Genomic DNA, 54938 nt, shown 5'->3' on the forward strand with positions numbered 1-54938 from the left:
TATCTCCAATGAGCAGGTAAATTCCATTGTCACGGTTCCGGCGCGGCTCTATGCCCTGAACACGCGCCCCTGGCTGGGCGCGGCCGTGCCCACGGCCGCGGCCACCGCGCAAGCCAGCTTGTTTGCGGTGGCGCCCAACCCCGCCAGCCACACGCTGCGCATCGAGCGGGCCGGTGGTTTCGCCGGCGACTTCACCCTGGAGTTGCGCGACCTGCAGGGCCGCGCCGTGGCCCACGGGCGCTTACCGGCCGGCAGCTCCACGCAGGAACTGGCGGTGGCGGGCTTGGCAGCGGGCTTGTACGTGTTGCAGGTGAATTCCGCGGCCGGCAGCTTCTCGCGCAAAATCGAGCTTCGCTAGCTCCGCGCGGCCCGGATGTCCGGCGCCGGAAAAATGAGCCCGGCACCGGCATGCCGTTTCCGGCAAAACACTTTCCTTTACGGCCCGTTTCCGGCTTACCAATCCCTATTCTTTCTCCCCATGCCCCTCACCCCCGAAGTTCAGCACACCATCGACACCTGGCTCACGCCCGATTACGACGCCGACACTCAGGCCGCCATCCGCCAGCTGCAGGCCAGCGGGCAGGACGAGCAGCTCACCGACGCCTTCTACCGCACCCTGGAGTTTGGCACGGGCGGCCTGCGCGGCATCATGGGCCCGGGCTCGAACCGCATGAACCGCTACACGCTGGGCATGGCCACGCAGGGCCTGTGCAACTACTTGCTGCAAAGCTTCCCCGGCCAGCAAATCAAGGTCGCCATCGCGCACGACAGCCGCAACAACAGCCGCGCCTTCGCCGAAATTGCCGCGGGCATTTTCTCGGCCAACGGCATCATCGTGTACCTCTTCGAAGCCCTGCGGCCCACGCCGGAGCTGTCGTTCGCCATCCGCGAGCTGGAGTGCCAAAGCGGCTGCGTCATCACGGCCTCGCACAATCCCAAGGAGTACAACGGCTACAAAGTGTACTGGAACGACGGCTCGCAGGTAGTGGCGCCGCACGACCAGAACATCATCGCCGAAGTCAACAAAATCACGAGCCCAAGCGAGGTAAAATTCCAGGCCGACCCGTCGAAAATCGTCAGCATCGGCGCCGATTTGGACGCCCGGTATTTTGCCCAAGCTAAGCAGCTCAGCATCGACCCCGCGGCCATTCAGCGGCAGCACGATTTGAACATCGTGTACACGCCCATCCACGGCTCGGGCATCACGCTGGTGCCGGGCCTGCTGCGCGAGTTTGGCTTCACCAACGTGAACGTGGTGCAGGCCCAGGCCACGCCCGACGGCAATTTCCCCACCGTGCAGTCGCCGAACCCGGAGGAGAAAAGCGCCATGCAGCTGGCCCTCGACCAGGCCAAAGCCACCAACGCCGACATCGTGCTGGCCACCGACCCCGACGCCGACCGCGTGGGCGTGGGCGTGAAAAACGACCAGGGCGAGTGGGTGCTGCTCAACGGCAACCAGACGGCCGCCGTGCTCACCAACTACCTGCTGAGCGCCCGCCACCGCGCCGGCCAGGCCACGCCGAAGGACTTCATTGTTTACACCATCGTGACGAGCGAAGTGCTGGGCGACATTGCCCGCCACTACAATGTGAAGAGCTACCGCACGCTCACGGGCTTCAAGTACATTGCCGGCCTCATCCGCGACCTCGAAGGGCGCGAAACCTACATCGGTGGCGGCGAGGAAAGCTACGGCTTCCTCATCGGCGATTTTGTGCGCGACAAAGACGCCATCTCGGCCTGCGCGCTGGTGGCCGAAATGGCCGCCGCGGCCAAAGACAAAGGCCGCACGCTTTACCAGGAAATGGTGGAGATGTACGCCCAGTACGGCCTCTACGTGGAAGACCTGATTTCCCTCACCAAAAAAGGCCAGCGCGGCGCCGAGGAAATCCAGGAAATGATGGCCAGCCTGCGCGCCAACCCGCCCGCCACCATCGCCGGGATGAAAGTGGTGGAAATCCGGGACTACAAAACCGGCCGCATCCACGACCTGCGCACCGGCCTGGCCACCGACACCGGCGTGGAAAGCTCCAACGTGCTCCAGTTCCTCACCGAAGACGGCAGCAAAATCTCGGCCCGCCCCAGCGGCACCGAGCCCAAAATCAAGTTCTATTTCAGCGTGAAGCAACCGCTGAAATCAGCCGTGGATTTTGACCTAGCGCAACGGCTGGCGCACGAGAAAATTCAGGCGATTATTGCGGATATGAAATTACAATAAGGTCCGTACCAAGTTTTAAATAAAAAATAGCCCAGCTTTGCAACTGGGCTATTTTTTATTTAAAACTGCTTATTAATTCTGTTATGATAAATCAATACGACGGCATACTTCGCAAGCCCTTTTTATCCGAACATTGGCACAAAGGTTTTGGCGCAGGCATGGCCATTTGGCTACCTGCCTTTATCCCATCGTTTTCGCTGCTTACAGATAGGGTCGATAACGCCTTGCCAGTAGCTGTTGGAATAGCGTCAGCGGTTAGCGTTATATTTTTCTCAGCTGTTGTTTTTCACCATGAAGGGTTTACACTTGAGCCTGATAAACAACGCTATCGACTATATACCTGGATACTGGGTTTACATATTGGGAAATGGCAACCGCTACCACTTGTTACACACCTCACTATCAGGCCGTATCAGGAAGGGCATAACCTACTGGTGGCAACAAAGCCAACCGACCCAGTTAACCTTGGATGGAAAGCAACTGAAAGAAGCTGGCAGGTACTTCTCAGTGTTAAAGATTCGCCTATTGGCATTGTAGCCGCATACGCAACCCACACAGAAGCACAGCGAATCGCAGTTGCTATAAGCCGGTTGCTTCACATCGAAAACGTGGAACAACCTTCAACTTCGTCGTTGGATTAACGAGGTTTTTACAACCTCACCCCAATGCCTGGCCCCAGCATGAAAAACCACTGGGTGGTGCCCAGCAAATAGCCGCCGCCGAGATAGAGCGGAAAGGTGAATTTGGCCTCACGCCGCGTGGGGTACACCGAGCCGAGGATGACGACGCCCAAGTCGCGGTTGGCGGTGCTGCTGCCTAGGTTGAAGGCATTGAGGGCCACGAAGCCGGCGCCGATTTTGTAGGGACGCAAGCGGTTGATTTTGTTGGGGCTGTAGAAGCTGAATTGCGCCAGCGTGGCCAGCGAGATACCGCCCAGGTCGCCAAATTTATCTTCTTTCTCTTTGCGGGTGAGCAGGCCGGCCGGGAAGCTCACGTCGATGTCGAATTTGTAGCGGCGCTTGAGCACCAGCTCCACGGTTTGGGTGTAGCCGGGTTCGCCGTACTGGCTGGCCTGGTGCTTCACCGTGACCAGGATGCGGCTCCACTCGTCGAGGTCGTAGGTTTTGCGGCTCAGGATGGCGTTGAGGCTCAGCGGGTCGGTGCGGCACTGCTTGTCGGCGTAGAAGGCGGCGCGGGGCGAATTGTCGCCAGGGCAAATGACGATGTTGTCAATATTCCGCAGCTCCACCAGGTCGCCTTTGGCATTCACGGTGCGGATTTCGAAGCTCAGAAACTGCTTGCCAAACAGCTGCTCGCCCTTGTCGATGCCCGCCGGGTTGAACTGAAACACCACGTCGCGAATGGTGCCGTCGTACAGCACCGGGCCGTTGAGCTTCGTGATTTGCCGGGCCGCGTCGCCGTAGGTGACGGACACAAAATCCAGGGGGTGCGGCCGCTGAAACTCACGCACGCTGAGCGCATAGCCCGTGGGCTGGCCAAGGTTGTAAATTGTGCTCTTGCGCTTGTCGAAATTCACCGGCACGCGCACCCGGTACACCAGCCGCGCGTCGGTCCGCACCGAAGAATCGGAAGGAATGACCGGCAGGTCTTCGAACGACACGCGCGCTTTTTGCAGGCCCTCACCTTCGAGGCGCACGTCCACGGTTTCGCCGGGGCTCACGCTCAGGCCGGGGGTCCACTCGCCGCCGCGGTGCAGCACCTGCACGTTCCGAATCACGGTTTGGGGCGTGATGTCGAGGTTGGTGAGGTAGCGCGGGGCGTCGTTTTCCTTGATGTAGAGGTAGCCGGCGGTTTGGCGGTGGGTGTTGTAGGGGCGGAAATAACACAGCACCCGGTCGTTGCTCAGGTACTGACGGGTGTAGATTTCGGCAATGAGCGCCCCGCCCGGTTCTTCCTGGTCTTCAATGCGGTAGGTGCGGTGCAGCTCGAAGCTGCGGCCGTTGTCGAGTATCAGCTCCACGCCGCGCCGGCGGCTCACGTCGTCCATGGTCACGCTGCGCTGGTCGGGCGAGAGGAAGCGCAGGCGGCTGGCTTTCACGTTGAACTCCTGCTTCAGCACCGGCAGCTGGTAGCTGAGCTTGTTGCCGGGCAGCAGCGTGGGCCGCTCGGTTTGCAGCTTGAGCTGCAGGGTGCGCTGGCCCAGCTGGTTGGGCAGCACGTGCAGGCGCAGCATGCCGTTGCTTTCGGCCACGAGGCGGTAGTCGAATTCGGGGCCGCGCACCCATTCGCCCGTCACGTGCACGTTGCGCGGGTTGGAGCTGGTGAGCTCAAACACCTTCTCTTCGCCCACAAACAGCTCATTATCCGTCACGCGCAGGGCCAGCGTGGTGCGGGCCAGCGGCAACAGCGGCACCACCTGCCGGCGCGGCGCCTGCCCGGCCGAGTCGGCGGCCTGCTCCACCACCAGCCGCAGAAACTGGCTGCTGGTCAGGTTCTGAAACTTGAGCCGGGTGCGGAAGGCGCCGTCGGTTTCTTTCGTCAGCGAATCGAGCTGCTGGTAGTCGGGCGTGCGGCGCAGGCGCAGCGGCTTGGCGTTGGCGGTGTTGGCCGGGTACAGGCGCAGTTCCAGCGTCTCATCGTCGCGCCGAAACCAGAAGTAAAGCGTTGGCGTGCCTTGCACCAGCACCGTGTTGCGGCTGAGCGAATAGGTGGCAGTGTCGGCGCGCAGGCTGGCTTCGCGCAGCACCATTTGTTCCGTTGGTGCCGTTTGGGCCACGGCAATGCGTGGCATCAGTCCCAGTAAAATACCAAAAAAGGCAAGAATTACGCGGCCGAATAACGAAGCAGACATGTAGGCACGCGGGCAGAAATGGCGCCCACGCCGCAAAGGTCGGGCCCGCCCGGCGCGGCTACAATGCTTCAAGGCCAAATAATTGCGGAAGCGAGTACAAAAACGGGCGGTAGCAGGTCAAGACGCCGGTCGTTCGACGCCAAGACGCGAATACGCGTCTCTACCCACCTGCCCCTACTCCCTATCAGAAAACGAAGTTGAACGCCGCCTGCCCCAGCACGCCGCGCAGGTCCCGGCTGTGGTCGTGCAGCGGCACAAAGTAGCTGGCTTTGGTGTCGAGCAGCACGTGCTTGCTTTTAAAAATTTCGACGCCTATGCCCAGGTTCAGGTTGGGGATGAATTCGGTGCCCCGGTCATTGTTGCGGTTCAGGATGAAGCCGCCCAGTTGGTAGCAGGTGTAGAGGTTGAAATAGCGCCGCCGGCCGCGCCCAAAATTGCGCGGGTAAAAGTCTTGGCCGAAGTTGATGACAAACAGCTCGTTCACGAAGTCTTCTTCGCCGGTGTTGCCGCTCACCGGGCGGTACATGCCCAGGTTCAGGTAGCTTTTGCCGCGCGTGACGAGGTACTTGAGCGCCACGCCAGAATAGGCCGGGCTGGTGAGGCCCGCCTTGGGGTTGTCGAGGTGCAGGTAGGCGTATTCCACGCCCGGCATGTTCACGAAACTCACGCGGCGGTTGCCGGTGGGAAAGCTTACTTCGTCGTACAGCCGCAGCGTGACGTAGGCCTGGCGGGCGTGGCCGGCAATGTTGGCTTGCTGCTCGCGCACGTTCAGGAGGCGTTCGGTGGCCCGGTCTAGGTCGCGGCGCAGGCTGGTGCGTTCTTCGGGGGCACTTTTGGCCAGCTGTTGCTGCATGCCGTCTATTTGGTCGGCAGTGCGCTTTTCTTCGGCCCGCAGCTCGCTGATGCGGCCGCTGAGGTCGTGGGCATTCACGTTGTTTTCGACCACAAAGCCCAGCGACGCGGCCAGCGAATCGAGGGGCAGCAGGTACGGGGTGGGCAGCGCAAACTCGGCAATGAGCTGCTCCGGGGTTTCCTCCTGCTTCTGCACCCGCACCGCGCGCTGCCGAATGAAGCCCGCCAGCGCGGTGCGCGCCTCTCCAAACTTTGTCACGGCCACCGTGAGGGTCTTTTGGGTGTCGTAGGTCTCGTCTGCGAGCTGCTCGGGCGCTTTGACGCGCCCTTGGGCGATGGACAAGCCGGGACTAAGCAGGGCGCAGGCAAAGAGAGTAACGCAATAGCGCTGGGCTGCTCCGAGGGTAACGGTATTCATGGGGGTTTCCGCTGGGATTAAATTCTGTCATGAGCGACAGACGGCGGAAAGGTAGAAGTCCAGCAAACCGGCAGGCAACGTTAAATTCCATTTTTCAGGACTTTAGCGAATACCGCTTCGTCAATAGTAATTCACTAATTATCAGCAATAAACTCCACACATTTTGATAAAAACAAAGGACTTTCCATGTTGAGGCAAAGAGCCCGCCTCTGGCGTGATTAACGACAGCTTTCCCACGAAATCATCACTGCCAGCGGCCCTATTTCTCCCGCCGGCCGGTGCCGAGCAGCAGCAGAATCAGCAGCATAAACCCCGTGGCGCCCAGGCTCCACCAGGTTATTTCGGGCACACCGCGGTGGTACGGCATGTCGGGCGAATAGCGGCCCAGGAGCGAGAGGCCCGAAAACAGCAGCCCGCCCACGCTCAGCAAGGCCAGAATGGTGCGGCTCACGAGTTGGTCGGCTTTGCGCAGCAGGGTTTGGTAGCCCACCAGCTCAAACTTCAGCCGCAGCTCACCCTTGCTGATTTTGCGCACAATCTGGCGCACGTCTGACGGCAGCGTCTGCAGCAGGGCCAGCAGCTGCGTGCCCGTGTATTCGGCCTCGCTGAGCAGGTTTTGCCGCGAGTACTGCTCCCGAATAATCTTGGCCCCGTAAGGCCGCACAAACTCAAAGGTGTTGAAGCTGGGGTGCAACACTTTGCCGATGCCCTCGAGAATCACCAGCGCCCGCAGAATGAGGAACACTGCGCCCGGCACCTGCAGCTTGTAGTTGTAAATGACCGTTTGGAGCGCGTCGGCCAGGTCGCTCATGCTCATTTCCTTCACGTCGAGCGTGGCGAAATCTTCAATGAGCTGGCTCAAATCGGACTCGAACGCGCGCATGTCGGGTATCTCGGCCGTGAGGGCCAGGCGGCGGAAGTTGAGCGCCATGCTGCGCGCGTCCTGCCGCGCCATGCCGATGAACACGCCCGCAAACGCGTACTTCTGCTGCTTGGTGAGGCGGCCCACCATGCCAAAGTCGATGAGCACCACCGTGCCGTCGGGCCGCACCAGCACGTTGCCGGGGTGCGGGTCGGCGTGGAACACCCCAAACTCAAAAATCTGCGTCAGGTAGATGTCCATGCCGTTTTCGGCCACGGCTTCGGGGCTCAGGCCCCAGTCCTGCAGCTGGGCCTTGTCGGTGATTTTGCAGCCGCTCACGAACTCAATCACCAGGATGCGGGCCGTGCTCAGCTCCCGAAACGGCTTCGGGATGTAGAACGTGGTGTAGTCGGCGTAGAGCTTCCGAAACTGCTCCATCGAGCGGGCTTCGGCGGTATAGTCCAGCTCCTTGCTCATGCTGCGCTCAAAGGCATCCACAATGTCCTGCGGGTTGGCCAGGCCCTGCTTTTGCAGGAAGCCGCTGGTCAGGCGCACCAGCTCGTGCAGCAAGGCCAGGTCGGAGCGCACTTTTTCGCGCACGCCGGGGCGCTGCACCTTCACCACCACTTCCTCGCCCGTGAGCAGCCGCGCCCGATGCACCTGCCCAATGCTGGCCGAGCCCAGCGTGGTGTCGTCGAACTCGCTGAATACCTCCGTAATCGGCCGGCCCAGCTCTTCCTCAATAATCTGGCGGGCCACGGCCGTTTCAAAGGGCGGCACGTTGCTTTGCAGCTTCTCAAACTCGTCAATCAGCGCTTCGGGCAGCAGGTCGGCGCGGTTGCTCATGGCCTGGGCCAGCTTGATGAACGTGGGCCCCAGTTCCTCAATGATGAGGCGCACCCGCTCCCAGCGCGTGGTTTCGAACACCTGCCGGTCGGCGCGCTGCCAGTTGAGGCGGCGGCTCTGGCTCACGAGGCGGCGCAGCGGCGTGGTGGTCACCACATCTTCGAAGCCGTAGCGCAGCAGCACCTCGGCCACTTGCCGAATCCGGGACAGGTTAGAAATCGTGTTTTTGAACATCGACAGCGAATGTAGCGCTTTGGGCCGGCCGCTCCTCGGGCCAGCGCCGGATTAGCAACGAAAAACCCCGTTCACGAAACGCAAACGGGGCTTTTGTCAAAATTTAACCGACGAGCTTACGCCTGGCCTTCGCCGTTGGTCGAAGCCGCGGCGGGCTTTTTGGCGGCCGGCTTCTTCGCGGCCGGCTTGGCGGCCGCACCGGCTTTGGCCGCGGCCGATTTCTGCGCCGAGCCAGCGGCGGCGCTCACCTTGTCGGCCGCCTTTTTGGTGGCGCCAGCGGCTTTGGCCGTGGCGCTGCTGGCCGGCTTGGCGGCCGAAGCCGATTTAGCGGCCGGCTTTTTGGCGGCGGGCTTGGCTTTCGACTTGGAGTCGCCGAGGCCCACGGTGCTTTTCACGCGCTCGGCCAGGCCCTGAAACTGCTTTTCGAGTTCGGCGCGCTTGGTTTCGCCGCTCTTCATCAGGTCGTCGATGATTTTTTTGCCTTCCTCCTGGGTCATCTTGTTGTCCTTCACCAGCTTCTCAATGGTGGATTGCAACGTCTTGCTGCCCTGAGCAATGTAGCCGACGCCGGCATTGACGAACTTTTTAAACAAATCTTCCATGGGGTTGAAGGGGATTGAAGTGAAAGGGTTAAACGCGAAGCAACTGAGGGAAAACGAGTTGACGGCCACAAGTAGTATGCAAGCCGAGTATTTCTGGTGCAAACCTACGAACACTCTGCAATATAGTTGAGTCTTGTACGCCGTATTTCTGCAAAAGTGCTCAAAATCATTTAGCTGAGTGCTATTTTTTCTCATTCAGCCCTGTTCCGGCTGCTGATAATGCGCCGCGGGCTCCTCGCTGCCTAGGCCGCCAGCCGGCGGCGCGGCTGCGGGCGCAAGGTGCGGCTGCGCCCGCCGGTGGCGCTGTTTTCGGCTTCGGGCGCGGCCCATGTTTTCTCCAGAAAGCTGGCTACCTGGTCGAGCGCCTGGCGGGCTTCCGGCACGATGCGCCAGAACAAGTGCCACCAATGCACCAGCCCATCAAAGGGCTGCAGCGTGACGGGCACGCCCGCGGCCCGGGCTTTGTCGGCAAACCGCAGGGCGTCGTCGTACAGCACTTCGGCCGTGGACACCTGGATGAGCAGCGGCGGCAACCCGTGCAAGTCGGCTTGCAGCGGCGAGAGCAGCGGGTGCGTGAGCGGCGTTTTGCGGGCGTAGAGTGGGCCCCAGGTGCGCATTTGCAAGGCTTCGAGCAGCAGGCCTTCCTCGCGGGCTACCCGGCGCAGGGCCGTGATGGGCAGGTTGAGGTCGGTCCAGGGCGAGAGGCCGACGCCGGCGGCGGGCAGGGCCTCGCCGGCGTTGCGCAGCGCCAGCAGCAGCGCCAAAGCTAGCCCTCCCCCGGCCGAGTCGCCGGCCACCGCAATGTCGTGCGGCTGGTGGCCGTGGCGCAGCAGCCAGCGGTAGGCGCGCTTGGCATCGTCGAGCGCCGCCGGAAACGGGTGGTCGGGCGCCTTCCGGTAGTTGATGGTGAGCACGTTGAGCCCGCTGCGCTGGGCCAGGCTCCCCACCAGGCTGCGGTGGGTGTTGAGCGAGCCCAGCACGTAGCCGCCGCCGTGCAGGTAGAGCAGCACGCGCGTGGGGTGCGCGCCGCGCGGCCGCAGCCACTCGGCTTCCAGGCGGTTGTCCAGCTTCAAGCTATCCATATGCACGTGCCAGGGCATAAACTGGAAGAGCGAACCGGCTTCCATGGCCAGGCGCATGGCGCCCACGCTGGGCTTGCGGCGGGCTAATGGGGCGGCCGCCGCAGTAAGGAACTGCTTGAGCAGCAAGTGCTGAAACGAGGGCATTGGGTGGGATTTGGGAGGGGATAATAGGTAGCGTAGAAACGCATATTGGCGTCTCGGCGGCAGCGCAGGTCGGGAGTCGCAAGTCGGTTATCGTTCAACGATGAGACGCAAGTATGCGTCTCTACATGGGGCAAATAACTCACGGTTTTTGTCCGAGCTTATTGCCGCGGTAGCCTTTGATGGCCAGCGGAATCCAGCCGAGCAAAGGCACGAAGTAGGCCAGCGTGATGGGGTTACGCCACAGCATACGCAACCAGGCGCCGGGCTGGTCGAGTTTCATCCGAAAATTGCGCTTGCCCTCTTTCACGTACAGCCGTTCAAATTCGGTGAACATGGCGGGCCAGGCGAAAGGCAGGAAAAACGGGAAGAACCGGCGGTTTTCCTTGATGCGCTGCCACAATTCGCCCCAGCGGTAGGGCTTTTGGCCGTGGGCCAGCACGGCGGCGTTCATTTCGGCCTGCATCTGCTGACGGATTTGCTCGCTCAGGGCCAGGTACTCCTCGCGGGTGAGCTCGTCGGTGGTTTTGGCGGTGAGGTCAGAAGGACGGATGCGGGTGCCCATCACGAAGATGAGCTTGGCCGGAAACGCCAGGTAAAATGCCCAGGGCTGCACCAGCACCAGCAGCAGCAGCAGCGTGAGCGGCAAAAACGGGATGCCGATTTTCTTGGTCAGGTTGTTGACCCAATCCCAGCTGTAGGCGTAGGGATTCAGGTATTCGGCGTTGATGGTGTAGAAGGGCACGATGTCGGTGCCGTGCTGCAGGCTCAGGCGCACCATGCTGGTGGCCAGGCGCTGCAGCTGGTACTTGCGGTTGAACCCTTTGCCGATGCCGGGCACGCCCTCGGGGTACAGCATCAGGTTGTGGTCCTGGTAGTACATCATGGTTTCGAAATTCAGCGTCGTGGCGTCCACGCAGCCGCATTTCTTCCAGAAGTCTTTCACCAGGTAGGGGTTCATCAGGGCCGTTTGCGAAAGCAGCGGGGCCGAGAGCGGGCGCGGCAAGTCGCTGAGCGAGCTGGTTTTGGGCAGCTGCCGAAACAGGTGCGACAGCGCCACCATGGCGTCCCAGGGGAAAGCCATGCCCGAGTGGTTGGAGGCAAAAATCAGGGGCCGGTCGGGGCGGTTGCGCTGCGGAAAGTTCTCGAACCCCACCAGCTCGGAGCGAAACCACACGCGGTCGAGCAGCTGCAGAATGTTGTCGTCCACCGTCCGGGTGAAGTCTTCCTCAAAGTAGTCGTCGTAGATGTGCTGGTTGGCCGCAATGGCCGGCGGGGGCAGCGAAGACGAGGTAGCGGTGGACATTGGGGGGAATTAAGGCAGCAGTCGGAGGACGGAAGATAGGAGAATTTCTACCGCTGCGCTTGCGCCGGCGTGGTTTCCGGCAGCCGGCGGAGAGGGTTGCGGCTTGGGGACACGGCTAGCCCCGGCTGCCAAAAATGGCGCTGCCCACGCGCACCAGGGTGCTCCCCTCCTCCACCGCCAGCCGGTAGTCGCCGCTCATGCCCATGGATATTTCGCGAAATGCGGGCTCAGAGGCAAAATACGCGGCTTTCAGGCGCTCGAAGTAGCCGCGCAGCTCCCGAAACTCCTGCCGCAGCCGGGCCTCGTCGGAGGTGAAGGTGGCCACGCCCATCACGCCGGTCAGGCGCACGTGCCGCAGCTGCTTGTACTCTTCTGATTTGAGTAGTTCCTCGGCTTCCGGCAGCGTCAGGCCCGATTTGGTTTCTTCCTGCGCGATGTGAAATTGCAGCAGGCCGCTGATGGTGCGGCTGTTGGCGGCCGCGTGCTTGTCGATTTCCCGCAGCAGCTTCAAGCTGTCGATGCTTTGGATGGTGTGCACGAAGGGCGCCAGCAGCTTCACCTTGTTGGTTTGCAGCTGGCCGATGAGGTGCCACTCCACGTCGGCGGGCAGCTGGGGCTGCTTGGCGGCCATTTCCTGGGGCCGATTTTCGCCAAAGCAGCGGGCGCCGGCGTCGTATGCCTCCTGCAGCTTTTCGACGGGGTGCGTTTTGGTGACGACGCAGAGGCGAGCGGCGGTGCCGGCTAATTCGGCGTCGATGCGGTGAATGTTATCGGCGATGGACATATTTTTCAGTTAACAGTGAGCAGTTAACAGTGAACAATTCAACAGCAGACGGGGCGACACTGCTCACTGTTAACTGTTAACTGCTCACTAATTTTTAGTCTTCCAGCGGATTGCTCAGAAACGTGCTTTTCAGGGCCAGCCAGGCCAGCCACAGCGCGATGCTTAGCCACAGGTAGGGCCGGTAGAAGTCTTTGGTGTTGCGGAAGCGGAGCTGCTTGATTTCCGACTTTTCGAGCCGGTTGATTTGGTTGAACACCTCGCGCAGCCCGGCCGTGTCGGTGGCCCGAAAAAACCGCCCTTCGGCGGCCGAGGCCAACTGGCGCATGGTGGTTTCGTCGAGGCGGGTTTGCACGTAGCGCTGCTGGCCATCGGGGCCCTTGCCGTAGGGCACGAAACCGTCTTTGCCCAGCCCGATGGTGTAGATGCGGATGCCGAAAGCGTGCGCCAGCTGCGCGGCCAGCAGCGGGTCGAGGCTGCCGGCGTTGTTTTCGCCGTCGGAAAGCAGGATGCACACCCGCGAGCGCGCCGTGGACTCGCGCAGGCGGTTGGTGGCCACGCCCAGCGCCGTGCCAATGGCGGTGCCGTCGTTGGCTATCATGCCCACTTTCAGGCCACTCAGGTCTTCGCGCAGCAGGTCGTAGTCGGTGGTGAGGGGGGCCAGTGAATAGGCATCGCCCGCAAACGCCACTAGGGCCAGGCGGTCGCCCACGCGGGTTTTGAGGAAGTCAGCGGCAATGCGCTTGGCGGCTTCGAGGCGGTTGGGGCGCAGGTCTTCAATTTCCATCGAGCCCGACACGTCGAGGGCCAGCACCAGGTCGATGCCGCGGCCCGACTGCTCCACGCGCTCATCGGTGCGCTGCGGCCGGGCCAGCGCCACAATGCCAAAGCACAGGGCAAACCCCAGCAATACATCGGGCAAAAAGCGCAGCGCCGCCGACCAGTCGCGCGGGCGCGCGCCGGGCGCAAAGGCCACGCCCACCCGCGGCCGGCGCCGCGCCAGCACCCGCCGCAGCCCAAACAGCAGCGGCACGGCCAGCATGAGCAGCAGCAAGCGCGGCTGCTGCCACTGGTAGCTGGCCAGCGTGGCGTAGCGCAAAAGGTTGAATAGGTCGTTCAATTGAAATATAATACGAACCGCAAAAGAACGTCATGCCGCCAGAACAGCAGCAGCGCGCCGCAAAGCAGCTGGCTTGCTTCGTTCTGGCGGGGCGCCTCACGTTCGCCTCACCCCCCGGCCCCCTCTCCCAAGGGAGAGGGGGAGCCAGACGTCCACGCATTGCCGGTGCCCCCTCTCCCTGAGGAGAGGGGGTCAGGGGGTGAGGCGCACGTGAGGTGCCCCCATCTCGCCTACCCTACCTGGGCCACCGAGGCGTACCGGCGCTCGGCAAAGCCCCGCAGGCGCTGAAACGCGCGGTCTACCTCCTTGGCGTCTTCACTTTGCAGATTGCCGTAAATCACTTTGTCGGTGGCCGTGAGGGCTTTGCGCACGTCGGCGTCGTTTTCGAAATAGGCCACGATTTCGCGGGTGGTGAAGGAGTTCAGGCCGCTGTTTTCGAGGCCGGCGAGGTAGTTTTTCCAGAGCACCACGGCGCGCTCCACGTTGGTAGCCGAGCGCGACAAGTCGAACCGCTCGACGTGGCGCGCAAACTGCGCCAGGAAGTAGCCGTGGTTTTTGCGCAGCTTGTAGGCTTGGTAGCGCCGCGTGAGGGGCCGCCGAAACAGCGCCGCGCTGCCCGCCAGCAGCAGAAACACCGCCAAGGCCCCCGCAATCCAGTAAGGATAATTAAACACCGGCTCCACGGGCACCAGCGCCAGGTTTTGGCGCAAGGCCGGCAGCTGCTGGCCCGTGGCCACGGGCGCGGTGCGGCGCAGGCGCACGCGGCTGGGCGGGGGCAGCACGCTCAGCGTATCGTCGCCTTGCAGCACGGCCACCGGCAGGGCCAGGGTTTGCACCGAATCGAGACGGAAGGTGCGCAGGTGGTACACGGTGCGGTCGAGGCTGCGGCCGCGGCGGGTGCGCGTGGGGAAATAGGTTTTGCCCACGTACTCAAACGGCGCGAAGCGGGCCAGCGAGTCCGGGAACACCACTTCCAGGTCGGGGGCGTGCTCATAGCGCAGCTCGTAGTCCAAGGGCTCGCCCACCCGCACGGTTTGCTTCAGAAAACGGCCTTCGGGTGCAGCCAAGGGCGCGGTTTGGGCCATTACAACGGTGCTGAATGCCGAGAATGCCATCATGCCAAGCGCCGCGAAGCACGACGGCCTGCCCCTTCTCGAGAACTGAAAATCTTTACCCACGGCGACCGGACTGTTGGCGGTGGCGAAACAAGTTCACGAGCTGCGGCACGAAGTCGCCTTCGGTGCTCAGGGCCAGGAAGCCGGTGCGGGTGCGGCGGCACAGGTTCACCAGCTCGGCCTCCTGGCGGTCGGCCACCGACTCGATGCTGGCCCGAAAATCCGACGACGAGGTGTTGACCCAGCGCACCTGGCCGGTTTCGGCGTCGCGCAGCGGAATGATGCCCAGGGCCGGAAAACGGCGTTCGCGCGGGGCGCGCAGCTGCACCACTATCAGGTCGTGGCGCTGGGCCAGCATGGTGAGCTCGCGCTCGTAGCTGCCGTCGATGAAGTCCGAAATCAGCACCACCAGGCTGCGGCGCTTCAGCAGGCCCAGCGCCTGGCGGATGCCCGCGCCCACGCCCGTGCCCCGCGAGGCCGGCACCAGCGAAAACAGCCGGTTGATGAGCGCATACACGGCCCGCGAGCCTTTGGCCGGCGGCAAATACAACTCTTTCTGGTCGGAAAACGCAAACAGGCCCAGGGCCGAGCCCTGCCGCGCCGCCGACAGCGCCAGCAGCCCGGCAATGTCGCGGGCCACGTCGAGCTTACGGCGCTGGCCGTCGCCCACGTCCAGGGAGGCGCTCACGTCGAGCAGCACCAGCACCTGCTGCTCCTTTTCCTCCTTGTAGGTTTTGACGAAGGTGCCGTGGCCCTTGCTCGACACGGCCCAGTCGATGGCGCGCACTTCGTCGCCGTACTGGTACAGGCGCACGTCGTCGAATTCCAGGCCCGTGCCCTTGAACACGGAGTGGAAATCGCCCTGCAGCTGGGCCTCCACCGCCTTGCGGATGCGGATTTCGAGGTGGCGCAGGCGGCGCACCAGGTCGGTGAGAGGGGTGGTCATAGGGGGCCGGAAGGAGGCATAAAAGGTTATGCGGCGCGCAGCCGAAGCATCTCTGCCGCGCAATGCCTCACCCACTGCTGCGCTAGAGCTGCTTCGACTGCGCGGACGCCAGATGCGCAGGACGTCCGCTGAGTCTGTCAACCTTCCGCGAAGCTACGGCGCGGGCGTAACTTTGCGCCCGTGAAAACCTTCTGCCGTCGCTGCCTGGGCCTGCTGCTGGCCCCGCTCCTGCTGGCCAGCCCCGGCTGCCAGCGCCCCGAAGAGCCGACCAAGCCCGCCGACCTGTTGCCCAAAGACCAAATGATACGCCTGCTGGCCGACCTGCACGTGCTCGAAGCGCGCGTCGAAAACAGCCGGCTGCCGCAAGACTCAGCCCGCGCCCTGTACCAGGCCCAGCACAAGGCCCTGCTCTGGAACCGCGAGGTAACCGATTCGGCGTTTCAGCGCAGCTACCGCTACTACGGCATCCACGGCAAGGACCTGTCCGAAATTTACGGCGCCGTCATCGACACGCTGAACAAGCGAACCGAAAAGCTGGAACCCGCCAAAGTGGGCCCCGTGGCCCCTGCCACCCAGGCCCTGCCCGAAAACGCGGCCTCGCTGGCTAAATAAGGCGGCTGCCGTTGGGCACGGGGCCGGCCACGGCGGCCAGCACAATGTGCCCGTCGGCATCGGCAAAACCCGTCACCAGCACTTCGGAGCGAAATTTCCCTATCTGCTTGGGCGGAAAATTGACTACGGCCTGCACTTGCCGGCCCACCAGGGTATCGGGCGTGTAGTGGTGGGTGATTTGAGCGCTGGACTTTTTCAGGCCGATTTCCGGGCCGAAGTCGATGAGCAGCTGGTAGGCCGGCCGGCGCGCCTCCGGAAAAGGGCGAGCCTCGAGGATGGTGCCCACGCGCAGGTCCACGCGCTCAAATTCGGCCCAGGTTAAATCGGATGCAGGCATCTTAAAACGGTTATGCAAAGCGCCGGCTACTTCGAGGCAAACGTGGCCAGCTGGGCCAGCTTAATCTGGGTTTGCTTCTCCCAATAGTCCTGCTTGGCGGTATTGAGGCCGTGGTTGGTTTCGGCGTCGTATCGGTTTTGTTCCCGGTCCCACTGGTCGTATACCAGCTTGGTGACGTTGTTGAAGCCCGGCTGGAGCTTTTCGCAGTTGGCTTTGGCCGCAAACACCAGCAGCTTCTGGCGCATGATGCGGGCGTAGACCTCCGTGATGTCGAAATGCACCTGCTCGTGGCGCAGCAGCGTGGGCGTGATGGCGGCCGGGTTGCGAATCCAGGACGTGTTGGGGTTGAAGGTGGCGTGCACCGTGCTCGAAAACACGAAGTCTCGGCAGGCCGCGTCGGCCTTCAGGTCGGAAGTGGTGAGGGCGGCCAGCCGGTCGGAAGGCCCGGGCCGGCCCAGAAAGTCGGCCACCGTGAGCGGGCGCGCGGCCGACCATTCGATGGGCGCCGCGGCCGGTTTGGCCGCGGGCGCAGGCTTGGCGGCCGGCGCTTGCAGCCAGCTGGCCACAACCAAGAACGAAGTCAGAAAAGAGAACATAGGAAATAATGGATAAGTACTAATTAAACTGCGTGTCAGCGCATCTAAATCAATGACCGCGCTAAAATTAGCCTATTTTCTGAATTTCTCTTGCTCTTGGCTTCCCTCCCGCGCTATGGCGCAGCGGCCCGTGCGGCCGCCGTTAGCGGAGCACCGGGCGCGGTTTCTCGGCGGAAGCGCAGCAGCAGCACGCCGGCCACAATGCTGAGGCCCACCAGCAAGCCCGTCCACACGCCCGGCGCGCCCAGGTGCAGCCGGAACCCCAGGAAATAGCCCAGCGGCAACGCCACGGCCCAATACGCCAACAGCGCCACCACGGAGGGCACCTTCACGTCTTCCAGCCCGCGCAAGGCGCCCAGCCCCACCACCTGCAAGCCATCCGACACCTGAAACAGCGCGGCGATGAGCAACAACGAAGCCGCCTGCGCCACCACGGCCGGGTCGTGGGTGTACATAAGCGGCGCCGCCTGCCGGGCCACCACAAACAGCAGCCCCATGGTGCCCATAAAGGCAAAGCCCAGCACGTAGGCCGCAAAGCCGGCCTGCCGGGCCTCGGCCAGCTGCCCGCTCCCCAACAGATTTCCCACCCGAATGGTGGCCGCCGCCGAAATGCCGCTGGCCGCCATGTAGGTAATGGAAGCCAGGTTGATGGCCACTTGGTGCGCGGCCAGCGTGGTGGCGCCCAGCCAGCCAATCATGATGGCCGACGCGGCAAAAGCCCCGACCTCAAACGCCATCTGCACCCCGATGGGGGCGCCGATGTCGAACAGCCGGCGCAACGTGGCGGCATCCGGCAGCCAGCGCGTCACGGCGGCGCGGTATTCGTGCAGGCGCGGCGCCAGCAGCACGTAGGCCGCCATGAGCACCGCCATCAGCACGCGGGCAATGAGCGTGGCCCAGGCCGACCCCATCAGCCCCATGCGGGGCGCGCCCCAGTGGCCAAACACGAGGGCGTAGCACAGCAGGGCGTTCACCACGTTGGCCAGCACCGACAGCCACATGGCCTGCCGCGTCAGCCCCAGGCCTTCGGCAAACTCGCGGAAGCCCTGGTATACCATCAGCGGCAGCAGCGACCAGCTGATGACCCGCACCCACGGCGCGGCCAGGGCCTCCACCTCCGGCGACTGGCCCAGGTAATGCAGCAGGTAGGGCACCACCTGCCCCACCCCGGCCAGCAGCAGGCCCGCCAGCGCGCTCAGCCACACCGAAGAGGCCAGCAGCCGGCCCAGGTCGGGCAGGTCGCGCCGCCCGTGGGCCGAGGCCACCAGCGGCACGCTGCCCATGCTCAGCCCGATGCCCAGTATCATGAGCACCGTGGTGCTGCTCACGCCCAGGCTCACGGCCGCCAGTGGCACCGTGCCCGTGCGCCCCACCAGCACCGAATCGACAAAGCCCACCAGGATGTGCCCCAGTTGGGAGAGCACCACGGGGTAGGCCAACAGCAAGGTGGGCCGCAGGTGCGGCCGGATATTCTGCAACATATTTTTCGCCTTCAAAAGGCCGATAAAGGTACGGGTACCGCCGCCAAGCCCCGGAAAACCGGCGGCTAGTCCTGCGCCGGCGCCACCACGGAGCCGATGCGCTGCACCGCCACCTCCAACGCCTCGGGCGCTACGGCATAGGACAGCCGCACGAAGCCCGCGGCGCCCCAACTGGCGCCGTCCACCACTTCCACCCCCGCCTCCGCCAGCCGGCGCACCAACTGCGCTGAGGCCTCGGCAGCGGGCAGGCCCGGCGCCAGAAACCGGGTAAAATCGGCAAAAACGTAGTACGTGCCCTCCGGGGCCACCACAGCCGGGGCGCCCGGCAACGCGGCCAGCGCAGCCAGCAGCCGCTCGCGGTTGGGGCGCAGCTGCGCGCACAGCGCCTGGCTGATTTCGTCGGCGTGGCGGGTGGCGGCCAGGGCGGCGGCCTGGCTGGGCACCGGCACCGCCACGCCCGTGGCAAACAGCCGGGCCGCGACGGCGCGGGCCAGTTCGGGCGGCGCCACCAGGCAGCCCACGCCCCAGCCCGCCAGGGCCAGCGATTTCGAGAAGCCGCTCACCACCACGTGCCGGCCGGGCGGGTCGGGCCAGGCCAGCAGCGTGGGCACCGGCTCGGCCCCGAAGCAGATGCCTTCGTAAATCTCGTCGCTGAGCACCCACAGCGCCGGAAAGTCGGCGGTCACGGCCAGCAGCCCGGCCCACTCCGCGCGGGAGTACACGCGGCCGGTGGGGTTGTTGGGGTTGCTGAGCAGCAGCAGCCGGGTGGCCGGCGTGAGCGCGGCCCGCAGGGCCTCCGGCGTGAGGGCGTACCCGTTGGCGGCCGACAGGGGCAGCGTGCGCAGCGCGCCGCCGGCCCGGTGCACCAGCTCCACAAAGCCAAACCAGTTGGGCGTGGGCATCAGCACGTCGTCGCCGGGCGTCAGCACCTCGCTCAGCACGGCAAAGAGGGCGGTTTTGGCGCCGCTGGTCACCACCACCTGCTCGGCCGCTACGCCGGGGGCGCCGCGCTGGCGGTAGCGCTGGGCCAGGGCTTCGCGCAGCTCGGGCAGGCCGGCGGGGGGCGCCACGGCCAGCGGCGTGTGCTGGCTGTGGGCGGCGGCCAGGGCGGCCTGGGCGGCGTGCAGGGCCACTGCAGGCACCGCAAAATGGCCATAGCCCGAGGCCAGGCTTACCGTCGCAAGGGGCGTGTTCATGGCAAGTTAGTCGGGCTGGGCGGCCAGCACCACATCAGCGAAATCGCCGGCGGCATCGGTGAAGGTTTGCACCACGCGCAGGCCGGCCTCGGCGGCCAGGGCCTCGATTTGCGCCGGCGTGAATTTGTACGAATTTTCGGTATGAATGACCTCCCAGGCGGCAAACGCAACGGTTTCGTCCAGCGCCGCGAAGCGCACCTGCTGGGCGCGGGTGCTCACCAGGAAAGAGCGCACCGCGCCGGTGAGCGGGCTGTAGTCGGTGTAGTGCTGCCAGTGCGCCAGGTCGAAATCGGCGCCCAGCTCGCGGTTGAGGCGGGTGAGCAGGTTGAGGTTGAAAGCGGCGGTCACGCCCTGGGCGTCGTCGTAGGCGGCGCGGATGCGGCGCGGGTCTTTTTGCAGGTCAAAGCCGATGAGCAGGCGGTCGGCGGGCGCGAGGGGCGCGGCCAGCTGACGCAGGAAATTCAGCCGCTCGTTGGGGCCGAAGTTGCCGATGTTGGACCCCAGAAACAGCACGGCCTTGCTGCCGGGCCAGGTGCGCAGCTGCGTGAGGGCCGTGGCGTAGTCCTCCACCACCGGCGCCACGCGCAGGGCCGGCAGCTCGCGCCGCAGCGTGTCGACCAGCCCCACCATGGCCCCCGAAGAAATATCGACCGGCGCGTAGGTGAACTCGGTGCCGGCGGCCAGCAGCTCGCGCAGCAGCAGCTTGGTCTTGGCCCCGTCGCCGGCGCCCAGCTCCACCAGCGAAAACGCCTGGCCCGCCCCCGGGCTCAGGGCCGCCGCCAGCGCCGCGCCGTGCTCCCGAAAGATGGCAAACTCGGCCCGCGTGGGGTAATACTCCGGCAAGTCCATGATTTGCTGGAACAAGCGGCTGCCCGCGTCGTCGTAGAAATACATCGACGACAAGGTTTTGGGCGTTTTGCGCAGGCCCTCGGCCACGTGCTGCGCCAGTTCGGCTACGGAAGGGTTCAACAGGGAAGAAGTCGTCATGCAGCAGAATAGATTGCAAGGGCGCCCAGGCGACGCCGGGCAAAGATGGCAAAAGGGCCTCCCTCTTCCGAGGGAAGCCCTAAAGAAACACGTACTACCTCAGCGGGCCAGCCGGATGCCGGTGAACTGCCAGCGCTTGTCGGCGTGAAAAAAATTGCGGTAGCTCACGCGAATGTGGCTTTCGGGGGTGGCGCAGGACCCGCCGCGCAGCACCAACTGGTTCACCATGAACTTGCCGTTGTACTCGCCCAGGGCGCCGGCGGCGCGCACGTAGCCGGGGTAGGCGTGGTAGGCCGAGTAGGTCCATTCCCAACAGTCGCCCAGCAGCTGGTGGCACTGCGCGGGGTCCGCGTCGGCGGGCAGCGGCTGGGGGTCGAAGCGGCTGCTTTCGAGCCAGGTGCCCCGGGCGGGCGTGGCGCCAAAGTGCCGGGCCGCGGTTTCCCACTCGGCTTCTGTGGGCAGGCGGGCGCCGGCCCAGTTGGCGTAGGCATCGGCCTCGTAAAAGCTGACGTGCGTGACCGGCGCGGCCCCGTCCACGGGCTGCAGGCCGTTGTGCGTGAAGCGGTGCCACTGGCCGTCTTTTTGCACCCAGTACAGCGGGGCCCCCCAGCCCTGCGCCTGGGCCAGGTCCCATCCTTCCCCCATCCAGTAGCGGAAGTTGCGGTAGCCCCCGGCTTCGATGAACGCCAAATACTCAGCGTTGGTCACCAAGCGGTTTTGTAGCTCGAAGGGCGCAATAAGTACCTCGTGGGCAGCCAGCTCATTATCAAAGCAAAACCCCTCCTCCTGAAAGCCAATCCGGTAAATGCCGCCGGGCACCGGCAGCCAGGCCGGCGGCGCGGCGTGCACCGCCGGCGCCGGAAGCTGCGTGGCGGGCAAGTACTCTGGCGCCAGCGGGCTGGTACTCAGAATGTATTTGATGTCGGTGGCCAGCAGCTCTTGGTGCTGCTGCTCGTGCTGCAGGCCCAGCTCCAGCAACGCAAAAAACGCGGCGGGCAGCTCGTCGGCGCGCTCGTCCAGCAACGTGCTCAGGTCCTCGTCGACGTGGGCGCGGTAGGCCAGCACGTCGGCCAGCGGCGGGCGCGAGAGCGTGCCCCGGTCGGCACGGTTCACGCGCGAGCCCAGCGAATTGTAATAGGAGTTGAACAGAAAGGCGTAGTCCGGGTGAAAAAGCTGGTAGCCGGGCGCGTACTCCTTCAACAAGAACGTTTCCCAAAACCAGGTGGTGTGGGCCAGATGCCACTTCGGCGGGCTCACGTCGAGCATGGGCTGCACCACCGTGTCTTCGGGCAGCAGGGGCGCGCACAGGGCTTGGCTTTGGGCGCGCACGGCGTGGTAGCGGGCCAGCCAGGAAGTGGCCACGGGGGCCACCGGCGCAACGTCGAGTTGGGGCATAAAGCGGTGGCGCCCACAGGAGGGCACCGGTCCACTAACCGGCGTAGCACCGTTCAGGTTGCAGCTACCCGGGGAAATGTGGCCGCAGCGGCTCGCCGCAACGGCGTACATAAACACGCAGGCACCGCCAATTACTACGTAGAAGCTCCTCAGTACTAAGTGGTATTTATGTGTTTTTACCCTCTAAATCACAACTAAACCCTTGAATCAGGGTAGGATTACGGCGCATGAATTCCTACCATTGCGTCAGGTAATTGTTTTCATTCAATCCTTTCTCACACCACTACTATGGCAACAGCTTCCATTTCCGCCCCCGCCGCCGCTACCAAGTCGGCCACTCGCCCTGCCAACCGCGTGGGCACCAAAAGCCGTCGCGGCTTTGCCGCCATGAGCCCCGAAACCCAGCGCCGCATTGCCAGCGAAGGCGGCAAAGCCTCGCACGCCAGCGGCCGCGGCCACCGCTTCTCGGCCGAAGAAGCCCGCGACGCCGGCCGCAAGGGCGGCCTGGTGAGCCGTCGGGGCAAGACCAGCCCCTCGGCCACCAAGTAAAAATCAACGCACTTTCCGAAAGCGGAGGCGAAGCTTGTCGCGCATCTTTGCGGCATGCTTCGCCTCCGCTTTTTGCATCGCGCCCTGCGCTTCAACTTTCCGGCCCGCACCTCGCGCGGGGCGCTGGCCGAACACGTGGCCTGGTACCTGCACCTCACCGACGACGCCCGCCCCGCCGCCGTGGGGCTGGGCGAGGCCGCGCCCCTGGCCGGCCTCAGCCCCGAATACGGCCCCGATTTTCCGGCCGCCGTGGCCCGGCTCTGCGAGCGGTTCAACGCCGGCGCGTTTGCGTCCTTCGCCGTGGCCGAGGCCCCGGGTTTTGTGGGCCCGGGGCTGCCGTCGCTGGTGTTTGCCCTCGAAACGGCCCTGCTCGACCTGGCCCGCGGCGGCCGCCGGCAACTGTATGACAACGCCTTCAGCCGGGGCGCGGCCGCGCTGCCCATCAACGGGCTGGTGTGGATGGGCGACGCCCCGTTCATGCGCGAGCAGATTCAGCAAAAGCTGGCCGCCGGCTACCGCTGCCTGAAGCTTAAAATTGGCAGCCTGGACTTTGAGACGGAGCTAGGCTTGCTGGCCGAAATCCGGGCCGCGGCCGGCCCCGAGCGCCTCACGCTGCGCGTGGACGCCAACGGCGCCTTTGCCCCGGCCGATGCCCCGCACAAGCTGGCGCAGCTGGCGGCCTTCGGCATTCACTCCATCGAGCAACCCATGGCGGCCGGCCAACCGGCGGCCCTGGCCGAGCTGTGCCGCACCTCGCCCTTGCCCATTGCGCTCGACGAAGAGCTCATCGGCGTGGAAGACCCCGCCCGCCAGGCCGCGCTGCTCGACGCGGTGCGCCCCGCTTACGTGGTGCTCAAGCCCACGCTGCTGGGCGGGCACGCGGCCACCCGCCGCTGGATTGCGCTGGCCGAGGCCCGCGGCATTGGCTGGTGGATTACGTCGGCGCTGGAGTCCAACGTCGGCCTCAACGCCGTGGCCCAGCTCACGGGCGAATACGACGTGCGCGGCTTTGCGCAGGGCCTGGGCACGGGCCAGCTTTACCACAACAACGTGGCGGCGCCCCTGCACATTGGCGGCGGCACGCTGCGCTACGACCCGGCCGGCGCCTGGGAGCTGCCGGCCTAAGGCGGCCTTTGCGGTGGTGGCGCGTCTTTGCGCTTACTTTACCGCTTCGGTAGCACTTGTTTGGCCATGCTGGTTGCGCGCATCATCTGGTTGGTGGTTTTCCTCGTCTTCGGCGGGGAAATGGGCCAGCTTGCGCACGCGCAGCCGGCCGCCGCGCCGTTTGTGTTTCGCAACCCCAAGCGGCACGCAGTCAAAGTGCCCATCCAGGTGCAGCGCAACCTGCTGGTGGTGAGCTGCCAGCTCAACGGGCTGGGGCCTTTCAACTTTCTGCTCGACACGGGCGTGGCCACCACCATCATCACGGCCCCCCGTGTGGCCGACTCGCTGGGCCTGAAGCACGGCGAGCGGTACCGGGTGGTGGGAGCGGGCGGCTCCGACATCGGCCTGATGGCCTACCAGACCAGCGACGTGCGCATGAACCTCGGCGGCGTGGAGGCCCCCTGCCTGGCCCCGCTGGTGCTCGAAAGCGACGTGCTCAACCTCTCGGGCTACGTGGGCACGCCCATCCACGGCATTCTGGGTTCCGAGCTGTTTCGCAGCTTTGTGGTGGCCCTGCACTCCGAAGAGCTCAACATGGTGCTGAGCGACCCGGCCACGTACGAGGCTCCCAAGGGCCGGCGCTGGTCCAGCCTGCCGCTGTCGCTCGAGAAAGGCAAGGCCTATTTCACGGCCCCCGTGCAGCTCAACGACTCCCTGAGCATGGACCTAAAGCTGGTGCTCGACACCGGCGCCAGCCACGCCCTCTCGCTCGAAACCGACTCGGACCCGCGCCTGCAGGGCCCCGCCCGGCGCCTGCCCGCCGAGCTGGGCCAGGGCCTGGGCGGGGTGGTGCGCGGCTACCTGGGCCGGGTGCCGGCCTTGCAGCTGGGCCGGCACAAGCTCGCGTCGGTGCTTACCTCGTTTCCCGACGGGGCCGACGTGCACCGCCGCGTGGACGTGCCCCGCAACGGCAACGTGGGCTACGAGCTGCTCAAGCGCTTTTCCCTCGTCATCGACTACCCGCACCAGCGCCTGCTGCTGCGCCCCAACGTGCGCCTGAACGAGCCCTTCGAGCACGACATGTGCGGCCTCGACCTGCTGGCCACCGGCCCCGACTACCGCCGCTTCGTGGTGCTGCGCGTCGAGCCCAACTCGCCGGCCCACGTGGCCGGCATCGAACCCACCGAGGAGCTGCTCAGCATCAATTTCCTGCCCACCGAGGCCTTCTCCCTCACCCAGCTCAGCCGCATGCTGCGGTCCGAAGACGGCCGCTCCCTCTTTATGGTGCTGCGCCGGCAAAACGGCGACCTCCACACCGTGTCGCTGCGCCTGAAGCGGCAAATCTGAGCCCGCGCCGATGGCCCGGCGTACCTTTGCGGCTCGTTCTGCTTACCTTTTTTGTACTTGTTATGACTGCTCGACTTCTGTTGCAACTCGCCGGCGTGCTTGGCGCCCTGGGCGTGGCCATTGGCGCCTTCGGGGCCCACGCCCTGCACGACACGCTGGCCAAAGCCGGCCGCCTCGACACCTTCGAAACGGCCGTGCGCTACCAGTTCTACCACGTGTTGGCCCTGCTGGCCGTGGGCGTGCTGTGGGCGGCCCGGCCCGAGCTGCGCAGCCTGGGCACCACCGGCTGGCTGTGGCTGGGCGGCATTGTGCTGTTCAGCGGCTCGCTCTACACGCTGTGCTTCACGGGCATCACCAAGCTGGGCGCGGTGGCCCCCATCGGCGGGCTGCTGTTTGTGGCCGGCTGGCTGAGTTTGGTGCTGGCCGTGCGCGAGCTGTAGAAATCCAGCCCGGCCATTGGGCACAAAAAAGGGCGGTCCGCATCAGCGGGCCGCCCTTTTGGCTGTTCAGCGCGAAGCTTACTTCACCTTGGCTTTCACTTTGGTGTCGCCGGCTTTCTCTTTCACTTTTTTGGCGTCGGTGCGCACCGAGGCGCCGCCCGAGGCTTCCACTTTCATGGCCGGAGCGGCGTTCGAGGCCACGGTGGGGTCTTTCACTTCGCCTACCAGCGACACGGTGGTGGCGCCGGCGGTGGCGTTCGACTCAATGGTCAGCACTTTGGTCTGCATGCCCATTTTGCCGGTCGAGTTGAAGTGCGCCGAGATGGTGCCGGTTTTGCCGGGCGCCACGGGCTCTTTGGTCCACTCCGGGGTGGTGCAGCCGCAGCTCACGCCGATGTTGGAGATGATGAGGGGCGCGGTGCCGGTGTTCTTGAACTTGAAGGTATGGTCCACGGTGCCGCCCTGCACCACGGAACCGAAGTCATACTTCGACTCTTCGAACGTGATGGCGGGACCGGCCGTTTGGCCAGCTTTGGCGGCCGGGGCCTGGGCTTGTGCCGAGAGGGCGGCAGCCGTCAGGCTCAGGGCGAGAAGCAAGGTTTTTTTCATGAGGTGAGGCTTGTTAACGATTGGTTGAGAAGGGTTGGGTTATAACAAATTTAGTGGTTTCGCAGGGACTCACAAATTTACGACCAAACTAGCCGCGTCCCCTGAAGAACCCATGAAGTTGGAGGAACCCGAAGCCGGACGGTTTCATTCCATTGGCCCCCCGAAACCACGCGCGGCAAGGCCAGGCCGGCCGCGGCTACTCTTCCTCCACGGGGTCGCTGATGAGCTTCTGCTGAAAATTGAGCAAAAAGAGCCGCTCCGAGGCCCGCGTGATGGCCGTGTACAACCAGCGCGCAAACTCGCCGGCCAAGGGCTCGTCGGGCTTCAGAAAACCGTGGTCGACGAACACGGCCTGCCACTGCCCGCCCTGCGCCTTGTGGCAGGTGAGGGCGTAAGCAAACTTCACCTGCAGGGCGTTCAGGTAAGGGTCTTTGCGCATTTCCTTGTAGCGCTCGGCCTTGGTTTTGAGGTGGGCGTAGTCCTCGCTCACGGCCAGGTACAGGGCGTTGTTGCGGTCCGACGGCAGGGCGGGGCTTTCGGTGTGCAGCGTGTCGAGCAGCAGCTTCACTTCAATCTCGGGCTCGTCGGGGTAGTCCACGAGGCGCACGTGGGCTTGCGCAAAATGGAAGCCGTACATCTCCTCGCGCCGAATGACCTTGCGGATTTCCAGGAAGTCGCCGTTGGCCAGGAAACCGATTTCCGAGTCCTTGGGCAGCCAGAAGTAGTTGTTGCGCACCACCATGAGGTAGTCGCCACCCTCAATCTCCTCCTCGGCATCAAACAAGGCCCGCCGGATGAGCTGGTTGTACTGGTTGGCGTTGCGATTTGAGCGGCAGATGATGGTGGTGTTTTCGTGCCCGAAATTGCGGTAAGCCCAGCGCAGGCCGTCCTCCAGCTTGTCGCCGCCCATCTTGAAAATGTCGCGGAAGCCCTTGGTGTGCAGCTGGATGTTGGGCGCCTCCTCGCGCAGTTCCTCGCGCAGCTCGGTGGCGTTCACCAGAATGCCCGACTGCTGGGCCTGGCGCATCACCTGGCGCAGCTCCACGCTGCCCACCGTGGCCCGGAAGCGGTGCGCCAACAGGTCGGGGTCGAGGGCCGGGCTCAGGAGCTGGCCCACCGGCGGCAGCTGGGCCGTGTCGCCGATGAGCAGGAGCTTGTTGCTGGTTTTCTCAAACACGAAGCCCATCAAATCATCGAGCAGGCCATTTTCGCCGAAGGCCTTCTCGTCCGATATCATCGAGGCCTCGTCCACGATGTACAGCGTTTGCTCCACGCGGTTGGGCTGGCGCTGGAAGTTGAGCCGCTCGGAAGGCGCGCCCGAGGTTTGGCGGTAAATTTTTTTGTGGATGGTGCTGGCCGGCACGCCGGCGTAGCCCGCCATCACCTTGGCGGCGCGGCCGGTGGGCGCCATGAGCGTGTACTTGCGCTGCAGCTTGTGCAGCCACTGCACCAAGGCGCTCACCACCGTGGTTTTGCCGGTGCCGGCGTAGCCGCGCAGCACAAAAATCTTGCGCCCCGGCAGCTGGTCTTTCAAAAAAGCGTCGAGCTGCGTGAACAGCAGGGCTTGGTCCTCGGTGGGTTCGTAGGGGAAATAGTCGCGGACCGAGGGGGTGCGGAGGGAGAGCATGGATGCTTTAACTACTAAAATGAAATGCCAGCCGCGGAAAGAGGCCTTAGCCTTGCGGCTCAATCACCACCATGGTGCCACTGGCTTTGGCAATGAGCAAGTCGTCGCACCACACTTCGGCTTCGCAGAACTGCAGGCGGCGCCCGGCTTTCAACACCCAACCGATGGCTTTTAATTTCTGGCCCACGCCGGGGTGCAGGTATGAAATCTTTAAGTCGGAGGTTACCAGCCCGTAATCGTCCGGAATAAGGGTGACGCCGGCAAAACCGGCCACCAAATCGGCCATGGTGGCGATGAGGCCGCCGTGGGCAAAGCCGCGCTGCTGCTGGTGCTGCTCGCCCAGGGTCAGCTCGGCCTCGACGCGCCCTGGGGTTATCACCGTCAAATCGGCCCCGATGAGGTGCATGAACCGCTGGCGCGTGAGCTTGCGGCGGATGCGGGCTTCGAGCTCCTGGGCGGCGGCAGGGGTTTCGGAAGGATGGAATGACACGAAGAAAAAGCTATGTTTGCTTGAAAGAAAGAATGAAGGGCCTTGTTTTGTGCGGCCTTGTACTTTGGCGATGATGCTAGAACTGGTTAATACTACAAAACAGCTCTGAGAAGGCGTACGCCGCACTTTGCGCTTTGGCAGGCCAAAGGTACTGGCCCGGGGCCGGCGGCCTGCCCCGGCGCATTTATTTCCCTTTTCCCTTTGTGGCCCCTACAATGGAACACGTATCGGCAATGCAGTATGCCATGGCAGTCGCGTTAGGCTTGGGCCTGGCGGCGTGCAGCGGCTTCCGGGTGTTTGTGCCGCTGCTGGCGGCGAGCGTGGCCTACCGCACCGGTTACTTGGCGCCGGCCGGCGGGTTTGAATGGCTCGGCAGTTGGGCTGCGCTGCTCACCCTGGCCGTGGCCACGCTGGTGGAAATAGCCGGGTACTACCTCCCGGTGGTCGACCACCTGCTCGACACGCTCACCACGCCGGCGTCGTTTGTGGCCGGCACCATTCTCATGACTTCGGCCCTGCCCCACCTCGACCCCACCCTGCGCTGGACGCTGGGCGTGCTGGTGGGAGGCGGCACGGCGGGCCTAGTGCAGTCCGGCACGGCGCTGCTGCGCGGCGCCTCCACGGCCACCACGGGCGGCCTGGCCAACCCGGTGCTCGCCACCGTGGAAAATACCGTGGCGGTGGGCGGCGTAGTGCTCACGCTGCTGCTGCCGTTGCTGGCCGCGGGGTTGGTGGTGGTGCTCGTCGGCGTCATTCTGAGCCGGCTGCGGCGGTGGCGCCAGCGCCGCCACACCACCTAGCGCCGCACTGTCGGGCTTCATATTCTTTGAGAGTAGGTCCAAAACAATGTCGGTTGGTCGGCGTTTGCCGTACACCGAGGCGCTCCTGCCGCTCGGATGCGCCCGCACCACCCCACGCTCATGTTTGATTCTTCTCCCTCCTCCCCCGACGCCCTGCTGGCTGCTTACGCGGGCCGCGTGCGGGTGCGGGCTGGCGGGCTGCTGCTCCGCGACGGGGCCCTGCTGCTGGCGGGCCACCGGGGCCTGCTGCCCCACGGCGCCCCCTTCTGGTCGCCGCCCGGCGGCGGCTGGCAGTTTGGCGAAAGCCTGAAGACGGCGCTCGTCCGTGAGTTTCACGAAGAAACCGGCCTCACGGTGCAGGTAGGCCGGTTTTTGCACCTGCACGAATTCAGCACCGATAAGCTGCAGGCAGTGGAGCTGTTTTTTGAAGTGCTGGCCGACGGCGGCGCCCAGCCCCAGCTCGGCCACGACCCCGAGCACGCCACCGACCAGCAACTGCTCGTCGACCTGGCCTGGCTCACACCGCGGCAGCTGCTGCAATTGCCCCCGGCCCAGGTGCACCCCGTGTTGCAGCACATTCTCAGCACCGACGACGTATTTGTGCCGCAGGTGCGCTTTGTGTGAATTAGTCCGGCTTGCTGGCGCCAGTCATCTTCCTGCGCAACTCGTGCGAACGTGGATAAGCTACTCGCTGCCTACTCGCTGCACCCAGAGTGACGGGGCTTTCCCCGATTCTTCCGCCCGCATTCTGCCTTCCTCACCGACTGAAGCGTTATCTTTAGCCCCGGCCACTGGGCCAGTTTCGCTTCGAATTCGTGCCTGCCTCCGTTTCTTCTGCTTCTTCCGCTTCGGCGGCCACGTCCGGCGCCCTGCTGCGCCTGCGCGACGAAACCTTCGACCCCGGCAATCTGGGGGCCTACAACCTGTACTTGCTGGCCAGCCCCACGCGCCTGCAGCTGGCCGCCGTCGACGTGGAGCGCCACAAGTTTGTGCTGCTGGAAGAGCATCCGCTGGCCGCGGGGGGTCTGGCCGCGCTGGCCGCGCAGCACGACTGCCTGGGCCAACGCGGCTGGAACGCCGTGCGCCTCGCCGTCACGGGCCGTGGCTTCACGCTGCTGCCCGCGCCCCTGTTTCGGCCCGGCGACGAAGAAGCGGCCCTGCGCCTGCACCACGCCCCCTCCCCCACCGAAACCGTACGCCACACCACCCACCCGGGCCTGGAACTGGTGAACGTGTTTGCCGCCGATGCGCGCCAGGCCGACTGGCTGACGGCCACGCACGGCGCCAGCGGCCGCCTGCTGCACCACACCAGCGCCCTGCTGGCCGGCCTGGTGCACCAGCGCGGAGCCGCGGCCCCGCGCCGCCTCTACCTCAACCCCGGCCCACAGGAGCTAACGCTGGTGGTGCTGGGCCAGCACCTGGAGTATTGCAACGTGTTTTCCTGCACCACGGCTGAAGACGTGGTGTACTACACCATCCTCGTGATGCAGGAGCTGCACCTCGACCCCGACCAGGACGAGGTGACCGTGTGGGGCGAGCTCATGCCTGATTCGGCCATATTCAGCCTGCTGCGTACCTACGTGCGCAACGTGCGCTTTGGCCCGCGCCCCGGCAACGTGCAGTACAGCTACCGCCTCAACGACGTGTTCGAGTACCGGTATTTCGACCTGTTCAGCCTGCATTTCTGCTGAACGCCAACGTGATTCCCATGCCCCGCATTGCCATTTTCCCCGGCTCCTTCGACCCCTTCACCAACGGGCACCTCGACGTGGTGCGCCGCGGCGTGGAGCTTTTCGACGAAGTTATCGTGGCCATTGGCACCAACAGCAGCAAGCAGCGCTACCTGCCCGTGGAGCAGATGGTGGGCCTCATCGCCGGGGTATTTGAGCACGAGCCCCGTGTATCGGTGCGCACGTTCAAAGGCCTCACCGCGGAATTTGCCCGCGAGACGGGCGCCCGCTACCTGCTGCGCGGCCTGCGCAACAGCCCCGATTTCGAATACGAAAAGCCCATTGCCTACGGCAACCAGCACGTCAATCCCGGCTTGGAAACCGTGTTTTTGCTTACTTCGCCCGCCTTGGGGTCGGTGAGCAGCACCATCATCCGCGACATCCACCGCTTCGGGGGCAACGTGGATGCTTTTCTGCCCTACCCCATGCCGCCGCTCGGCCGCTGATGCCTGGCCTGTCCCGGCCGCCTTATTGGTTGAGGGCCACGGGCAGCACGCGCAGGCCCAGCAGTTGGGTGGGCCGCCGCACCTGAAAAACCGGCAGCACGAGGTAGCGGTCGGCGCCGAGTTGCAGGCGGGCGCGGTTCATGAGGTCGCTTTCGTTGCTGCCCAGCAGCAACAGGTCGTTCACTTCCCGCGACCGGTGGTCGTAGGCCACTATCATGGCCAGCCCGCGGCTCCGAAACAGGGCCATTGAGTCTAAAGCGCCGCTGCGTTGGCTTTGGGCGGTCACGGTGGGGTCCACGAAGTCGGTGGGCAGCGGCAGCGCCGGTCCCAGCCGCGCGTTCATCTCATCAATGCTGAGGTTGAGCAGGGCGGGCACGTCGACGCCCGGGTGGGTAGGCCCGGCGGCCGGGGCGCGCGACGCAGCGACGCGCTGGGGCTCGTGCGAGCCCGAACAAGCGCCCATTCCCATTACCGTAGCCAATAGCCCTGCCAGAATCGGTCGCATAGACCGCAATATACTGCTATTTTCCGGTGGCGGACGCCTCTTTGGCTTGTTTGCCAGTCATATGGCTGAGGTAATACCGCACCACCAGCGCAATGGAAGCGTAGGAATCTTCCAGTTTGGCCAAGGCTTCCTGCGGCGACATCCAGCGCACTTCCTCGATGTACTCCTCGGTTTGGGGCTTCATGAGGCTGTCGTCGAGACACTTCATGAGGTACCAATTGGTCTTTTTCAGCATCTTGTTGCCCTTGTAGGCGTAGCTGTGCCAGGTGCTGGGCAGCTTTTCGCCCAGTTCGAGCTTGATGTTGGTTTCTTCTTCCACCTCGCGCAAGGCGCCGGCGGCCGTGTCCTCGTCGCTCTTGAGCTTGCCCTTTGGCAGGTCCCACTTGCCGAGGCGGTAAATCATCAGCACCTGGTCGCCTTTCACCACCAATCCGCCGCCGGCTTTGGCAATTTTGAACTGGTCTTTGAGGTGGAGGATGACGTGCTTTTTCTTCTTCACTAGCATGGTCAGCGACTTCAGCTTTTTGAGCTTTTTCACCTCCATCAGGCGCAGGAGGCGGTCGATGAACAGCGGGCCGGCGTCTTTCACCAGCACGTCGCCCACCAAGTCTTTCGACGTGAAGTCGTCGTCGGGGTTGAGCACCAGGTCGAACTTGTGCTTGTACACTTTCTCGCTGAGTTTTTTGATGACCAGCGGAATGTCGTTGATGAAAATATTCATCGGAAAAAGCGGCTTGGGGAAACGATAACGGGCAACGGGGCCGCCGAAATCAGAAAGAAATGGAGAGGGATGCTTTGGGCAGCGGGCGCAAGATACGGGGCCCGGCCGATTTGCCGGAGCGCTGCATCTTTGCGCCATGACACGCATTGGCCTGCTTTCCGACACCCACGGCTACCTCGACGAGCGAATTGTGCATCATCTGCACGGCTGCGACGAAATCTGGCACGCCGGAGACTTCGGCGATGCCCGCGTGGTGGACGAACTGCAGGCCTTGGCGCCGCGCTTTCGGGGCGTGTACGGCAATATCGACGGCACGGACGTGCGCCGCACCCAGCCCCTGATACAACGCTTTGAAATAGAAGGCCTTCGGGTGCTAATTACGCACATTGGCGGCTACCCGGGCCACTACGCGCCCGCCGCTCGGCCCCTGCTGGCCGAGGCACGGCCGGGCCTGTTCATCACCGGCCACTCCCACATTTTGCGGGTGATGCCGGATAAAAAGCTGGGCCTGCTGCACCTGAATCCGGGCGCGGCCGGGCGGCACGGCTTCCACCAGGTGCGCACGCTGCTGCGCTTCGGCATCGAGGCCGGGCGGGTGGTAGACCTGCAGGCCGTGGAACTGGGCAAGCGGGCCAGCTAGCGCTGGGCAAGTGCCGCCTGCAAACCAAAAAGCCCCGGCTCGTTTGCAGAGCTGGGGCTTTTCACCTTATGGAGCACTGGCCGCGCAACGCGGGCCGAATGGCTCCGCTCACTCGGCGCGGGCGGCGGTACTACAGCGCGATTTCGGGCTTGGGGTGCTCGCCTTCCTGGCCGTCTTCGTTCACGGGCTTGGTTACGGCTTCGGCGTCGTCGAAAGCTTCGGCGTTGGCGGCGGTTTCGTCGGTGGCGGGCGTCACGGCCTCTTTCACGGTTTCAACGGCATCGGCCACCACTTCTTTCACCTTTTCGGCAGCGGCAGTGGCGGTTTTCTTCACGGCAGCCACGGCACCGGCCACGCCACCGGTGGTGGCAAAGCGCGACTTCAGCTCCTCGATGTCCACGTTTTTCAAAACGGGCGTGCGGAGCAATTCCTTGATGATGTGCTGCTTGTTGTTAGCGCGGGCAATGTTCTTGCGGTGCTTGCGCTTGAGGCGGGTAACGGACATGGTGCCGGGATGGTTAAAGTCTAAGCTTACGAAACGGAGGGCAAAAGTAGGGCTTTCATTTTGAAAGTGCAAGCCCATGAGGCATTTTGCTGGATTACTGCGCTTTCGGGGCCCGGCAACGGCCCGGCCAATTGGGGGCTACTTTTGCCTGCGGGCCTGCGTGGCCCACCCAGCGCGTTTTTTCCGACCTCTGCTTTTACTGTCTAACTCTTTGCCATGACCGTTTCCTCTGCCCTTCCCCTTGTCGACCTGCGCTCCGATACCGTGACGCGGCCCACGCCGGCCATGCTGGAAGCCATGTTTGCCGCCCCGGTGGGCGACGACGTGTACGAAGAAGACCCCACCGTGCGCCGCCTCGAAGAAATGGCCGCCGCCCGCTTCGGCCTCGAAGCCGGCCTGTTTTGCCCCTCGGGCACCATGACCAACCAGATTGCCATCAAAGCCCACACCGAGCCGCTAAGCGAGGTGATTTGCGAGCAAACGTCGCACATTTATTTGTGGGAAGTGGGCGGCATTGCGTTTCACTCGGGCGCCTCGGTGGCGTTGCTGCCGGGGCAGCGCGGGCGCGTGACGGCGGCGCAAGTGGAAGCTGCTATTCGGCCCGAAAACGTGCATTACCCCACCACCAGCCTCATTTCGCTCGAAAACACGCACAACCGCGGGGGCGGCACCTGCTACTCGCTCGAAGACCTGCGGGCCATCAGCGACGTGGCCACCCGGCACGGCATTGCCCGGCACCTCGACGGGGCCCGCATTTTCAACGCGCTGGTGGCCACGGGGCAGCGCAGCGAGGACTACGGGCAGCTGTTCGACTCGATTTCGGTGTGCCTTTCCAAGGGCATGGGCACGCCGGTGGGCTCGGTGCTGCTGGGTTCGGCTGCTTTCATTAAGAAGTGCAAGCGCATCCGCAAGGTGATGGGCGGCGGGTGGCGGCAGGCCGGCTACCTGGCCGCGGCGGGCATTTACGCCTTGGAAAACAACGTGGCGCGCCTGGCCGACGACCACCGGCGGGCCGCTCGCCTGGCGGCGGTGCTGCAGGCCCAGCCCTACGTGGCCGAAGTACTGGCGCCCGAAACCAACCTCGTCATCTTCCGGCTGCACGAGAGCCAGCCGGCCCCCGAGTTTCTGGCGGCGCTGGAGCGGCAGGGCATTCGGGCCAGCAGCTTTGGGCCGCAGTGGATTCGCTTCGTAACGCACCTGGACGTGGACGATGCCATGCTGGCGCGCGTGGAAGCGGCGCTGGGGGCGCTGGGCAGTTGATGTTGTTGCCCGTTGCGCCGCTCGACCCGACGGGGCGCCTGCGGCTTTACTTACCTTACTGCTGATGGATTTATACAACGCGTTGGCGCTGCTTCTCGTCACGGCTGCCGGCTTTGCCTACCTCAACCACCGCTTTTTGCGCATGCCGCCGGCCATTGGGCTGATGGTGCTGGGCCTGGCGGCGTCGCTGCTGCTGGTGCTGCTGGCCAAGTTTGACGTGCAGCCCGTGCTGCAGCTGGCCGGCGTGGTGGGCAAGCTCGATTTCAGCCGCATTGTGATGCAGGTGATGCTGGGCTTCCTGCTGTTTGCGGGGGCCATTCACGTCGATGCGGGCCGGCTGGGCAAGCTGCGCTGGCCGGTGGGCGCCCTGGCGCTCATCGGCACGCCGGTGAGCACGGCGCTGGTGGCCACGGCCATGTTTTTTTTGCTGCCGCTGTTCGGGCTACCCACGCCTTTCATCTACTGCCTGCTGTTTGGGGCCCTCATCTCGCCCACCGACCCCATTGCCGTGCTCAGCATTCTGACCAAGGCCAACATTTCGAAGTCCTTGGAAACCAAAATCGTGGGCGAGTCGCTGTTCAACGACGGCGTGGGCGTGGTGCTGTTTGTGGTGACGCTGGAAGTGGCCCTGCTGGGCCCGCAGGACTTCACCATTGGGCACGCGCTGACCGTGTTTGCCCGCGAAACCCTGGGCGGCCTGGCCCTGGGCACGGCCCTCGGGCTGGGCGCGGCCTGGCTGCTGCGCACCATCGACAACTACCAGGTGGAGGTGCTGCTGACGCTGGCCCTGGTGGCCGGCGGCACGGCGCTGGCGGCCCGCCTGCACACTTCGGGGCCGCTGGCCATGGTGATGGCGGGCCTGCTGGTGGGCCATTTCAGCCGCAGCCGCGGGGTGATGTCGAACGAGTCGCAGGACTACGTGGACAAGTTTTGGGAGCTGATTGACGAGGTGCTGAACGCGCTGCTGTTTGTGCTGATGGGGCTGGAAGTGCTGGTGCTCGACATTCCGGGCCGCACCGTGCTGGTGGGGCTGGCCGCCATTGTGGTGGTGCTGCTGGCGCGCTGGGTGGCCGTGTCGGTGCCGCTGGTGTTTCTGCGGCTGATGCCCACGTTTCGGCCTTCCGACCACGGCGTGGCCGTGCTCACCTGGGGCGGCCTGCGGGGCGGCCTCTCGGTGGCCCTGGCGCTGAGCCTGCCGCCCACCATGCCGCGCGAGCTCATTGTGGGCGTGACGTATGTGATTGTGGTGTTTTCGATTGTGGGGCAAGGGCTGACCATTGGTCCGCTGGTGCGCTGGCTGGGTGTGGGCCAGGCCAGTCCGGCCGACGGTGCCGTCGCCCCCAAAGCGCACAAATGAGCCCTGGCACCCAAACCACCCATCTGACGTTCTGACCTTATGAATCTGTTCATCATCGGCGACGTGCACGGGTGCTTCCACACCTTTCAGGAACTGCTGAAGCGCTGGGACCCCGCCACCGAGTTCCTGATTCAGGTGGGCGACCTGGTGGACCGGGGCGCCTACGTTCCGGAAACGGTGGAGCTGGCCCGCAGCCTGAGCGAACAATACCCCGACTCGACCGCCTTCCTCATGGGCAACCACGAGGACGCCCTGCTGCACCATTTCGGGCCCGATGGCCCCTACCGCGGCTGGCTGCGCTGGGGCGGCCGCAGCACCACCGACCAGTACCGGGCCCGGCCCGACTTGCTGGCCCGGCACTTGCTCTGGCTGGAACAGCGCCCGCTTTTCTGGGAAAACGAGCACGTGCTGGTGAGCCACGCCGGCATCGGCACCTCCGACCAGGCCTACAACCCCGACAGCTCCGACGGCCTGCTGTGGACCCGCACGCCGCTCCGGCGCCTGCCCCAGCTGCAGGTGGTGGGCCACACGCCCATGCCCCAAAGCGAGCCCAAGTTCGACAAAGCCACCAACGCCCTCTACATCGACACGGGCGCCGTGTTTGGCGGCAACCTGACGGGCGTGCGCCTTTCCCCCACCGGCCAGCCGCTCGACATCATCCTGACTCCCGTTCACCTCGAAGACCTGCTGGAGTAGTTCCCCTTCCACCATTCCGTTGCCGTTGATGCTCAACCAAGCCGCCATCGAACACCTGACCGCCGCCGACCCGCGGCTGGGCGCCCTGATTGCTGCGGGCCGCGAAATCCACCCGCGCCCGCACGAAGACCTGTACCTGGCCCTGCTGCGCGCCATCGTGAGCCAGCAGATTTCAACCAAAGCCGCGGCGGCCATCTGGAAGCGCTTCCAGAGCCTGTTTCCGCCCGAGGGCTACCCCGAGCCGCGCGAAGTGCTGGCCCTGACCGAAGACGAGCTGCGCGCCGTGGGCCTCTCGCGCCAGAAAGCCGGCTACCTCAAGGCCATTGCCGAATACAACGAGCGGGGCCTGCTCGACTACGACCACCTCACCGGTCTTTCCGAAGAAGCCTTTACCCAGCACCTCACTGCCATTCGGGGCGTAGGCCGCTGGACGGCCCAAATGCTGCAAATGTTTGCTCTCGACCAGCCCGATGTGTTTTCGGAAGGCGACATGGGCGTGCAGAACGCCATGCGCCGCCTCTACGGCCTGGAAGAAACCGGCCGGGCCTTGCAAAAGCGCATGCTCGCCATTGCCGAAGCCTGGCGCCCCTACCGCACCCTGGCCTGCAAGTACCTGTGGCAGAGCCTAGACAACGGCACCCAGATTCCACCCACGGTGGAGTAGCGGTGATTGAGCAACAAAAAACCTGTCATCCTTCGCTGCGCTCAGGATGACAGGTTTTTAAGCCTTGACTACGCCAGCACCTTGGCCCCCATTTCAAACACCTCTTCGCGCACAAACAGCTCGCCCTCCTGCCGCAGGATGGCGAGGTTGTCGATGATGATTTTGAGGTTGTAGGTTTCCTGGTTAAGGTAGGCCAGCACGGGGCCCAGCAGGTCGGGGGTGGTGTCGTGCAGGGCCAGCGAGATGTGCGGCAGCCAGCAGTCGGGCCCGCTGAACTTGTCGGTGCGCAGGCAGAGCGGCGCGGTGGCTTCGCGGATGCGCCGATGCAGGGCGTTGAGGGCATCGGAGCGCAGCACGGGGATGTAGATGACCGGCCGCTCGCCCGGAAACACGCCCAGGCCCGTGGTAAAGGCCGGAAACGGCTCGGTGGTGGCGGCCACTTCGGCCAGCACTTTCTTCAGGGAGCTCAGCTTTTTAACGCCGGCCAGCTGGTAGGTCAGGTGCGGGTCGAGGGTGGCCTGCACGTCGTCGAGGCCGAACTTTTCTTCCAGGCTTTTGATGATGGTGTTGATGCGCGACACGTGCGGCGGGCTGAGCAACGAAGTAATGGCAAGCATGGCAGTAGGTACGGAGGAAGCCGGCGGCGCGCCGAAAACCGCGGCCGATTGTTGAAAACCAGTTGACATTAAATGTGTTGGGGCATTTGCTGATTAAATTGTTCACTCTGCCCGCGCGGGATGCTCAACGACTGGAACGCCTCGCCGCGCAGGCCCTTGGCCAGCTGCACCAACTGGCCCGTGTGGTAGGCATAATGCGTCAGCTGCCGCTGCAGGGCCGCCAGCACCGTGTGCGCCTCGCCCCGAATGGTGACGGTGCGCAGCAGGTCGGCGGGCGGCAGGGCGTCAAGCAAGTCGAAAAGGACGCGCCAGGCGGCGTCCCACTCGGCTTGCAGCGGGGCAATGGCCGCCACCGTGGCGGGCTCTTCAAACTCCTGGTCGCGCCGGCGGTTTGGTTTTTCGCCGTCGGAAGTCAGAAAATCGGTGAAGCGCGAGCGCAGATTGCCGGCCAAGTGCTGCACCATGACGGCGGCGCTGTTGGCCCCGGGCGCGGGGCAGTGCAGCCACTCGGCGTCAGCGATTTGGGCCAACGCCCGGTCGGCCAGGCTTTTGCAGGACAGAAAGCCGTGGCACACCGTGGCCAGTACGGCCGTGCCCAACGCGTCGGAAGCAAGTGGAGTAGCCATGGCGCCAAAAATACGGCACGCGGGCAGCGCAGGGCGCAAAACAACTGGTGCCGTTGCAGCATTCTTCTTAGTGTACCGGTCGGCAAAATGCCGGTCTTTATCGACTTCGCCGGCCGCGGCTCATCCTCGCCGGCGCCTTTCGCGTTACGATACCCTTTGCCCTGCTCTCGTGCCCGAAACCGTCGTTACCGCTCCCTCTTCCGCGTCGCCTTTGCCGCCCCCGGCCGCGCCCGCACGGGCCCCAAAGTGGCTGTGGTGGCTGCTGGGCGTGGTGGCGCTGCTGCTGGGCGCGGCGCTGGTGGTGCAGCACTACCTCGACCCCTGGCTGCGCCGCCAGCTGGAAAAACAGGTATCTGCCCAAACGCACGGCCAGTACAGCCTGCAAATCGGCGCGTTGGAAACCAGCCTCTGGCAGCGGGCCGTGCGCCTGCGGAACGTGCGCCTGCGCCCCGCTGCCCAAGTGGCCGACACCCTGCCGCGCCTGCGCCTCGACGCCGCCCGCCTCAACGTGACGGGCGTGGGACTGCTGGCGCTGCTGCGCAAAGCCGTGGTGCCGGTCGACAGCATCGTGCTCGATTCGGCGGCCATTCAGGTGCTGGCCCTGGCCCGACGCCCGACCCGCAACGCCGGCAAGCCCCTGCACGAGCAGTTGCCGCTCAAGTTGAAAGGGCTGGAAATCGGCTACCTCGGCCTGCTGCACACGCAAGTCGCCTACCTGCCCGGTACGCCGGAGGCCGCCCGCCTGCGCCGCACCGACCTGAGCGCGCACGACCTGCTCATTAGCCCCGCCGGGGCGGCCGACACCCAGCGCCTGGCCTACGCCACCGCCTGGCGCCTGCAGTTGCAGGAGGCGCAGGGGCTGGCACAAGGCCACCGCCTGCAGCTCAAGGGCCTGCTGGTGGCCACCGCCGACCAGGAAATTCAGCTTGATTCCGTGGAAGTACAGCCCGGGAATAACGTGCCGGGCAACCTGCCGCGCGTGAGCTTGATGATGCCCCGCCTGCGCCTCACCGGGCTGAACGCGGCCCGCCTGCTGCACCAGCACACGTTTCGTGCCGATTCGCTGCTGCTGCAGGCCCCGCGGCTGACCGTGGTGCCCCCGGCTAAAAAAGCTGCGGGCGGTGCCGGTTTCGGCACTTTTGCCCGCAGGCTTGACCTGGCACATTTGGTTGTGCACCAGGGCTTTTTGCAGGTAAAAGACGATGCTCTGCGCTCCGTTATTCGCACGATTGAGCTGGCCGGAACTGCCATTCGCGTCGATTCCGGCACCGTTCCCAATGCCGGGCGGGTGCTTTTTGCCAAGGCCTGGACGCTGGGGCTGGGCCGCAGCAACGCCACGGTGGCGGGCCACGCCGTGCAGGTGGGCGGGCTAAAGCTGTCGACCTCGGCCGGTACGCTGGCCCTGCGCGCCGTGCGCGTGCGGCCGCCGGGGCCGGGCCAGGGCACGCCCGGCGCGGTGCGCATCGACCTGACCCTGCCCACCCTGGCCCTGCGTGGCTTCGATGCCGCCGAGGTGCAGCGGCGGCGCCGCCTGCGGGCATCGGCCTTGCTGTTAGAGGATGTCCGGCTCATTTTCACGCCGCCCAAACAGACGCCTCCGCCGGTGTGGAAGCTGCTGTCGAAAGCCGTGCAGCGCACCGATTTGGCGGAGCTGCGCATCCGGCGCGGTTTCCTGCAGATTGGCGGCCTGCGCCACTCGCCCGAAATCAACGACATCGACCTGACCGGGCGCGGCATCCGCATCGACTCGCTGGCGGCGCTGGAACCGCGGCGCATTGCCTACGCGCGGGCCTGGAAGGCCAGCTCCGGCCTCATTTCGGCGCCGTTTGACCCGCCCTATTACCGGGCCAGCAGCCAGCGCGCCCGCCTCGACACCGACGCCCAGACGTTTCGGTTTGAGAACATGGCTTTGGTCCCCAAATACTCGCCCGTGGGCATGAACCTGCACAAAGGCTACCAGGTACCCGCCGTCCGCGTGAAAATTCCTTCCCTGACTTTCAGCGGGCTGGAATTTGCCGGCTTGGTGCGGCGCGCCGATGTGCGGGTGGCCCGCGTGACGGTGCAGCGGCCGGAAGTGCGCATTGCCTCCGACGGCCGCGGCCCCATCAACCCGAACCGCTCCAAGATTTCGCCCGAAGAAATGCGCAACCTGCCCATGACGGTGGACGTGCGCCGGCTCGACATCGTGAGCGGCACCCTTGCCACGAAGTACCGCAGCCCGCTCACGCCCCTGCCCGGCACCCTGAGCATCAACCGCTTCACGGGCAGCTTCTTCAACCTGAGCAACGACCCCAAGCGCCAAACGCCGGCCACGCCGCTCACGGGCCGCGCCACCACGTACCTGCAAAACCGGTGCCGCCTCGACGCCCAAGTGTCGATGTACACGCTCGACCCGCTGGGGCGGCACCGCGTGTGGGGCACGTTCGGGGCCGGGCAGTTCAACATCCTGAACTCCATGACGGTGCCCACGCGGCTGGTGGAGTTTAAGAAAGGCGACGTGCACCGCATCCGCTTCGACATGCAAGCCAGCCGCCGGGGCACCACCGGCACCATGTGGGCCGAATACTCGGGGCTGCAGCTGCGGCTGCTGGGCTACAAAGACGAAGAAATCAAGAAGCCCTTGCTCAAGCGCGTCATCTCGAAGGCCGTCAACGTCATCGTCATCCGCGACCAGAACCCGCGCAAGCGCGGCGAGCTGGTGACCGGCAAGATGATTTCGACCCGCGAGCCGCGCTTTTCGGTGTTCACGCTCTGGCGGCAGGGCGTGGTGAGCGGCTTGTTCGACAACGTGGGCGTGCCCCAGGCCCTGGCCCAGAAGCTGAGCGAGAGCAAGGACGAGGCCCCGCTGCCGAAGTAGCGCCGACCCTTTCCCGGTCCAACGGCGTAGCCGTCCGACCGGGAAAGGCGGACAGAAATCGGGCGGGAGCGAAAAACGCCGGGCCGGGGTTCCGTACCTTTGCCCCTGAATACCCCCGACCCCATGATTTCCATTTCCGACCTCGACTTCCACTTTGGCTCCCGCACGCTCTACGACAACGCGAGTCTGCACATCAAGCCCAAAGACAAAATCGGCCTCATTGGCCTCAACGGCACCGGCAAATCGACCTTGCTGCGCCTGCTGGTGGGTGAATACAAGGCCGACGGCGGCTCGATTTCGATGGCCAAGGACGTGACGCTGGGCTTCCTGAACCAGGACTTGCTGAGCTACGACACGCACGAGAGCATCCTGCACGTGGCCATGCAAGCCTTTGAGGAAGCGCTGGAGCTGCAGAAGAAGATTGACGAAATTCTGGTGCAGTTCGAAACCGATTATTCCGACGATTTGGTGGACAAGCTGGCCACCATGCAGGAGCGGTTTGAGGCGCTGGGCGGCTACACCATGCAGGCCCGCGCCGAGGAAATTCTGGAAGGCCTGGGCTTCTCGACCGAAGACCTGCAGAAGCCGCTGAAAAGCTTTTCGGGCGGCTGGCGTATGCGCGTGATGCTGGCCAAGATTCTGCTCCAGCAGCCCTCCCTCCTGCTCCTCGACGAACCCACCAACCACTTGGACTTGCCCTCCATTAAGTGGATTGAGAACTACCTGGCCGACTACGAGGGCGCCGTCATCATCGTGAGCCACGACCGCGCCTTCCTCGACCGCACCACCAACACCACCGTGGAAGTGCTGGGCGGCAAGCTGGTGCCCTACGCCGGCAACTACAGCTACTACCTCGAAGAGAAAGAGGAGCGCAACGCCATTCAGAAGGGCGCTTTTGAGAACCAGCAGGCCCAGATTCGGCAGGCCGAGCGCTTCATCGAGCGCTTCAAAGCCAAGGCCAGCAAGGCCAAGCAGGCCCAAAGCCGCGTGAAGGCCTTGGACAAGCTGGAGCGCATCGAGGACGTGGCCCAGGACGCGGCCAAAATCAACATGAAGTTCACCTTCAAAGTCGAGCCCGGCCGCCACATCCTCCGCATGGAGCACGTGACGAAAAAGTACGACCAGAAGCTGATTTTCCGCGACACCAACGTGCACATCGAGCGCGGCGACAAAATCGCGCTGATTGGGGCCAACGGCAAGGGCAAATCCACGCTCATGCGCCTGGTGGCGGGCACCGAGGCGCCCACGGCGGGCAAGCACCAACTGGGCCACAACGTGATTATGTCGTTCTACGCCCAGCACCAGCTGGAAAGCCTGACGCTTGATAACGAGATTTTGCAGGAGATGAGCGAGGCCGGGTCGAAGCGCAACGACATGGAGCTGCGCTCAGTGCTGGGCTCTTTCCTGTTCACGGGCGAAGAAGTTTTCAAGAAAATCAAGGTGCTGAGCGGCGGCGAGAAAAGCCGCGTGGCCCTGGCCAAAACCCTGATTTCGGAAGCCAACTTCCTGCTGCTCGACGAACCGACCAACCACTTGGATATGGTGTCGGTCAACATCCTGATTCAGGCCCTGGAGCAGTACGAGGGCACGTTCATTGTCATCAGCCACGACCGGTACTTCGTGGAAAACGTGGCCACCAAAATCTGGTTTATCGAAGACTACCAGCTGAAGGAGTACCCGGGCACCTACGTGGAGTACGAGCAGTGGCAGGAAGACCGCGAGAAGGCCGCCAAGAAAGCCGGCCTGCCCTCGCCTTCGGCCAACAAGCCCCAGCCCAAGGAGGAGAAAAAAGCCGACGCCACGCCCGCCAAAACCTCTTCGCCCGACCAGAAAAAAGCCCTGAAAGAACTGGCCGAAGTCGAAGCCAAAATCGACGTATTGGAAAAGGAATTGGCCGGCTACGAAAAGCAGCTCGCCGACCCTAAAATTTACGAAAACGCGTCGCAGCTAAAAGACGCGACGGTGAAATTTGAGCAGGTGAAAAAGGAACTGGCGCAGCTAAACGACCGGTGGGAAATGCTGGCGGAAGTGTAATGCCAAACTGCTCCAAAATTCAAAGGCCTCTTCTAAAGCGACTGCTTCGGAAGAGGCTTTTTCTATGGTCCGAATTGGCGAAGCATTTGCGGCAAAGCATATCAGCAATTACTGCATACCTGCTAATCTATTCTTCTACCAACTGCATGTTCCAAGTACCGCCCACTGCTTTTGAAAAATAGGGAATGAAGCCAATCCAGATGATTGAAAATTTGAATTTCCAGCTTCCGCTGATTGATTTTCCATTTTCCGAGAGCCTGCCCGAGTAATAGATGTTGTTGTGCTTTCTATTGTAGGTTCTGCTTTCCCCGCTGTCGCTGAATAGTAGCGTCATGATGGGCATTTGCTTGACAAATTCGACGACATCACCGTTGACTTTACCGATGATTTCACCAATTCCTTCTGTCCCGCCGGTAGTCAAATCATCCTGCACCCGACCAGCAAAACTATTGCCGCTGCTGTCGTCAATATCGATGGTAAATGCGGTGTGCTCGAAGCCACGCATCTCGTTGTAAACTTGATTACTAAAGGTGTATTGGCCAATCCAGCGTCCTTTTTGTAGCATGTGAGTAGCGGGGGGAAATTTGATAGCAGGCTGGGGCCAATAATTACAGGTTAGCTGTTTGTTCGTTGTTCGCTGCGCCGTTTGATGACTTCCAATATCATCGAATTAAAATCATCAAGCACGAAATCGGCCCACCAGCGGCTGTAGGTGGGCAAGTTGGTGGTGATGCGGTAGGTGCAACTGAGGGTGACGCGGCAGTGGCCGGGGCCGGCAGGCGCAATGTGGTAGCTGCCCCGCACCACGTCGAAATATTCGCCGCCAATCATGACGTGCTCATCGAGGGTGGTGGGCGGAATGGAGGCCGGGTCGACGTTGATGTCGTAGGCAAAGCCGGTGCTGTCGTGCCAGGCCGTGATGCGCTCCTGAAACCGGATGCCCTTCTCCCAGGTAATGCGCCGAACGCCGCCGATGCCGTCGTGGTCGAGCCGGCCGTCGAGGGGCTTGGGCACGCCGATGAGGTGGACGAAATGCGGCGCTATCTCGCCGGGCTTGATGTGGCGCACGTTTTTGATGGCGGGCCACACCTGCGCCCGGCCGGCGTTGATGCGCACCGACGTCGCGACGGTATAAAACCGGTCTGTGGGCTTGCTGAAGCTTTCTACCAGAAGCGTGAACAAGGGCAGCAGGAGCAGCGACACGTAGAGTTTCGTGCCGTTGGCTTCGGTGCGGAGCTTGGCCAGCCGACTGATAAACGCCCCGAAACTGGCCAAGAGCACAAACGGCCCCACGATGATGACCAGGCATATCATGCCTTCGAACCCGTTGATAAAACACAGAAAAAAGAAGGTCATCACGATGCCCCAGGGCAACAGCAGATAATCCTTGTAAGCCTGCAGCTGTTCGCGGGTGGAAAACAGCACGGGAATGGCGCCCAGCACCAGCGGCAGTACGTAGATGTAGGTCAGCGAAACACCTTTCCGATTGGCTGATACTATCAGCATGGCCAGAAACGCATAGAGTACTCCCGCGGTTAGCCCAAGGAGCAGGGTTCGGGTTCGGGAGGGCTTCACGGCGGAATGATGTAGTGGATTTCATTCAAATGTAAGGGGCGACAAGCTCGCCTAGGCCAGTAGAAAGCACCGCAGGCGTACTTTCGCCTCATGCGTTTCCTTCCCCTCGCTTCTCTCCTGCTCGCTACTGCCTGTGTGCCGCTCGGCACGCCCATCACCGACCCCAACGCCGCACGAGCGGGTGCGGGCACCGCCAAGCCCCCCGAATACTACGCCGACAAAACCCTGCGCTACTCGGATTACACCTACTCGCCCGACGTGCGCAGCGTGCAGTGCTACGTGGGCACGGGCCAGCCCAACGAGGTGTTTCAGCCGCCGGTGGTGCCGCTGGGCCAGAGCCAAGGTATTGTGCTGGAGTTCGACGTGCTGGGCAGCCAAAGCCAGCGCTACACGGCCAAGCTCATTCACTGCGACGTGGACTGGCAGCCCTCGGTGCTGACCGACATGCAGTTCCTGAACGAAATCAACGAGTTTCTCATCACCGACTACCGGGTGGGCACGGGCACCAAGGTGCCGTATTTCCACTACCGCCTGCGGGCGCCGGGCGTCAAAATCAGCGGCAACTACCTGCTGGTGGTGCAGAACAGCGGCGGCGCGCCGGTGGTGTCGCGCCGGCTGCTGGTGTACGAAAACCAGGTGCAGGTGGGGCTGAAGCCCGGCTTCGTGGTGGGCGGACAGGAGCGCTACACCCTGCAGCAGCTCGATTTCGCCATCGGCTACGCCGGCGTAGACCTGGTGAACCCGGCGGCGGAAGTGAAAGTGATACTGCGTCAGAACTTCCGTTGGGACAACGCCAAGGTCAACCTGCGCCCCACCTTCGTGCGCGACGCCGAGCGCCGGCTCGAATACCAGTATTTCAACTTCGAAAATGCGTTTCCGGGACTGAGTGAGTACCGGTACTTTGACACCCGCGCGGCGCAGAGCGTGGGCCTGGGCGTGCTGCACGTCGACCCGCGCGCCAACCCCACCGCCGTGGAGCTGCAACCCGAAACCTCGCGCCAGAAGCTGGCCTACAACCAGTACCAGGACGCCAACGGCCAGCGCGTGTTCGAGAGCCGCGAGTACGGCAACGGCGCCACCAACGCCGACTACTTCGACGTGACCTTCCAGCTGAAAGCCGACCAGCCCGCGCCCGGCCCGGTGTACGCCTTCGGGGCCATGACCGACTGGCAGCTCAAGGATGAATTCCGGTTGACTTACGACGAAGCCAAGCAGCTGTACACCGGCCACGCCCTGCTCAAACAAGGGTATTACAACTACGATTTTGCCGTGGCCGGCGCCCGCGGCGCGGCGCCCGACGAAGTGTATTTCGAAGGCTCGCACCAACAAACCGAAAACCAGTACGACCTGCTGGTGTACTACCGCCCGCCCGGCACCCGCACCGACCTGCTCATCGGCTACCAGACCGTGGGCATGAACAGCCGGCAATAGGCCGCCGGATAACCCCGCCGGGTGGGCTGCGTTTGAGCCCTTATCGCCGCCAGCCCTTCCACAGGCGCTGTCCGGCCGCTGCGCTCACGCCTTACGCATTCCCACCCATGAAACAACGTTTTCCTGTCGCCCTGGGCGCGGCGGCCCTGCTCTGGGTTGCCGGCTGCGCCACCAATCCCGTCACGGGCAAAAAGGAAGTCATGCTGGTGTCCGAAGGCCAGGAGCTGGCCATGGGCCAGCAGTCGGACCCCGCCGTAACGGCCCAGATGGGCCTCTACGACGACAAAAAAATTCAGGCCTTCATCAACGAGAAGGGCAAGAAAATGGGCGCCGTGTCGCACCGCCCCAACATCGAGTACCAGTTTCGGGTCGTCGACTCGCCCATCATCAACGCCTTCGCCATCCCGGGCGGCTACGTGTACTTCACGCGCGGCATCATGGCGCATTTCAACAATGAAGCGCAGTTTGCGGGGGTGCTGGGCCACGAAATCGGCCACGTCACGGCCCGCCACTCGGCCAAGCAGCAAACCAATTCCATCATCGGCCAGGTGGGCCTGATGGGCGCCATGATAGCCTCGCCGCGCCTGGCCCAGTTTGGCGAGCAGGCCATGCAGGGCATGCAGCTGCTGTTTCTAAAATTCGGGCGCGACGACGAGCGGCAGTCCGACGAGCTGGGCGTCCAGTACTCGTCCAAAATCGGCTACGACGCCAGCCAGATGGCCGACTTCTTTCAGACCCTGGCCCGCCAGCAGCAGCAGTCGAAGGCCGAAGCCATCCCCGATTTCCTGAGCACCCACCCCAACCCCGAAGACCGGTACAACACCGTGCACCAGCTGGCCGACCAATGGAAGCAGGCCAACGGCAACCCCAAGCTGGCCGTGAACCGCGACCAGTACCTGCGCCTCATCGACGGCCTGGTGTACGGCGAAGACCCCAAGCAGGGCTTCGTCGAAAACAGCGTGTTCTATCACCCCGAGCTGAAATTTCGCTTCCCCATCCCGGCGGGCTGGAAGTCGCAGAACTCGCCCTCGCAGTTTCAGATGGCCGACCCGGCCGGCAAGGGCCTGCTCATCCTGCTGCCTGCCCCCGGCGCCACCCCCGAGGAAGCCGCCCAGGCCGTGGCCAAGCAGCTCAGCCTGCAAGCCAGCGAAGCCCCGCGCCGCACCGCCATCAACGGCTTCCCGGCCCTGGTGTTTGTGGCCGACCAGGTGCAGCAGGACCCGCAAACCGGCCAGCAGGTGGCCGGCGTGCGCGTGCTGGGCCACATCATCCAGGACGGCAAAAGCCTGTATGCGCTGCTGGGCGTGGCGGCCCCGGCCGACTTCCCCGCCTATGCGCCGCAGTTCAGCAGCGTGGCCGAAGGCTTCCAGCGCCTCACCGACCCCGACAAGCTCAACCGCCAGCCCGAGCGCATCCGCATCGTGAAGCTGAAGCTGCGCAGCAACCTGCGCCAGGCCCTCACCACCAACGGCATGACCGAAAAACGCCTCGAAGAGCTGGCCATTCTCAACGGCATGCAGCTCAACGAGCAGGTGAACGCCGGCTCCCTCATCAAAGTGGTGGGCAAATAAGTGGCATCACTATTGGATTGAGTGGGCCAAGCCGCCTGCGCAACTCTATATATGTTGTTGCGTTTGCAAGCTCGGCTGTCGCGTTGGCGCCGGCTCCATTTGTTAATTTTCTTCCCATGCCTAATCCCATTTTCCGCGGCCTGCGCACCGGCGCGCTGCTGACCCTGCTGCTGCCCCTGGCCAGCTCTTCGAGCCTCACCGATTGGGCCGCGCGCACGCCGGCTGCTCCCAGCACCCCCGCCGCCCGGCCCCTGCAGGGCGCCAAGCCCGACCCGGCCGTCATTGCCCAGTTTGGGCTCTACAACAGCGCCACGCTGCAAAACCTCATCGACGCCAAAGGCAAGCAGATGACGGCCATTTCGGACCGCCCCGGCGACTACGGCTTCACGGTGGTCGACTCGCCGGTCATCAACGCCTTTGCCACGCCCGACGGCCACGTGTATTTCACGCGCGGCATCATGGCGTATTTCAACGACGAAGCCCAGTTCGCCGGCGTGCTCGGCCACGAGTTGGGCCACATCACCGCCCAGCACGGCAAAAAGCAGCAAACGCGCAGTACCATTGCCGGCATCGGCATGATACTGGGCTCGGTGCTGGCGCCGCGCGTGATGCAGTCGGTGGGCGGCGTGGCCCAGCAGGTGGTGGGCCTGGGCATGCTCAAGTACGGCCGCGACGACGAGAACGAGTCCGACGCCCTGGGCGTGAAGTACTCCACCAAAATTGGCTACGACGCCAGCCACATGGCTGATTTCTTCCAAACGCTCTCGCGCACCGAGGCCCAGAGCGGCAGCAGCATCCCGACCTTCCTGAGCACCCACCCCAACTCGGCCGACCGCTACACCCGCGTGAAGGGCCTGGCCGCGCAGGCCAAGCAGGCGGCCGGCGGCCGTGCCCTGGCCGTGAACCGCAACCAGTACCTGAAAGCCATTGAGGGCCTGAACTACGGCGAAGACCCGCGCCAGGGCTTCGTGGAAGGCGGCGTGTTCTACCACCCCGACCTGAAGTTCCGCTTCCCCATCCCCTCGGGCTGGAAGTCGCAGAACTCGCCCCAGCAGTTCCAGATGGCTGAGCCCAACGGCAAAGCCCTGCTGGTATTCCTCGGCGCCGGCAACGGCACGCTGGATGCCGCTGCGCAGTCGCTGGCCAAGTCCATCGGCCTGCAGTCGGCCCAGGCCCAGAAAACCACCATCAACGGCTTCCCCGCCATGGTGATTGAAGGCGACCAGGCCGCCTCGGACCAGCAGAGCACACCGGCCCACGTACTGGCCCAGCTCATTCAGGACGGCCAAACCGTGTATGCCTTCGTGGGCCTGGCCGCGGCTTCCAGCTTTGGTACTTACGCGCCGCAGTTCCAGCGCGCCGCCCAGGGCTACGCCCGCCTCACCGACGCCAGCAAGCTGAACCGCCAGCCCGAGCACATCCGCATCAAAGCCGCGGCCAGCAACACCACCCTGGCCTCCGCCCTGGCCGCCAACGGCATCCCCAGCAAGCGTTACGAGGAAATGGCCATTCTCAACGGTATGAAAACGACCGACCAGTTGCCGAAGGGGACGTTGTTTAAAGTGGCGGGGAAATAATTTTTCGGGGCAGGCAAGCACTACTAGCCTACCCCGAAAAACACTTTGCTTTCTCCTGCGTTTTTGTAGTGGGTTAAGGCTTGTGAAAGGGCTTCAAGGTCTTCCAATATCCCTCCGGAATGGAAATAGTCCTTCCACATGCTGTATTGGAAGGCCTTGGCTTTATAATTGATTTTATCAATCATGCTTGGTTCACTCTTCACCTTAGCTATGAATGCGTTGACAAGGGTGAGCAGTTTGTCTACGTCTTGCTCAACTTCTGCTTCGTCGCCTTCCTCAAAACCATCAAGGTAAGCCACGTTGGTTAGCGGATGTAGGTCCAAACCAGCGTATTCACCTGCTTTTACAAGCACAGATTCTTCCTCAAACAGGTCGTAGCTGGCGACGAAATTGTAGTAAGACCTATTGATGAAAACATCACTGCCTTCGCAACCCGAATCAACTCCGCCGCATACGCTGATATTAAATCCCATTCGCTGAACACATAAAAACGCCCCAACCGAATACCGGTTGGGGCGTTTAAATTATGCACGCCGTCAGAATAAAATCCTTCTTGCGCAACCTACACGTTAAACCGGAAGTGCATGATGTCGCCGTCCTGCACCACGTAGTCTTTGCCTTCCACAGCCATTTTGCCGGCTTCTTTGATTTTTACTTCGGTTTTGTATTCCTGGTAATCGGGTAGCTTGATAACCTCGGCGCGGATGAAGCCCTTCTCGAAATCGGAGTGGATGACGCCGGCCGCGGCGGGCGCTTTGTCGCCGCGGTGGATGGTCCAGGCCCGTACTTCCTGCACGCCGGCAGTGAAGTAGGTAATCAGGTTCAGCAGCTCGTAGCTGGCCCGGATGAGCTTGTTCAGGCCCGACTCGGTGAGGCCGTATTCGCCCAGGAACATGGCTTTTTCCTCGGGGTCTTCCATCTCGGCAATCTGCGCTTCGATGGCGGCCGACACCAGCACCACCTGGGCGCCTTCGGCTTTCACGTGCTCGCGCAGGGCGTCCACGTGCTTGTTGCCGTTGCTGGCAATGCTGGCTTCGTCCACGTTGGCCACGTAAATCACGGGCTTAATGGTGAGCAGCTGCAGGTCGGCAATGGCGGCCAAGTCGTCTTCGGAAGCGGCCACGGCGCGGGCGTTCTGGCCGGCTTCGAGGGCGGCTTTGAATTTCTGCAGCGACACCACTTCCTTCTTGGCCACGGCGTCGCCGGCCTTGGCGCTGCGCTCCGACTTTTGGAGCTTCTTCTCCACGCTCTCCAGGTCCTTGAGCTGCAGTTCGGTGTCGATGACGTCTTTGTCGAACACCGGGTCGACGCCGCCGGCTACGTGCACGATGTTGGGGTCGTCGAAGCAGCGCACCACGTGGATGATGGCGTCGACTTCGCGGATGTTGGCCAGGAATTTATTGCCCAGGCCCTCGCCCTTGCTGGCGCCCTTCACGAGGCCGGCGATGTCGACAAACTCGATGATGGTGGGCAGCACGCGCTTGGGGTTCACCAGCGCTTCGAGGATTTGCAGGCGCTCATCCGGCACGGTGATGACGCCCACGTTGGGCTCGATGGTGCAGAACGGGTAGTTGGCCGATTCGGCCTTGGCGTTAGAAAGAGCGTTGAAAAGAGTCGATTTGCCGACGTTTGGCAAGCCGACGATACCGCAGCGGAGGCCCATTGCTTCGAATTAATAATGAAGAATTAAGAATGAGGAATTAGCCCATTCGGCCGCAAAGGTACGGCACGCTGCTACAGCAAAACGGCGCGAACGGACGTTCATCCATTCGCGCCGTTGAAAAAAGGTAGAGAGATTAACCGGTAACCACTACCCGTTAATCACCCATTTAGAAGCTGTCGTCGCTGCGGTTGGGGTCGAAGGCGGGGCGGTCGAAATCGCGGCGGGGCTGGTCCCGGTCGTCGTAGTCGCGCGGGCGGTCGAGCTCGGCTACCTCTTCGGGGGTCAGCAATTCTTCGCGCACGTAGTCGACGGCGTCCTGCAGGGCGTCCACAAACTTGAGGAAATCTTCCTTGTAGAGGAATATTTTGTGCTTTTCGTAGCTCACCGAGTCGTCGCCGTGCTGGCGGCGCTTGCTTTCGGTGATGGTCAGGTAGTAGTCCTGGCCGCGGGTGGCTTTCACGTCGAAGAAATACGTGCGCTTGCCGGCTTTAATGCGTTGGGAATAAATTTCTTCCTGGTCGTGACGGTCGTCCACAGGGATGGGTTGGGGGTATGGGTGGGAAATAGCGTCGATGGTTGATTGTGACGGCCAACTTACGAATTGTGCGGTAAAGATAAACGGCCGGGGCGCGCCGGGTGTTGCTGTCAGGAACGGTACAACGGAACGCCGTGCAGCGCACAGCGAAGCATGACGTTCTTTACGGCCCACTCCCCCACCTGCCACCCCATGCCCATCGACCTCGCCGCCATCCGCTCCTTCGAAAACATCGAATTTCTGGCCCGCCAGCTGGTCGACGGGTTCATTACCGGCCTGCACCAGTCGCCCTACCACGGCTTTTCGGTGGAGTTTTCGGAGCACCGCCTCTACAACCCCGGCGAAAGCACGCGCCACATCGACTGGAAAGTTTTTGCCCGCACCGACAAGCTCTTCGTGAAGCGCTACGAAGAGGAAACCAACCTGCGCGCCCACCTGCTGCTCGACGTGAGCCCCAGCATGTACTACCCCGCGCCGGGCCACGACAAGCTGAAATTCAGCATCCTGGCCGCGGCGGCTCTCACCACCCTGCTCACGCGCCAGCGCGACGCCGTGGGCCTGGTCACCTTCGCCGACACCGTGGAGCTCCAGACGCCGGTGCGCTCCACCAGCACCCACCGCCACACCCTGCTGCTGGCCCTGCAACAGTTGCTGGAGCGCCCGCCCGTGCCGGCCACCCGGCGCGGCACCGACGTGGCCGGCACCGTGCACGCCATTGCCCAGCAGATTCCGAAACGCTCTTTGGTCATCCTGTTCAGCGACATGCTGGGGCGCGGCGCGGCCGAGCAGGAAGCGGCCCTGGCGGCTTTGCAGCACCTCAAGCACCAGCACCACGAAGTGCTGCTTTTCCACGTGCTGGACCGCGCCACCGAGGCCGACTTCGACTTCGCCGAGCGGCCCTACATCTTTGAAGACGTGGAAACTGGTCAGGAAATCAAGCTGCAGCCCTCGCAGGTGCGGGAACAGTACCGGGCCGTCATGACGGCCTACGAGCAGGAGCTGGCCCAGCGCTGCGGGCAGCTGCGCATCGATTTCGTGCCCGTCGACGTGCGCGAGCCGTTTGAGAAAGTGCTCTACGCCTACCTGGTGAAGCGCGGCAAGGTGCGCTAAACATTCTGGCGGGCCCCGGGCTTGCACTCCGTATTCAACCCTGAGCTGTGTTTCTTCGCTTCGTTCTCGTTTTCGCGGTTTCGCTGCTGGTGTTTGCGCCCATCACCGGGTACATCGCCTACAACTACGGCCGCTCGTTCTGGCGCTGGTTTGCGTTTGGGATGGTGGTGCCGTTTTTCTCGGTGTTTGTGGCGCTGTTTGTGGCCATGCGCGAGCGGGCCGCCGAGGAAAAGCAGGAAGCTTCGGCGCGCCAGCGGCCACCGGCGGCCTGAGCCGGGCAGTGGCAGCCCTGCGGGCACCAATGGAGGCAAACGGCCGCTGCCGGCGCTACTTTCGCGGCGGCGCTGTGCCTGTATTGTTCACCCTTCTTCTCCCTTTATGTACCAAATCCTTCTCTCTCTGCACTCCTGGTCGCGCTGGTTCGTGGTCATTTTCGGCCTCATCGCCGTGTACCGCGCTTTCGTGGGCTACTCGGGCCGCCGGCCGTTCGTGAGCGCCGACAACGGCATGAGCGCCGCTTTTTCGGGCTTCATGTGGCTGCAGGTCCTCATTGGCCTGGGGCTGTACTTCGGCCTAAGCCCTTGGGGCCTGAAGGCCATGAAGGAGGCCGGGGCGATGCAGGACCCCACCAAACGCTTTTTCGGCATGGAGCACGTGGCCGTGATGATTCTGGCCGCCATCGTGGCCCAGGTGGGGCGCATTGCCGTCAAGAAAACCGCCGACAGCACCCAGAAGCATCGCAAAGCCCTGCTCTACTTCGGCGTGGCCCTGCTGCTGGTCCTGCTTATGATTCCGTGGGGCATCTGGAATCCGGAACGGCCGCTGTTTCGTTTCTAGGTTTTCGGGTTTTACCTGCTAAGTTTGAAGGGCTGCGCCGCAAACGCAGCTTTTCCGCTATTTTGCCCGGCAATCTATTGACCCACGCCCCGTGCCTACCGCGCCGAAACGCACCTACACCGTAGAGGACTTTTCCGATTTGATAAACACGCGCCTGCAACGGCTCGAAAACAAAAAGGAAGCCCAGCAACGCTTCGGCAGCCTGCTGGCCGTGCTGCGGCAGCAGGTCGACTCCTACCGCCACCGCAAAATGGGCTAGTTGCCCGTTCTGCTGTCCTCCGCCATGGACCTTAGAGCAAAAAAGCCCCCCCGCGCCAACGCAGGAGGGCTTTTTGCTGCTGGGCCGGTTCTTGGTTGCCAGCCTTCGCCGCCAGGCGAAAGCCACGGCGAGGCCAACGACGGACCGGCTAAATGGCCTGCCCGCCCGACGCTTCCAGGCGCTGGGCGGTTATCCAGCGGGCGGCGTCGGTGCAGAGGAAAGCCACCACCGGGCCGATGTCGTCGGGCAGCCCCACCCGGCCCAGCGCCGTGAGCGAGACAATGTGGTTTTGCAGTTCCTGGTTGTCGCGCACCCGGCCGCCGCCGAAGTCGGTGGCAATGGCCCCGGGCGCCACAATGTTGACGGCGATGCCCCGGGCCCCCAGCTCTTTGGCCTGGTAGCGGGTCAGCACCTCCATGGCGCCTTTCATGCTGGCGTAGGCCGAGGAATTGGGATTGGTGATGCGCGTGAGCCCCGACGAAATGTTGATGATGCGGCCGCCGTCGCGCAGCAGTGGCAGCGCCTGCTGCGTGAGAAAAAAAGGCCCCTTGAAGTGAATGTTCATGGCCTCGTCGAACTGCGCCTCGGTGGTTTCGGCAAAGGGCGCGTAGAGGCCAGTGCCGGCGTTGTTGATAAGGAAATCGAACTTATCGGTGCCGAAGGTTTCTGCCAGCGTGCGGCTGACCTGCGCAAAAAAGGCAGCGAAACCGGGCACCCGCGAGGCGTCGAGTTGCAAAGCGGCCGCGCGTTGGCCCAGGGCAGTGATTTCGGCCACCACGCTTTCGGCTTCGGCCCGCTGGGTGTGGTAGGTCAGGAGAAC

56 protein-coding genes (1 of these 56 running past the window's edge) are annotated in these 54938 nt (G+C 63.7%); 26 read left to right on the forward strand and 30 right to left on the reverse strand.

The window, feature by feature from the left end:
- The 3 genes from JAO73_RS21840 to JAO73_RS21850 form a co-directional block, all read left to right on the forward strand.
- On the forward strand, positions 1 to 358 hold a 358-nt coding region (locus JAO73_RS21840), incomplete at its 5' end, for a T9SS type A sorting domain-containing protein (protein ID WP_198979441.1).
- A 120-nt stretch (positions 359 to 478) separates the two neighbouring features.
- The gene (locus tag JAO73_RS21845; protein WP_198979443.1) at positions 479 to 2215 is read left to right on the forward strand and encodes a phospho-sugar mutase; all 1737 of its coding nucleotides are present in this window, start codon (positions 479 to 481) and stop codon (positions 2213 to 2215) included.
- An 83-nt stretch (positions 2216 to 2298) separates the two neighbouring features.
- Positions 2299 to 2856, forward strand: a complete 558-nt coding sequence (locus tag JAO73_RS21850) for a hypothetical protein (RefSeq protein WP_198979445.1) — start codon at positions 2299 to 2301, stop codon at positions 2854 to 2856.
- Positions 2857 to 2864: 8 nt separating this feature from the next.
- On the opposite strand, the gene JAO73_RS21855 is transcribed toward JAO73_RS21850, so the two are convergent.
- The 10 genes from JAO73_RS21855 to JAO73_RS21900 form a co-directional block, all read right to left on the reverse strand.
- The gene (locus tag JAO73_RS21855) at positions 2865 to 4967 is read right to left on the reverse strand and encodes a hypothetical protein (RefSeq protein ID WP_198979447.1); all 2103 of its coding nucleotides are present in this window, start codon (positions 4965 to 4967) and stop codon (positions 2865 to 2867) included.
- Between the two features lie 244 nt (positions 4968 to 5211).
- Positions 5212 to 6297, reverse strand: a complete 1086-nt coding sequence (locus JAO73_RS21860; protein WP_198979449.1) for a coiled-coil domain-containing protein — start codon at positions 6295 to 6297, stop codon at positions 5212 to 5214.
- Between the two features lie 259 nt (positions 6298 to 6556).
- Positions 6557 to 8239, reverse strand: coding sequence for an ABC1 kinase family protein (locus tag JAO73_RS21865; RefSeq protein ID WP_198979451.1), 1683 nt, complete (start codon positions 8237 to 8239; stop codon positions 6557 to 6559).
- 116 nt (positions 8240 to 8355) lie between these two features.
- Complete coding sequence (locus JAO73_RS21870) at positions 8356 to 8841, reverse strand: phasin family protein (RefSeq protein ID WP_198979454.1); 486 nt, start codon at positions 8839 to 8841, stop codon at positions 8356 to 8358.
- 242 nt (positions 8842 to 9083) lie between these two features.
- Entirely contained in the window at positions 9084 to 10067 is a 984-nt protein-coding gene (locus tag JAO73_RS21875) for an alpha/beta hydrolase (RefSeq protein ID WP_198979456.1), read from the reverse strand.
- Positions 10068 to 10206: 139 nt separating this feature from the next.
- On the reverse strand, positions 10207 to 11370 hold the full coding sequence (locus JAO73_RS21880) for a lysophospholipid acyltransferase family protein (protein ID WP_198979463.1): 1164 nt from the start codon (positions 11368 to 11370) through the stop codon (positions 10207 to 10209).
- Positions 11371 to 11485: 115 nt separating this feature from the next.
- Complete coding sequence (locus JAO73_RS21885; protein WP_198979472.1) at positions 11486 to 12154, reverse strand: YggS family pyridoxal phosphate-dependent enzyme; 669 nt, start codon at positions 12152 to 12154, stop codon at positions 11486 to 11488.
- Positions 12155 to 12248: 94 nt separating this feature from the next.
- Positions 12249 to 13271 carry a vWA domain-containing protein gene (locus JAO73_RS21890; RefSeq protein WP_223827415.1) on the reverse strand — a complete coding sequence of 341 codons (1023 nt, stop codon included), beginning with the start codon at positions 13269 to 13271 and terminating at the stop codon, positions 12249 to 12251.
- A gap of 230 nt (positions 13272 to 13501) precedes the next feature.
- Positions 13502 to 14389 (reverse strand): hypothetical protein, encoded by an 888-nt coding sequence (locus tag JAO73_RS21895; RefSeq protein ID WP_198979474.1) that lies wholly within the window; start codon positions 14387 to 14389, stop codon positions 13502 to 13504.
- Positions 14390 to 14441: 52 nt separating this feature from the next.
- Complete coding sequence (locus JAO73_RS21900) at positions 14442 to 15332, reverse strand: DUF58 domain-containing protein (protein ID WP_190921922.1); 891 nt, start codon at positions 15330 to 15332, stop codon at positions 14442 to 14444.
- A 180-nt stretch (positions 15333 to 15512) separates the two neighbouring features.
- Here JAO73_RS21900 and JAO73_RS21905 point away from each other — a divergent pair, with 180 nt between their 5' ends.
- Positions 15513 to 15944, forward strand: a complete 432-nt coding sequence (locus JAO73_RS21905) for a DUF4296 domain-containing protein (protein ID WP_198979475.1) — start codon at positions 15513 to 15515, stop codon at positions 15942 to 15944.
- Here the strand turns inward: JAO73_RS21905 and JAO73_RS21910 are convergent.
- The 6 genes from JAO73_RS21910 to egtB form a co-directional block, all read right to left on the reverse strand.
- On the reverse strand, positions 15937 to 16281 hold the full coding sequence (locus JAO73_RS21910; protein WP_198979477.1) for a tRNA-binding protein: 345 nt from the start codon (positions 16279 to 16281) through the stop codon (positions 15937 to 15939). The two genes, JAO73_RS21905 and JAO73_RS21910, sit on opposite strands and share 8 nt — an antisense overlap.
- Before the next feature lie 26 nt (positions 16282 to 16307).
- Complete coding sequence (locus JAO73_RS21915; RefSeq protein WP_198979484.1) at positions 16308 to 16877, reverse strand: DUF922 domain-containing protein; 570 nt, start codon at positions 16875 to 16877, stop codon at positions 16308 to 16310.
- 113 nt (positions 16878 to 16990) lie between these two features.
- Positions 16991 to 18358 (reverse strand): MATE family efflux transporter, encoded by a 1368-nt coding sequence (locus JAO73_RS21920; RefSeq protein WP_198979485.1) that lies wholly within the window; start codon positions 18356 to 18358, stop codon positions 16991 to 16993.
- Between the two features lie 65 nt (positions 18359 to 18423).
- Complete coding sequence (locus JAO73_RS21925; RefSeq protein ID WP_198979486.1) at positions 18424 to 19554, reverse strand: pyridoxal phosphate-dependent aminotransferase; 1131 nt, start codon at positions 19552 to 19554, stop codon at positions 18424 to 18426.
- Positions 19555 to 19560: 6 nt separating this feature from the next.
- Positions 19561 to 20541 carry an L-histidine N(alpha)-methyltransferase gene (gene egtD / locus JAO73_RS21930; RefSeq protein WP_198979487.1) on the reverse strand — a complete coding sequence of 327 codons (981 nt, stop codon included), beginning with the start codon at positions 20539 to 20541 and terminating at the stop codon, positions 19561 to 19563.
- A 99-nt stretch (positions 20542 to 20640) separates the two neighbouring features.
- A complete protein-coding gene (gene egtB, locus JAO73_RS21935) occupies positions 20641 to 21936 on the reverse strand; it encodes an ergothioneine biosynthesis protein EgtB (RefSeq protein WP_198979488.1) in 1296 nt (431 codons plus the stop codon).
- A gap of 288 nt (positions 21937 to 22224) precedes the next feature.
- Between egtB and JAO73_RS21940 the strand changes: the two genes are divergently transcribed.
- From JAO73_RS21940 to JAO73_RS21955, 4 genes are all read left to right on the forward strand, one after another.
- The gene (locus JAO73_RS21940) at positions 22225 to 22485 is read left to right on the forward strand and encodes a KGG domain-containing protein (protein WP_198979489.1); all 261 of its coding nucleotides are present in this window, start codon (positions 22225 to 22227) and stop codon (positions 22483 to 22485) included.
- A 54-nt stretch (positions 22486 to 22539) separates the two neighbouring features.
- The gene (locus JAO73_RS21945) at positions 22540 to 23610 is read left to right on the forward strand and encodes an o-succinylbenzoate synthase (RefSeq protein ID WP_198979490.1); all 1071 of its coding nucleotides are present in this window, start codon (positions 22540 to 22542) and stop codon (positions 23608 to 23610) included.
- Positions 23611 to 23676: 66 nt separating this feature from the next.
- Positions 23677 to 24936, forward strand: a complete 1260-nt coding sequence (locus tag JAO73_RS21950; RefSeq protein WP_198979491.1) for an aspartyl protease family protein — start codon at positions 23677 to 23679, stop codon at positions 24934 to 24936.
- 62 nt (positions 24937 to 24998) lie between these two features.
- A complete protein-coding gene (locus JAO73_RS21955; RefSeq protein WP_198979492.1) occupies positions 24999 to 25376 on the forward strand; it encodes a DUF423 domain-containing protein in 378 nt (125 codons plus the stop codon).
- Positions 25377 to 25454: 78 nt separating this feature from the next.
- Here the strand turns inward: JAO73_RS21955 and JAO73_RS21960 are convergent, their stop codons facing one another.
- The 3 genes from JAO73_RS21960 to JAO73_RS21970 all read right to left on the reverse strand — a co-directional run bounded on the left by JAO73_RS21960 (position 25455) and on the right by JAO73_RS21970 (position 28102).
- Positions 25455 to 25985: a DUF1573 domain-containing protein gene (locus JAO73_RS21960; RefSeq protein ID WP_198979493.1), complete on the reverse strand. Its 531-nt coding sequence runs from the start codon at positions 25983 to 25985 to the stop codon at positions 25455 to 25457.
- A gap of 196 nt (positions 25986 to 26181) precedes the next feature.
- Entirely contained in the window at positions 26182 to 27612 is a 1431-nt protein-coding gene (locus JAO73_RS21965; protein WP_198979494.1) for an ATP-dependent DNA helicase, read from the reverse strand.
- Positions 27613 to 27658: 46 nt separating this feature from the next.
- On the reverse strand, positions 27659 to 28102 hold the full coding sequence (locus tag JAO73_RS21970) for a PaaI family thioesterase (protein ID WP_317191270.1): 444 nt from the start codon (positions 28100 to 28102) through the stop codon (positions 27659 to 27661).
- Positions 28103 to 28347: 245 nt separating this feature from the next.
- Between JAO73_RS21970 and JAO73_RS21975 the strand changes: the two genes are divergently transcribed.
- The 4 genes from JAO73_RS21975 (at position 28348) to coaD (ending at position 31078) form a co-directional block, all read left to right on the forward strand.
- Complete coding sequence (locus JAO73_RS21975) at positions 28348 to 28902, forward strand: DUF4126 domain-containing protein (RefSeq protein WP_233169354.1); 555 nt, start codon at positions 28348 to 28350, stop codon at positions 28900 to 28902.
- 120 nt (positions 28903 to 29022) lie between these two features.
- A complete protein-coding gene (locus JAO73_RS21980; RefSeq protein ID WP_198979496.1) occupies positions 29023 to 29526 on the forward strand; it encodes an NUDIX domain-containing protein in 504 nt (167 codons plus the stop codon).
- A gap of 191 nt (positions 29527 to 29717) precedes the next feature.
- Positions 29718 to 30593, forward strand: a complete 876-nt coding sequence (locus tag JAO73_RS21985; RefSeq protein ID WP_198979497.1) for a DUF3822 family protein — start codon at positions 29718 to 29720, stop codon at positions 30591 to 30593.
- A gap of 17 nt (positions 30594 to 30610) precedes the next feature.
- Positions 30611 to 31078, forward strand: coding sequence for a pantetheine-phosphate adenylyltransferase (gene coaD, locus JAO73_RS21990; protein ID WP_190921905.1), 468 nt, complete (start codon positions 30611 to 30613; stop codon positions 31076 to 31078).
- A 22-nt stretch (positions 31079 to 31100) separates the two neighbouring features.
- Here coaD and JAO73_RS21995 read toward each other — a convergent pair whose 3' ends face one another.
- A complete protein-coding gene (locus JAO73_RS21995; RefSeq protein ID WP_198979498.1) occupies positions 31101 to 31541 on the reverse strand; it encodes a hypothetical protein in 441 nt (146 codons plus the stop codon).
- A 58-nt stretch (positions 31542 to 31599) separates the two neighbouring features.
- Complete coding sequence (locus tag JAO73_RS22000) at positions 31600 to 32304, reverse strand: NUDIX hydrolase (protein ID WP_190921903.1); 705 nt, start codon at positions 32302 to 32304, stop codon at positions 31600 to 31602.
- 136 nt (positions 32305 to 32440) lie between these two features.
- On the opposite strand from JAO73_RS22000, the gene JAO73_RS22005 reads away from it, so the two are divergent.
- Positions 32441 to 32944: a metallophosphoesterase family protein gene (locus JAO73_RS22005; RefSeq protein WP_198979499.1), complete on the forward strand. Its 504-nt coding sequence runs from the start codon at positions 32441 to 32443 to the stop codon at positions 32942 to 32944.
- 130 nt (positions 32945 to 33074) lie between these two features.
- Here the strand turns inward: JAO73_RS22005 and JAO73_RS22010 are convergent, their stop codons facing one another.
- Positions 33075 to 33449: a hypothetical protein gene (locus JAO73_RS22010; RefSeq protein ID WP_190922665.1), complete on the reverse strand. Its 375-nt coding sequence runs from the start codon at positions 33447 to 33449 to the stop codon at positions 33075 to 33077.
- A gap of 216 nt (positions 33450 to 33665) precedes the next feature.
- Here JAO73_RS22010 and JAO73_RS22015 point away from each other — a divergent pair, with 216 nt between their 5' ends.
- From JAO73_RS22015 to JAO73_RS22030, 4 genes are all read left to right on the forward strand, one after another.
- Positions 33666 to 34709 carry a threonine aldolase family protein gene (locus tag JAO73_RS22015; RefSeq protein ID WP_198979500.1) on the forward strand — a complete coding sequence of 348 codons (1044 nt, stop codon included), beginning with the start codon at positions 33666 to 33668 and terminating at the stop codon, positions 34707 to 34709.
- A 64-nt stretch (positions 34710 to 34773) separates the two neighbouring features.
- The gene (locus JAO73_RS22020) at positions 34774 to 36066 is read left to right on the forward strand and encodes a cation:proton antiporter (protein WP_198979501.1); all 1293 of its coding nucleotides are present in this window, start codon (positions 34774 to 34776) and stop codon (positions 36064 to 36066) included.
- 39 nt (positions 36067 to 36105) lie between these two features.
- Positions 36106 to 36762, forward strand: a complete 657-nt coding sequence (locus JAO73_RS22025) for a metallophosphoesterase family protein (protein ID WP_198979502.1) — start codon at positions 36106 to 36108, stop codon at positions 36760 to 36762.
- 28 nt (positions 36763 to 36790) lie between these two features.
- Complete coding sequence (locus JAO73_RS22030; RefSeq protein WP_198979503.1) at positions 36791 to 37426, forward strand: DNA-3-methyladenine glycosylase family protein; 636 nt, start codon at positions 36791 to 36793, stop codon at positions 37424 to 37426.
- Positions 37427 to 37494: 68 nt separating this feature from the next.
- On the opposite strand, the gene JAO73_RS22035 is transcribed toward JAO73_RS22030, so the two are convergent.
- Both JAO73_RS22035 and JAO73_RS22040 read right to left on the reverse strand, forming a co-directional pair.
- Positions 37495 to 38043: a 2'-5' RNA ligase family protein gene (locus tag JAO73_RS22035; RefSeq protein ID WP_198979504.1), complete on the reverse strand. Its 549-nt coding sequence runs from the start codon at positions 38041 to 38043 to the stop codon at positions 37495 to 37497.
- A gap of 68 nt (positions 38044 to 38111) precedes the next feature.
- Positions 38112 to 38669: a DUF1572 family protein gene (locus JAO73_RS22040; protein ID WP_198979505.1), complete on the reverse strand. Its 558-nt coding sequence runs from the start codon at positions 38667 to 38669 to the stop codon at positions 38112 to 38114.
- Positions 38670 to 38838: 169 nt separating this feature from the next.
- On the opposite strand from JAO73_RS22040, the gene JAO73_RS22045 reads away from it, so the two are divergent.
- Together JAO73_RS22045 and abc-f are read left to right on the forward strand one after the other, a co-directional pair.
- The gene (locus JAO73_RS22045) at positions 38839 to 41526 is read left to right on the forward strand and encodes a hypothetical protein (protein WP_198979506.1); all 2688 of its coding nucleotides are present in this window, start codon (positions 38839 to 38841) and stop codon (positions 41524 to 41526) included.
- Positions 41527 to 41649: 123 nt separating this feature from the next.
- Positions 41650 to 43560 (forward strand): ribosomal protection-like ABC-F family protein, encoded by a 1911-nt coding sequence (gene abc-f, locus JAO73_RS22050; RefSeq protein ID WP_190921894.1) that lies wholly within the window; start codon positions 41650 to 41652, stop codon positions 43558 to 43560.
- 127 nt (positions 43561 to 43687) lie between these two features.
- Here the strand turns inward: abc-f and JAO73_RS22055 are convergent, their stop codons facing one another.
- Together JAO73_RS22055 and JAO73_RS22060 are read right to left on the reverse strand one after the other, a co-directional pair.
- A complete protein-coding gene (locus JAO73_RS22055) occupies positions 43688 to 44125 on the reverse strand; it encodes a hypothetical protein (protein ID WP_198979507.1) in 438 nt (145 codons plus the stop codon).
- A gap of 50 nt (positions 44126 to 44175) precedes the next feature.
- Positions 44176 to 45066 carry an SRPBCC family protein gene (locus JAO73_RS22060; RefSeq protein WP_198979508.1) on the reverse strand — a complete coding sequence of 297 codons (891 nt, stop codon included), beginning with the start codon at positions 45064 to 45066 and terminating at the stop codon, positions 44176 to 44178.
- A gap of 159 nt (positions 45067 to 45225) precedes the next feature.
- Here JAO73_RS22060 and JAO73_RS22065 point away from each other — a divergent pair, with 159 nt between their 5' ends.
- The 3 genes from JAO73_RS22065 to JAO73_RS22075 all read left to right on the forward strand — a co-directional run bounded on the left by JAO73_RS22065 (position 45226) and on the right by JAO73_RS22075 (position 49714).
- Positions 45226 to 46566, forward strand: coding sequence for a type IX secretion system plug protein (locus JAO73_RS22065; RefSeq protein ID WP_198979509.1), 1341 nt, complete (start codon positions 45226 to 45228; stop codon positions 46564 to 46566).
- Positions 46567 to 46673: 107 nt separating this feature from the next.
- Positions 46674 to 48137 carry a M48 family metalloprotease gene (locus JAO73_RS22070; protein WP_190921891.1) on the forward strand — a complete coding sequence of 488 codons (1464 nt, stop codon included), beginning with the start codon at positions 46674 to 46676 and terminating at the stop codon, positions 48135 to 48137.
- A 116-nt stretch (positions 48138 to 48253) separates the two neighbouring features.
- Positions 48254 to 49714: a M48 family metalloprotease gene (locus JAO73_RS22075; protein ID WP_198979510.1), complete on the forward strand. Its 1461-nt coding sequence runs from the start codon at positions 48254 to 48256 to the stop codon at positions 49712 to 49714.
- A 23-nt stretch (positions 49715 to 49737) separates the two neighbouring features.
- On the opposite strand, the gene JAO73_RS22080 is transcribed toward JAO73_RS22075, so the two are convergent.
- The 3 genes from JAO73_RS22080 to JAO73_RS22090 form a co-directional block, all read right to left on the reverse strand.
- Positions 49738 to 50187: a hypothetical protein gene (locus JAO73_RS22080; RefSeq protein WP_190921889.1), complete on the reverse strand. Its 450-nt coding sequence runs from the start codon at positions 50185 to 50187 to the stop codon at positions 49738 to 49740.
- A gap of 89 nt (positions 50188 to 50276) precedes the next feature.
- On the reverse strand, positions 50277 to 51377 hold the full coding sequence (gene ychF, locus JAO73_RS22085) for a redox-regulated ATPase YchF (RefSeq protein WP_198979511.1): 1101 nt from the start codon (positions 51375 to 51377) through the stop codon (positions 50277 to 50279).
- Positions 51378 to 51543: 166 nt separating this feature from the next.
- A complete protein-coding gene (locus JAO73_RS22090; RefSeq protein ID WP_190921887.1) occupies positions 51544 to 51912 on the reverse strand; it encodes a DUF3276 family protein in 369 nt (122 codons plus the stop codon).
- Between the two features lie 153 nt (positions 51913 to 52065).
- Between JAO73_RS22090 and JAO73_RS22095 the strand changes: the two genes are divergently transcribed.
- The 4 genes from JAO73_RS22095 to JAO73_RS22110 all read left to right on the forward strand — a co-directional run bounded on the left by JAO73_RS22095 (position 52066) and on the right by JAO73_RS22110 (position 54118).
- Entirely contained in the window at positions 52066 to 53022 is a 957-nt protein-coding gene (locus JAO73_RS22095; protein WP_233169355.1) for a DUF58 domain-containing protein, read from the forward strand.
- Between the two features lie 47 nt (positions 53023 to 53069).
- The gene (locus tag JAO73_RS22100; RefSeq protein WP_190921885.1) at positions 53070 to 53294 is read left to right on the forward strand and encodes a hypothetical protein; all 225 of its coding nucleotides are present in this window, start codon (positions 53070 to 53072) and stop codon (positions 53292 to 53294) included.
- Positions 53295 to 53400: 106 nt separating this feature from the next.
- Positions 53401 to 53859, forward strand: a complete 459-nt coding sequence (locus JAO73_RS22105) for a hypothetical protein (RefSeq protein WP_198979512.1) — start codon at positions 53401 to 53403, stop codon at positions 53857 to 53859.
- A 91-nt stretch (positions 53860 to 53950) separates the two neighbouring features.
- A complete protein-coding gene (locus tag JAO73_RS22110) occupies positions 53951 to 54118 on the forward strand; it encodes a hypothetical protein (protein WP_198979513.1) in 168 nt (55 codons plus the stop codon).
- A gap of 148 nt (positions 54119 to 54266) precedes the next feature.
- On the opposite strand, the gene JAO73_RS22115 is transcribed toward JAO73_RS22110, so the two are convergent.
- Positions 54267 to 54938 carry the 3' portion of an SDR family oxidoreductase gene (locus JAO73_RS22115; RefSeq protein WP_198979514.1) on the reverse strand. It continues 90 nt past the right edge of the window, so only the last 672 of its 762 coding nucleotides appear in the window; its start codon lies beyond the right edge, outside the window; the stop codon is at positions 54267 to 54269.

The organism is Hymenobacter miniatus, assembly GCF_016427455.1.
GTDB lineage: Bacteria > Bacteroidota > Bacteroidia > Cytophagales > Hymenobacteraceae > Hymenobacter > Hymenobacter armeniacus.

Excerpts from the sequence above, each read along its gene's own strand:
- JAO73_RS21845 (WP_198979443.1), top strand. The coding sequence starts at position 479 with ATGCCCCTCACCCCCGAAGTTCAGCACACCATCGACACCTGGCTCACG.
- JAO73_RS21850 (WP_198979445.1), top strand. The coding sequence starts at position 2,299 with ATGATAAATCAATACGACGGCATACTTCGCAAGCCCTTTTTATCCGAA.
- JAO73_RS21855 (WP_198979447.1), bottom strand. The coding sequence starts at position 4,967 with ATGCCACGCATTGCCGTGGCCCAAACGGCACCAACGGAACAAATGGTG.
- JAO73_RS21860 (WP_198979449.1), bottom strand. The coding sequence starts at position 6,297 with ATGAATACCGTTACCCTCGGAGCAGCCCAGCGCTATTGCGTTACTCTC.
- JAO73_RS21865 (WP_198979451.1), bottom strand. The coding sequence starts at position 8,239 with ATGTTCAAAAACACGATTTCTAACCTGTCCCGGATTCGGCAAGTGGCC.
- JAO73_RS21870 (WP_198979454.1), bottom strand. The coding sequence starts at position 8,841 with ATGGAAGATTTGTTTAAAAAGTTCGTCAATGCCGGCGTCGGCTACATT.
- JAO73_RS21875 (WP_198979456.1), bottom strand. The coding sequence starts at position 10,067 with ATGCCCTCGTTTCAGCACTTGCTGCTCAAGCAGTTCCTTACTGCGGCG.
- JAO73_RS21880 (WP_198979463.1), bottom strand. The coding sequence starts at position 11,370 with ATGTCCACCGCTACCTCGTCTTCGCTGCCCCCGCCGGCCATTGCGGCC.
- JAO73_RS21885 (WP_198979472.1), bottom strand. The coding sequence starts at position 12,154 with ATGTCCATCGCCGATAACATTCACCGCATCGACGCCGAATTAGCCGGC.
- JAO73_RS21895 (WP_198979474.1), bottom strand. The coding sequence starts at position 14,389 with ATGATGGCATTCTCGGCATTCAGCACCGTTGTAATGGCCCAAACCGCG.
- JAO73_RS21900 (WP_190921922.1), bottom strand. The coding sequence starts at position 15,332 with ATGACCACCCCTCTCACCGACCTGGTGCGCCGCCTGCGCCACCTCGAA.
- JAO73_RS21910 (WP_198979477.1), bottom strand. The coding sequence starts at position 16,281 with ATGCCTGCATCCGATTTAACCTGGGCCGAATTTGAGCGCGTGGACCTG.
- JAO73_RS21915 (WP_198979484.1), bottom strand. The coding sequence starts at position 16,877 with ATGTTCTCTTTTCTGACTTCGTTCTTGGTTGTGGCCAGCTGGCTGCAA.
- JAO73_RS21920 (WP_198979485.1), bottom strand. The coding sequence starts at position 18,358 with ATGTTGCAGAATATCCGGCCGCACCTGCGGCCCACCTTGCTGTTGGCC.
- JAO73_RS21925 (WP_198979486.1), bottom strand. The coding sequence starts at position 19,554 with ATGAACACGCCCCTTGCGACGGTAAGCCTGGCCTCGGGCTATGGCCAT.
- egtD (WP_198979487.1), bottom strand. The coding sequence starts at position 20,541 with ATGACGACTTCTTCCCTGTTGAACCCTTCCGTAGCCGAACTGGCGCAG.
- egtB (WP_198979488.1), bottom strand. The coding sequence starts at position 21,936 with ATGCCCCAACTCGACGTTGCGCCGGTGGCCCCCGTGGCCACTTCCTGG.
- JAO73_RS21940 (WP_198979489.1), top strand. The coding sequence starts at position 22,225 with ATGGCAACAGCTTCCATTTCCGCCCCCGCCGCCGCTACCAAGTCGGCC.
- JAO73_RS21945 (WP_198979490.1), top strand. The coding sequence starts at position 22,540 with ATGCTTCGCCTCCGCTTTTTGCATCGCGCCCTGCGCTTCAACTTTCCG.
- JAO73_RS21950 (WP_198979491.1), top strand. The coding sequence starts at position 23,677 with ATGCTGGTTGCGCGCATCATCTGGTTGGTGGTTTTCCTCGTCTTCGGC.
- JAO73_RS21955 (WP_198979492.1), top strand. The coding sequence starts at position 24,999 with ATGACTGCTCGACTTCTGTTGCAACTCGCCGGCGTGCTTGGCGCCCTG.
- JAO73_RS21960 (WP_198979493.1), bottom strand. The coding sequence starts at position 25,985 with ATGAAAAAAACCTTGCTTCTCGCCCTGAGCCTGACGGCTGCCGCCCTC.
- JAO73_RS21965 (WP_198979494.1), bottom strand. The coding sequence starts at position 27,612 with ATGCTCTCCCTCCGCACCCCCTCGGTCCGCGACTATTTCCCCTACGAA.
- JAO73_RS21975 (WP_233169354.1), top strand. The coding sequence starts at position 28,348 with ATGGCAGTCGCGTTAGGCTTGGGCCTGGCGGCGTGCAGCGGCTTCCGG.
- JAO73_RS21980 (WP_198979496.1), top strand. The coding sequence starts at position 29,023 with ATGTTTGATTCTTCTCCCTCCTCCCCCGACGCCCTGCTGGCTGCTTAC.
- coaD (WP_190921905.1), top strand. The coding sequence starts at position 30,611 with ATGCCCCGCATTGCCATTTTCCCCGGCTCCTTCGACCCCTTCACCAAC.
- JAO73_RS21995 (WP_198979498.1), bottom strand. The coding sequence starts at position 31,541 with ATGGGCGCTTGTTCGGGCTCGCACGAGCCCCAGCGCGTCGCTGCGTCG.
- JAO73_RS22000 (WP_190921903.1), bottom strand. The coding sequence starts at position 32,304 with ATGAATATTTTCATCAACGACATTCCGCTGGTCATCAAAAAACTCAGC.
- JAO73_RS22005 (WP_198979499.1), top strand. The coding sequence starts at position 32,441 with ATGACACGCATTGGCCTGCTTTCCGACACCCACGGCTACCTCGACGAG.
- JAO73_RS22010 (WP_190922665.1), bottom strand. The coding sequence starts at position 33,449 with ATGTCCGTTACCCGCCTCAAGCGCAAGCACCGCAAGAACATTGCCCGC.
- JAO73_RS22015 (WP_198979500.1), top strand. The coding sequence starts at position 33,666 with ATGACCGTTTCCTCTGCCCTTCCCCTTGTCGACCTGCGCTCCGATACC.
- JAO73_RS22020 (WP_198979501.1), top strand. The coding sequence starts at position 34,774 with ATGGATTTATACAACGCGTTGGCGCTGCTTCTCGTCACGGCTGCCGGC.
- JAO73_RS22025 (WP_198979502.1), top strand. The coding sequence starts at position 36,106 with ATGAATCTGTTCATCATCGGCGACGTGCACGGGTGCTTCCACACCTTT.
- JAO73_RS22030 (WP_198979503.1), top strand. The coding sequence starts at position 36,791 with ATGCTCAACCAAGCCGCCATCGAACACCTGACCGCCGCCGACCCGCGG.
- JAO73_RS22035 (WP_198979504.1), bottom strand. The coding sequence starts at position 38,043 with ATGCTTGCCATTACTTCGTTGCTCAGCCCGCCGCACGTGTCGCGCATC.
- JAO73_RS22040 (WP_198979505.1), bottom strand. The coding sequence starts at position 38,669 with ATGGCTACTCCACTTGCTTCCGACGCGTTGGGCACGGCCGTACTGGCC.
- abc-f (WP_190921894.1), top strand. The coding sequence starts at position 41,650 with ATGATTTCCATTTCCGACCTCGACTTCCACTTTGGCTCCCGCACGCTC.
- JAO73_RS22055 (WP_198979507.1), bottom strand. The coding sequence starts at position 44,125 with ATGCTACAAAAAGGACGCTGGATTGGCCAATACACCTTTAGTAATCAA.
- JAO73_RS22060 (WP_198979508.1), bottom strand. The coding sequence starts at position 45,066 with ATGCTGATAGTATCAGCCAATCGGAAAGGTGTTTCGCTGACCTACATC.
- JAO73_RS22065 (WP_198979509.1), top strand. The coding sequence starts at position 45,226 with ATGCGTTTCCTTCCCCTCGCTTCTCTCCTGCTCGCTACTGCCTGTGTG.
- JAO73_RS22070 (WP_190921891.1), top strand. The coding sequence starts at position 46,674 with ATGAAACAACGTTTTCCTGTCGCCCTGGGCGCGGCGGCCCTGCTCTGG.
- JAO73_RS22075 (WP_198979510.1), top strand. The coding sequence starts at position 48,254 with ATGCCTAATCCCATTTTCCGCGGCCTGCGCACCGGCGCGCTGCTGACC.
- JAO73_RS22080 (WP_190921889.1), bottom strand. The coding sequence starts at position 50,187 with ATGGGATTTAATATCAGCGTATGCGGCGGAGTTGATTCGGGTTGCGAA.
- ychF (WP_198979511.1), bottom strand. The coding sequence starts at position 51,377 with ATGGGCCTCCGCTGCGGTATCGTCGGCTTGCCAAACGTCGGCAAATCG.
- JAO73_RS22095 (WP_233169355.1), top strand. The coding sequence starts at position 52,066 with ATGACGTTCTTTACGGCCCACTCCCCCACCTGCCACCCCATGCCCATC.
- JAO73_RS22105 (WP_198979512.1), top strand. The coding sequence starts at position 53,401 with ATGTACCAAATCCTTCTCTCTCTGCACTCCTGGTCGCGCTGGTTCGTG.